The organism is Dysosmobacter sp., assembly GCF_034093755.1.
Lineage (GTDB): Bacteria > Bacillota > Clostridia > Oscillospirales > Oscillospiraceae > Oscillibacter.
Genome location: NZ_JAXEBZ010000078.1, coordinates 1 through 57,671, shown reverse-complemented (window position 1 = coordinate 57,671; position 57,671 = coordinate 1). Strand labels below are relative to the sequence as shown.

Annotated in this window: 52 protein-coding genes and 3 tRNA genes (1 of these 55 running past the window's edge); 37 read left to right on the top strand and 18 right to left on the bottom strand. The window is 61.5% G+C overall.

What is annotated here, in order from left to right; genetic code table 11:
* Positions 1–1,953: the 3' portion of an endonuclease MutS2 gene (locus SOX55_RS10680; RefSeq protein WP_325287439.1), read on the top strand. It extends 435 nt beyond the left edge of the window; 1,953 of the gene's 2,388 nt are visible here — the last part of the coding sequence; the start codon falls outside the window, past its left edge; its stop codon occupies positions 1,951–1,953.
* Positions 1,954–2,164: 211 nt separating this feature from the next.
* Here SOX55_RS10680 and SOX55_RS10675 read toward each other — a convergent pair whose 3' ends face one another.
* From SOX55_RS10675 to SOX55_RS10650, 6 genes are all read right to left on the bottom strand, one after another.
* The gene (locus SOX55_RS10675) at positions 2,165–3,457 is read right to left on the bottom strand and encodes a M15 family metallopeptidase (RefSeq protein WP_325287438.1); all 1,293 of its coding nucleotides are present in this window, start codon (positions 3,455–3,457) and stop codon (positions 2,165–2,167) included.
* A 108-nt stretch (positions 3,458–3,565) separates the two neighbouring features.
* Positions 3,566–4,288, bottom strand: coding sequence for an amino acid ABC transporter ATP-binding protein (locus SOX55_RS10670; protein WP_325287437.1), 723 nt, complete (start codon positions 4,286–4,288; stop codon positions 3,566–3,568).
* The gene (locus SOX55_RS10665) at positions 4,275–5,048 is read right to left on the bottom strand and encodes an amino acid ABC transporter permease (RefSeq protein ID WP_325287436.1); all 774 of its coding nucleotides are present in this window, start codon (positions 5,046–5,048) and stop codon (positions 4,275–4,277) included. Before SOX55_RS10665 ends, SOX55_RS10670 begins: the two co-directional genes overlap by 14 nt.
* A gap of 95 nt (positions 5,049–5,143) precedes the next feature.
* A complete protein-coding gene (locus SOX55_RS10660) occupies positions 5,144–5,995 on the bottom strand; it encodes a transporter substrate-binding domain-containing protein (protein ID WP_325287435.1) in 852 nt (283 codons plus the stop codon).
* Positions 5,996–6,283: 288 nt separating this feature from the next.
* Positions 6,284–8,035, bottom strand: a complete 1,752-nt coding sequence (locus SOX55_RS10655; RefSeq protein ID WP_325287434.1) for a Na/Pi cotransporter family protein — start codon at positions 8,033–8,035, stop codon at positions 6,284–6,286.
* Between the two features lie 203 nt (positions 8,036–8,238).
* Positions 8,239–9,099 (bottom strand): patatin-like phospholipase family protein, encoded by an 861-nt coding sequence (locus SOX55_RS10650; protein ID WP_325287433.1) that lies wholly within the window; start codon positions 9,097–9,099, stop codon positions 8,239–8,241.
* A 136-nt stretch (positions 9,100–9,235) separates the two neighbouring features.
* On the opposite strand from SOX55_RS10650, the gene SOX55_RS10645 reads away from it, so the two are divergent.
* The 5 genes from SOX55_RS10645 (at position 9,236) to SOX55_RS10625 (ending at position 12,304) form a co-directional block, all read left to right on the top strand.
* Positions 9,236–9,583 carry an arsenate reductase family protein gene (locus SOX55_RS10645; RefSeq protein ID WP_325287432.1) on the top strand — a complete coding sequence of 116 codons (348 nt, stop codon included), beginning with the start codon at positions 9,236–9,238 and terminating at the stop codon, positions 9,581–9,583.
* Between the two features lie 89 nt (positions 9,584–9,672).
* The gene (locus SOX55_RS10640) at positions 9,673–10,080 is read left to right on the top strand and encodes a cell division protein SepF (RefSeq protein ID WP_325287431.1); all 408 of its coding nucleotides are present in this window, start codon (positions 9,673–9,675) and stop codon (positions 10,078–10,080) included.
* A gap of 3 nt (positions 10,081–10,083) precedes the next feature.
* Positions 10,084–10,584 (top strand): GreA/GreB family elongation factor, encoded by a 501-nt coding sequence (locus SOX55_RS10635; protein ID WP_325287430.1) that lies wholly within the window; start codon positions 10,084–10,086, stop codon positions 10,582–10,584.
* Between the two features lie 107 nt (positions 10,585–10,691).
* Complete coding sequence (locus SOX55_RS10630) at positions 10,692–11,528, top strand: deoxyribonuclease IV (protein WP_325287429.1); 837 nt, start codon at positions 10,692–10,694, stop codon at positions 11,526–11,528.
* 5 nt (positions 11,529–11,533) lie between these two features.
* The gene (locus SOX55_RS10625) at positions 11,534–12,304 is read left to right on the top strand and encodes a sulfite exporter TauE/SafE family protein (protein WP_325287428.1); all 771 of its coding nucleotides are present in this window, start codon (positions 11,534–11,536) and stop codon (positions 12,302–12,304) included.
* A 42-nt stretch (positions 12,305–12,346) separates the two neighbouring features.
* Here the strand turns inward: SOX55_RS10625 and SOX55_RS10620 are convergent, their stop codons facing one another.
* From SOX55_RS10620 to SOX55_RS10600, 5 genes are all read right to left on the bottom strand, one after another.
* Complete coding sequence (locus SOX55_RS10620) at positions 12,347–12,562, bottom strand: hypothetical protein (protein WP_325287427.1); 216 nt, start codon at positions 12,560–12,562, stop codon at positions 12,347–12,349.
* 59 nt (positions 12,563–12,621) lie between these two features.
* Positions 12,622–13,605 carry a galactose/methyl galactoside ABC transporter permease MglC gene (locus tag SOX55_RS10615; protein ID WP_325287426.1) on the bottom strand — a complete coding sequence of 328 codons (984 nt, stop codon included), beginning with the start codon at positions 13,603–13,605 and terminating at the stop codon, positions 12,622–12,624.
* A gap of 15 nt (positions 13,606–13,620) precedes the next feature.
* Complete coding sequence (locus SOX55_RS10610; protein ID WP_325287425.1) at positions 13,621–15,129, bottom strand: sugar ABC transporter ATP-binding protein; 1,509 nt, start codon at positions 15,127–15,129, stop codon at positions 13,621–13,623.
* A gap of 157 nt (positions 15,130–15,286) precedes the next feature.
* Complete coding sequence (locus SOX55_RS10605) at positions 15,287–16,333, bottom strand: galactose ABC transporter substrate-binding protein (protein ID WP_325287424.1); 1,047 nt, start codon at positions 16,331–16,333, stop codon at positions 15,287–15,289.
* Positions 16,334–16,698: 365 nt separating this feature from the next.
* The gene (locus SOX55_RS10600) at positions 16,699–17,526 is read right to left on the bottom strand and encodes an AraC family transcriptional regulator (protein ID WP_325287423.1); all 828 of its coding nucleotides are present in this window, start codon (positions 17,524–17,526) and stop codon (positions 16,699–16,701) included.
* Positions 17,527–17,675: 149 nt separating this feature from the next.
* On the opposite strand from SOX55_RS10600, the gene SOX55_RS10595 reads away from it, so the two are divergent.
* From SOX55_RS10595 to SOX55_RS10585, 3 genes are read left to right on the top strand one after another with little or no spacing between them, the layout of a single operon-like run.
* Entirely contained in the window at positions 17,676–18,950 is a 1,275-nt protein-coding gene (locus SOX55_RS10595; protein WP_325287422.1) for a galactokinase, read from the top strand.
* Positions 18,951–18,965: 15 nt separating this feature from the next.
* On the top strand, positions 18,966–20,459 hold the full coding sequence (gene galT / locus SOX55_RS10590; protein ID WP_325287421.1) for a UDP-glucose--hexose-1-phosphate uridylyltransferase: 1,494 nt from the start codon (positions 18,966–18,968) through the stop codon (positions 20,457–20,459).
* 15 nt (positions 20,460–20,474) lie between these two features.
* The gene (locus SOX55_RS10585) at positions 20,475–21,494 is read left to right on the top strand and encodes an aldose epimerase family protein (protein ID WP_325287420.1); all 1,020 of its coding nucleotides are present in this window, start codon (positions 20,475–20,477) and stop codon (positions 21,492–21,494) included.
* A gap of 46 nt (positions 21,495–21,540) precedes the next feature.
* Here the strand turns inward: SOX55_RS10585 and SOX55_RS10580 are convergent, their stop codons facing one another.
* On the bottom strand, positions 21,541–22,953 hold the full coding sequence (locus SOX55_RS10580) for a YfcC family protein (RefSeq protein ID WP_325287419.1): 1,413 nt from the start codon (positions 22,951–22,953) through the stop codon (positions 21,541–21,543).
* Between the two features lie 37 nt (positions 22,954–22,990).
* Positions 22,991–24,184, bottom strand: a complete 1,194-nt coding sequence (locus tag SOX55_RS10575; protein ID WP_325287418.1) for an amidohydrolase — start codon at positions 24,182–24,184, stop codon at positions 22,991–22,993.
* Positions 24,185–24,562: 378 nt separating this feature from the next.
* Between SOX55_RS10575 and SOX55_RS10570 the strand changes: the two genes are divergently transcribed.
* A complete protein-coding gene (locus SOX55_RS10570) occupies positions 24,563–25,789 on the top strand; it encodes a bifunctional folylpolyglutamate synthase/dihydrofolate synthase (RefSeq protein WP_325287417.1) in 1,227 nt (408 codons plus the stop codon).
* Positions 25,790–25,926: 137 nt separating this feature from the next.
* Here the strand turns inward: SOX55_RS10570 and SOX55_RS10565 are convergent, their stop codons facing one another.
* Positions 25,927–27,519, bottom strand: coding sequence for a hypothetical protein (locus SOX55_RS10565; RefSeq protein ID WP_325287416.1), 1,593 nt, complete (start codon positions 27,517–27,519; stop codon positions 25,927–25,929).
* 42 nt (positions 27,520–27,561) lie between these two features.
* Complete coding sequence (locus SOX55_RS10560; protein ID WP_325287415.1) at positions 27,562–28,449, bottom strand: YitT family protein; 888 nt, start codon at positions 28,447–28,449, stop codon at positions 27,562–27,564.
* Between the two features lie 164 nt (positions 28,450–28,613).
* Here SOX55_RS10560 and SOX55_RS10555 point away from each other — a divergent pair.
* The 3 genes from SOX55_RS10555 (at position 28,614) to SOX55_RS10545 (ending at position 29,190) form a co-directional block, all read left to right on the top strand.
* Positions 28,614–28,689 (top strand) — tRNA-Thr (locus SOX55_RS10555).
* A 9-nt stretch (positions 28,690–28,698) separates the two neighbouring features.
* Positions 28,699–28,783 (top strand) — tRNA-Tyr (locus SOX55_RS10550).
* Positions 28,784–28,848: 65 nt separating this feature from the next.
* On the top strand, positions 28,849–29,190 hold the full coding sequence (locus tag SOX55_RS10545; protein WP_325287414.1) for a S24 family peptidase: 342 nt from the start codon (positions 28,849–28,851) through the stop codon (positions 29,188–29,190).
* 31 nt (positions 29,191–29,221) lie between these two features.
* Here the strand turns inward: SOX55_RS10545 and ymfI are convergent, their stop codons facing one another.
* Positions 29,222–29,956: an elongation factor P 5-aminopentanone reductase gene (gene ymfI, locus SOX55_RS10540; RefSeq protein WP_325287413.1), complete on the bottom strand. Its 735-nt coding sequence runs from the start codon at positions 29,954–29,956 to the stop codon at positions 29,222–29,224.
* 133 nt (positions 29,957–30,089) lie between these two features.
* Between ymfI and SOX55_RS10535 the strand changes: the two genes are divergently transcribed.
* Positions 30,090–30,166: transfer RNA gene (locus SOX55_RS10535), tRNA-Val, on the top strand.
* Positions 30,167–30,316: 150 nt separating this feature from the next.
* Here SOX55_RS10535 and SOX55_RS10530 read toward each other — a convergent pair.
* Entirely contained in the window at positions 30,317–30,697 is a 381-nt protein-coding gene (locus SOX55_RS10530; RefSeq protein WP_325287412.1) for a helix-turn-helix domain-containing protein, read from the bottom strand.
* A 522-nt stretch (positions 30,698–31,219) separates the two neighbouring features.
* Here SOX55_RS10530 and SOX55_RS10525 point away from each other — a divergent pair.
* Together SOX55_RS10525 and SOX55_RS10520 are read left to right on the top strand one after the other, a co-directional pair.
* On the top strand, positions 31,220–32,131 hold the full coding sequence (locus SOX55_RS10525; protein WP_325287411.1) for a hypothetical protein: 912 nt from the start codon (positions 31,220–31,222) through the stop codon (positions 32,129–32,131).
* Entirely contained in the window at positions 32,128–33,054 is a 927-nt protein-coding gene (locus SOX55_RS10520) for a tyrosine-type recombinase/integrase (protein WP_325287410.1), read from the top strand. Before SOX55_RS10525 ends, SOX55_RS10520 begins: the two co-directional genes overlap by 4 nt.
* A 565-nt stretch (positions 33,055–33,619) precedes the next feature.
* Here the strand turns inward: SOX55_RS10520 and SOX55_RS10515 are convergent.
* Positions 33,620–36,814, bottom strand: a complete 3,195-nt coding sequence (locus SOX55_RS10515; RefSeq protein WP_325287447.1) for an InlB B-repeat-containing protein — start codon at positions 36,812–36,814, stop codon at positions 33,620–33,622.
* Positions 36,815–37,209: 395 nt separating this feature from the next.
* Between SOX55_RS10515 and SOX55_RS10510 the strand changes: the two genes are divergently transcribed.
* From SOX55_RS10510 to SOX55_RS10410, 21 genes are all read left to right on the top strand, one after another.
* Positions 37,210–37,473: a hypothetical protein gene (locus SOX55_RS10510; RefSeq protein ID WP_325287409.1), complete on the top strand. Its 264-nt coding sequence runs from the start codon at positions 37,210–37,212 to the stop codon at positions 37,471–37,473.
* 108 nt (positions 37,474–37,581) lie between these two features.
* Positions 37,582–38,235, top strand: coding sequence for a hypothetical protein (locus tag SOX55_RS10505; RefSeq protein WP_325287408.1), 654 nt, complete (start codon positions 37,582–37,584; stop codon positions 38,233–38,235).
* Between the two features lie 7 nt (positions 38,236–38,242).
* The gene (locus SOX55_RS10500; RefSeq protein ID WP_325287407.1) at positions 38,243–38,488 is read left to right on the top strand and encodes a hypothetical protein; all 246 of its coding nucleotides are present in this window, start codon (positions 38,243–38,245) and stop codon (positions 38,486–38,488) included.
* Between the two features lie 393 nt (positions 38,489–38,881).
* A complete protein-coding gene (locus tag SOX55_RS10495) occupies positions 38,882–39,475 on the top strand; it encodes a lactate utilization protein (protein ID WP_325287406.1) in 594 nt (197 codons plus the stop codon).
* An 85-nt stretch (positions 39,476–39,560) separates the two neighbouring features.
* Complete coding sequence (locus SOX55_RS10490) at positions 39,561–40,880, top strand: acetyl-CoA hydrolase/transferase family protein (RefSeq protein WP_325287405.1); 1,320 nt, start codon at positions 39,561–39,563, stop codon at positions 40,878–40,880.
* A 21-nt stretch (positions 40,881–40,901) separates the two neighbouring features.
* Complete coding sequence (locus tag SOX55_RS10485; protein WP_325287404.1) at positions 40,902–41,270, top strand: hypothetical protein; 369 nt, start codon at positions 40,902–40,904, stop codon at positions 41,268–41,270.
* A 44-nt stretch (positions 41,271–41,314) separates the two neighbouring features.
* The gene (locus tag SOX55_RS10480; protein WP_325287403.1) at positions 41,315–42,529 is read left to right on the top strand and encodes a mandelate racemase/muconate lactonizing enzyme family protein; all 1,215 of its coding nucleotides are present in this window, start codon (positions 41,315–41,317) and stop codon (positions 42,527–42,529) included.
* Between the two features lie 82 nt (positions 42,530–42,611).
* A complete protein-coding gene (locus tag SOX55_RS10475; RefSeq protein WP_325287402.1) occupies positions 42,612–43,016 on the top strand; it encodes a PaaI family thioesterase in 405 nt (134 codons plus the stop codon).
* A 107-nt stretch (positions 43,017–43,123) separates the two neighbouring features.
* Positions 43,124–44,059 carry an AEC family transporter gene (locus SOX55_RS10470; RefSeq protein WP_325287401.1) on the top strand — a complete coding sequence of 312 codons (936 nt, stop codon included), beginning with the start codon at positions 43,124–43,126 and terminating at the stop codon, positions 44,057–44,059.
* 221 nt (positions 44,060–44,280) lie between these two features.
* Positions 44,281–45,105, top strand: coding sequence for an AraC family transcriptional regulator (locus SOX55_RS10465; RefSeq protein WP_325287400.1), 825 nt, complete (start codon positions 44,281–44,283; stop codon positions 45,103–45,105).
* A gap of 330 nt (positions 45,106–45,435) precedes the next feature.
* Positions 45,436–45,633, top strand: a complete 198-nt coding sequence (locus tag SOX55_RS10460; protein ID WP_325287399.1) for a 4Fe-4S dicluster domain-containing protein — start codon at positions 45,436–45,438, stop codon at positions 45,631–45,633.
* Positions 45,634–45,635: 2 nt separating this feature from the next.
* Positions 45,636–46,781, top strand: a complete 1,146-nt coding sequence (locus SOX55_RS10455) for a 2-oxoacid:acceptor oxidoreductase subunit alpha (protein WP_325287398.1) — start codon at positions 45,636–45,638, stop codon at positions 46,779–46,781.
* A gap of 1 nt (position 46,782) precedes the next feature.
* Positions 46,783–47,598 (top strand): thiamine pyrophosphate-dependent enzyme, encoded by an 816-nt coding sequence (locus SOX55_RS10450; protein ID WP_325287397.1) that lies wholly within the window; start codon positions 46,783–46,785, stop codon positions 47,596–47,598.
* 14 nt (positions 47,599–47,612) lie between these two features.
* Complete coding sequence (locus tag SOX55_RS10445; protein ID WP_325287396.1) at positions 47,613–48,146, top strand: 2-oxoacid:acceptor oxidoreductase family protein; 534 nt, start codon at positions 47,613–47,615, stop codon at positions 48,144–48,146.
* 157 nt (positions 48,147–48,303) lie between these two features.
* On the top strand, positions 48,304–49,344 hold the full coding sequence (locus SOX55_RS10440; RefSeq protein ID WP_325287395.1) for an Ldh family oxidoreductase: 1,041 nt from the start codon (positions 48,304–48,306) through the stop codon (positions 49,342–49,344).
* A gap of 27 nt (positions 49,345–49,371) precedes the next feature.
* The gene (locus tag SOX55_RS10435) at positions 49,372–50,667 is read left to right on the top strand and encodes a lactate racemase domain-containing protein (RefSeq protein ID WP_325287394.1); all 1,296 of its coding nucleotides are present in this window, start codon (positions 49,372–49,374) and stop codon (positions 50,665–50,667) included.
* 31 nt (positions 50,668–50,698) lie between these two features.
* Positions 50,699–52,219 (top strand): UxaA family hydrolase, encoded by a 1,521-nt coding sequence (locus SOX55_RS10430; protein WP_325287393.1) that lies wholly within the window; start codon positions 50,699–50,701, stop codon positions 52,217–52,219.
* Positions 52,220–52,240: 21 nt separating this feature from the next.
* Entirely contained in the window at positions 52,241–53,194 is a 954-nt protein-coding gene (locus tag SOX55_RS10425; RefSeq protein ID WP_325287392.1) for a ketopantoate reductase family protein, read from the top strand.
* A 310-nt stretch (positions 53,195–53,504) separates the two neighbouring features.
* The gene (locus SOX55_RS10420) at positions 53,505–54,551 is read left to right on the top strand and encodes a TAXI family TRAP transporter solute-binding subunit (protein WP_325287391.1); all 1,047 of its coding nucleotides are present in this window, start codon (positions 53,505–53,507) and stop codon (positions 54,549–54,551) included.
* Between the two features lie 148 nt (positions 54,552–54,699).
* The gene (locus SOX55_RS10415; protein WP_325287390.1) at positions 54,700–56,691 is read left to right on the top strand and encodes a TRAP transporter permease; all 1,992 of its coding nucleotides are present in this window, start codon (positions 54,700–54,702) and stop codon (positions 56,689–56,691) included.
* 31 nt (positions 56,692–56,722) lie between these two features.
* Positions 56,723–57,502: an SDR family NAD(P)-dependent oxidoreductase gene (locus SOX55_RS10410; protein ID WP_325287389.1), complete on the top strand. Its 780-nt coding sequence runs from the start codon at positions 56,723–56,725 to the stop codon at positions 57,500–57,502.
* The last annotated feature ends 169 nt before the right edge of the window (positions 57,503–57,671 follow it).

Sequence of the window (57,671 nt, the reverse complement as noted above, 5' to 3'; positions counted from 1 at the left end):
ATTGCCGACACCGCCTCCCCGGAGCTGGCGGACATCCGCCGCCACATGCGGGCGGCCCAGGCCAAGAGCCGCCAGATTCTCCAGCGCATTGTGTCCTCCCCCTCCTACTCCAAAATTTTGCAGGAGAGCATCATCACCCAGCGGGACGGCCGGTTTGTGGTGCCGGTGAAGGCGGAGCACAAAGGCGACATGCCCGGCCTGATTCACGATGTGTCCGCCTCCGGCGCCACGGTGTTTGTGGAGCCTATGGGGGTGGTGCAGGCCAACAACGAATACATTGAGCTGCAGGCCAAGGAGAAAAAGGAGATCGACCGGATTCTGGCGGAGCTGTCCGCTGCCGCGGCGGACCACCGGGAGGATATCCGGTGGGACTATGACGCCCTGGTGCACCTGGACCTGATTTTCGCCCGGGGCCAGCTGTCCTACAAGCTGAACTGCGTCCGGCCGGAGATCCGCCGGGACGGCAGCGTGACCCTGCGGAAGGCCCGGCACCCCCTGCTGGACCAGGCCAGGGCCGTGCCTATCGACATCGAGGTGGGCGCCACCTTCGACACCCTGGTGATCACCGGCCCCAACACCGGCGGCAAGACCGTCAGCCTGAAAACCCTGGGGCTGCTGTGCCTCATGGCCCAGTGCGGCCTGCAGATTCCCGCCGGGGACCGCAGCGCCGTGTCCGTGTTCCGGGGCATCCTGGCGGACGTGGGCGATGAGCAGAGCATTGAGCAGAGCCTGTCCACGTTTTCGGCGCATATGGTGAATATTGTGGCCATTCTGCAGGAGGCGGACAGCCGCTCCCTGGTGCTGTTTGACGAGCTGGGCGCCGGCACGGACCCGGTGGAGGGCGCGGCTCTGGCCATTGCCGTCATCCAGCGGGTGCGGCAGGCGGGGGCCAAGGTGGCCGCCACCACCCACTACGCGGAGCTGAAAACCTTCGCCATGACCACGGCGGGGGTGGAGAACGCCTCCTGCGAGTTTGACGTGGAGACCCTGTGCCCCACCTACCGGCTGCTGATCGGCATTCCCGGCAAGTCCAACGCCTTTGCCATCTCCCGGCGGCTGGGTCTGCCGGAGGACGTCATCGACGATGCCCAGAAGCAGATGAGCGGCGAGAGCGTCCGATTTGAGGATGTTCTCACCCAGCTGGAGGCCAAGCGCCAGGCCCTGGAGAAGAAGCAGCAGGAGGTGGACAGGCTGTACCTGCGGCGGGAGGAGGACGCCCGCAAGGCCCGGGAGTTCCGGGAGCAGATGGAGCGGGCCAAGGAGAATGCCCGCAGCAAGGGCGAGGCGGAGGCCCGCCGCATCCTGAAGGACGCCCGCCAGACGGCGGACAGCGTGTTTGCCCAGCTGACGGAGATGCAGAAGCAGCAGGCCCGGATGGCCCGGGTGGAGAACGAAAACGAGGCCCGGGCGGAGCTGCGCCGCCAGCTGAACGAGGCGGAGGCCGCCGTGGGAGTCCGGTCCCAGGAGCGGGAGCCCATTCCCAAGCCCAGCCGTCCCATCCGCACCGGGGATCTGGTGGAGCTGCCCGGCGTCCGCCAGCCGGCGGAGGTGGTGGCCGTCAACAAGGACGGGTCGCTGCAGCTGAAGGCCGGCGTGCTGAAAATGACGGTGAAGGCCGACGAGGTGCGGCTCATTGAGGAGCCGGAGAAGAAGGGCAAAAAGCCCGCCGTGTCCGTGAAGCGGGGGGCGGGCCAGCCGCTGCGGTCCGCCGCTGCGTCGGAGCTGGATATCCGGGGTCTGGAGACCATCGAGGCGGAGGCGGTGGTGGAGACGTTCCTGTCCAGCGCCGTCATGGGCCGTCTGGAGACGGTCACCATCATCCACGGCAAGGGCACGGGGGCGCTGCGGAAGGCCGTCCACGACATCCTGCGGCGGAACAAGGCTGTGAAAAGCTTCCGCCTGGGGGTCTACGGCGAAGGCGAGAGTGGCGTCACGGTAGTGACGCTGAAGTGAGCCTTCGCCGCCCCGCCGCGGAAGCGGCGTCCAAGCGTTTTGCGCAGCAAAACCTTGCCGCAGGGCGGATTTACTCCGCCCGTCGCGATGAAATGGAAAAGGGCTCCCGCCGGCGACAGCCGGTGGGAACAGGCGAGAGTGGCGTCACGGTAGTGACGCTGAAATAAGAGCAAAAGAGTGGCTTTCCCTTTCGGGAAAGCCACTCTTTTGCTTATTGAATCACCGGGTAATCCGTGGTGTCGGAGTAGTGCCACCACTCCTTGTCATAGCCCCGGAAGCCGGCGGCGGTCATGGCCTGCTCCAGCCGCTCCGCGTTGGCCCGGGCGGTGTCGGACACGTCGCTGTAATCCCGGTCCGCCAGAGGGGAGAACTCGTCAAACCCGGAGGGCATCTCTACCGCCTCGCCGTCCAGGGTCACCAGCGTCACGTCCACCGTGCTGCCCCGGCTGTGACGGGAGAAGCCCCGGTTGGGGTCCGACACGAAATTGGGGTCCGGGCACAGCTCCCACAGCTTCCACTGGGCCTCCGGGGGACGGTAGGCGTCCCAGATCAGCAGGCGGTAGCCCTCCGCGCCCAGCCGGTCCTGGGCCTTCTGCAGCTTCCGCAGCGTGCCCAGCCGCAGCCGGGCGTCGGCGCTGTCATAGATCACCTGGCCGGTGAAGTTGTCGGCGGTGGCGTATTTCAGCTCCACGCTCACGTTGGGCAGGTACTCCCACACGGACACCAGCGCGTCCTCCGGCTCCGCGGCCTCCTCCAGACAGAAATTCTCCACCATCTGTCCCACGTGCAGCAGCTTCCCGGCGCCGCTGTTGTATTGGTAGCAGTCGGTGTAGTAGAGGCCCCAGCCGTCCCGGGCCTGGGTGATGATCTGCCGGGTTTCCGGGTCCGCGGTCAGCTCGAAACCCACCAGCTCAAAGGCGTAGGAAAACCGGGAATTCTCCGGCTCCCACAGCCAGCAGAGCCAGGAGGCGTTCACCGTTCCCAGTGCCTGAATGAGCCGCAGGTCCGGGCAGCCGTCGAAGTTCAGGTCCTCCAGCGCCAGCCCGCTGTCGATGGTGAAATAGTTGGTGCGGTCCTCGTCGCCGTAGTTTTCCGTGCCAGCGGCAGCGCAGGCGGCGTCGATGGCGTCCTTCACCAGCAGCGTTTGGAGAACCGTCTCCCCCTCCAGAACTTCGATTTTGTAGACTCCGCAGCGCTCGCAGCCGTCGGTCCGGTCGATGGTGCCGTGGAGGCGCGCCGTCAGCTCCCGGCCGCCGGTGGTGAAGGCCTTGTCCAGGGTGTAGCTTTCCGCCGGATCGCTGTCCGCCTCCGGCAGAGGGTCAGTCTCCGGCAGATGGTCCGTTTCGGGTGTCTGGCCGGGTACGGCAGCTTCCCCGGAGGACTCCGGGGCGGGACCGCTGCTCTCCGCCGGAGGCGCCGATGGGCTGCCGCCGGAGGGGGCGGGCGCGCCGCAGCCGGCGCACAGCAATGTCAGGGACAGCAACAGGGGCAGCAGTCGCTTCATGGCGCACCTCCGAAAAAGGATTTGGCCCCATCATAGCTGACGGGCCGGCGGAAATCACCACAAAACGGTAACAAAAGGGCGGCCCGGAATCGGGCCGCCCCTGAGAATTTACAGTACCTTGTCCAGGAAGGTCTTGAGGCGCTCGCACTGGGGGTGGGCGAAGAACTCGTGAGGCTCGTTCTGCTCCATGATGTGTCCGCCGTCCATGAACAGCACCCGGCTGCCCACTTCCCGGGCGAAGCCCATCTCGTGGGTCACCACCACCATGGTCATGCCCTCGTCGGCCAGCTGCTTCATGACTTCCAGCACCTCGCCCACCATCTCCGGGTCCAGGGCGGAGGTAGGCTCGTCAAACAGCATCACCTTGGGCCGCATGGCCAGGGCACGGACGATGGCGATGCGCTGCTTCTGGCCGCCGGACAGCTGGGCGGGGTAGGAGTCGATGCGGTCCGCCAGGCCCACCCGCTCCAGCAGCTTCACTGCCTCGGCGTCCGCCTCGTCCTGCTTCATCAGGCCGGTGCGGACGGGGGAGAGGGTGATGTTCTTCCGGATGGTCATGTTGGGGAACAGGTTGAAATGCTGGAACACCATGCCCATCTGGCGGCGGATGGCGTTGATGTTCGCCTTGGGGTCGGTGATGACGGTGCCGTCAAAGGTGATGTCGCCGGAGGTGGGCGTTTCCAGCAGATTCAGGCACCGCAGGAAGGTGGACTTGCCGGAGCCGGAGGGGCCGATGACCACCACTTTTTCGCCCGGGGAGATGTGCTCGGAGATGTCATCCAGCACCACGTGGTCGCCGAAAGCCTTGGTAAGATGTTTAACGTCGATCACTTTCGCGCAGCCTCCTTTCCAGCTTACCCTGCAGCCAGGTCATGACCATGACCAGCAGCAGGTAGATCAGCGCCACGCCCAGATAGGGGAACATGACGCTGTAGGTCTTGGCGCCCACCGCCTGGGCGGCGTAGAGCAGCTCCTTGCCGCCGATGGTGGTGATGAGGGCGGTGTCCTTGAACAGGGTGATGAACTCATTGCCCAGAGCTGGGAGAATGTTTTTGAAGGCCTGGGGGATGATGATGAACCGCATGGTGTCCACATAGCCCAGCCCCAGGGACCGGCCCGCTTCGCTCTGGCCCACGTCCACGCTCATCAGGCCCGCCCGGACAATTTCCGCCACGTAGGCGCCGGAGTTGATGCCCAGGGCGATGGTGCCGATGACGGTGAAATTCCGACTGCTGGCAAACACCACACTGCCCATGATCAGCATCTGTACGATCATGGGGGTGCCGCGAATGACCGTGGTGTAGATCTGGCAGACGAAGTTGAACAGTCCCAGAATGGGGTTGTGACGGCCGGGGCGCTGCTGGTCGTGGGCAGTCCGGATCACTGCCACCAGCACGCCCAGAGCCACGCCCATCAGCAGCGCCAGAACAGTGACCTTCAGGGTGGAGCCGACGCCCCGCAGATAGAGCTGCCAGCGATTCCCCTCGATGAAAGCCTTGTAGAAGCTTACGAAAAAGTCCTGCCAGAAGGTCAGGTCACCGCCGGCCTTCAACTGCGCGGACAGTTCAGCATAAAGCTGTGCCCAGTTCACAGACATTCTCCTCTCTCTGTCTTACTGAAAATGACAACGAAAGGGGCGGCCCGCAGTTGGGCCGCTCCCTTCGGACGCAGCATGTAAAACCGGAATTATTCGGCGGGGATGTACTTGTCCACGATGGACTGCAGGGTGCCGTCAGCGGTCAGCTCGGCCAGCGCGCCGTTGATGGCCTCCAGCAGGGCGGTGTTGCCCTTGGCCATGCCGATGGCGTAGTCCTCATTGGTGAACTCGGTGTCCAGAATCTTCAGACCGGGGTTGGCCTTCACATACTCCTGAGCGGGGGCGTTGTCGATGACCACGGCGTCCACCTGACCGTTGATCAGGGCCTGAACAGCAGTGGCGCCGTCGTCATAAGCGGTCACATGGTCTTCGCCGTAGCCGCCGTTCTCCACGGTGTCGGAGCAGTAGATGTAGCCGGTGGTGCCGCGCTGGGTACCGATCATCTTGTCATTGGACAGGTCATCCACAGAGGCGATGTCGGAGTTCTCGGGAACGATGACCACCTGCACGCCGTTGGCGTAGGAGTCGGAGAACTCCATCACCTGCAGACGCTCCTCGTTGACGGTGACGCCGGCCATGACCATGTCGCTCTTGCCCTGCTGGGCAGCCAGCAGCGCGGCGTCAAAGTCCATGTCATCGATCACCAGCTCCAGACCCAGCTTTTCGGCGATGGCCTGAGCCACCTCCACGTCAATGCCCTCGAAGGAGCCGTTGTCGGCCACCATCTCATAGGGAGGGAACTGGGCGTTGGTGGACATGATCAGCTTGCCGGCTTCCACGGTCTTCAGCTCGGGGGCCGCGGGAGCGGCGGCGGAGGAGGCTGCGGAGGAAGCCGCGGGGGCGGCGGGAGCGGCGGAGCTGCCGGAGGTGCTGTTGCCGCCGCAGGCGGCCAGGCTCAGGGCCATGGTCAGGGCCAGAGCCATGCTCAGAAACTTCTTCATAACGAATCTTCCTTTACGTATGGATTTTGCGAGCCGCCCTGCCGGGCGGACAGACAAGTTGGGGAACGGGAAAAACAGGTCCCCTTCAGAATATGGCTACCATACCACTTCCCCGGGCGGATGTCAATGGTTTTGCAGAGAAAAGTGAATAAATATTAACCAAAAAATGTGATTATGCAGGCGAAAATCCTGACATTCCGGGAATATGCATGCATAATGGAATGAAATGAAGTGTATATACATGAATAAACCGGCTGAGACAGAGCCTCAGCCGGTTTCAAAAACAGGTCAGTTCCGGGGCAGGCGGTAGCGGTTCATGTCCTCCCGCAGCTCGTCGGCGAAGGTGGTGCCGTTGGCCCGCAGGTCCTGCACGTAGGCGTGGGGGTCGATGGAGTTGTCCGCCGCCTCGATGACGCACAGGGCCACGTTGGAGCAGTGGTCGGACACCCGCTCCATGTTGGTCAGCAGGTCGTTGAGCACGAAGCCCAGCTGAATGGTGCACCGTCCGCTCTGGAGCCGCTCGGTGTGGCGCAGGCGCATCTCCTCCGTCAGGCGGTCGATGGTCTCCTCCATGGGTTCCACGTGGGCGGCGGACCGGGGATCGTTTTCCTGGAAGCTGGCGAAGGTGCGGTCCAGGGTATCCGTCAGGGCGGACACCAGCACCTTCAGCTCGTCCCGGGCGGCGTCGGAGAAGTTCAGCTCCTTGTCCCGCAGCTCCTGGGCGGACTCCTGAATGTTCAGGGCGTGGTCGCCGATGCGCTCGAAGTCGTTGATGGCCCGCAGCAGCCGGGAGACCTCCCGGCTGGTGGCGCCGGTCATGCTGTGGCGGGAGACTTCCACCAGGAAGCTGCCCAGCCGGTCCTCGTAGATATCCAGCTTGTCCTCGCTGGAAAGAATCTCCGCCTCCCGGGCGGGGGAGTAATCCCACAGCTGCTGCAGGGACAACAGCAGCATCTCGTGGGTGGTCTGGGCCATGCGGTTCGTCATGGCGGTGCACTCGCTGACGGCCATGGTGGGGGTCCGCAGCAGGCGGGGGTCCAGGAAGGCGAAGCTCTGGGCCTTGGTCTCGGATTTCACCGCCCAGCACGCCAGCTTTTCCAGCTGGCGCGTGAACGGGAACAGAATGGCGGTGGTGAACAGGTTGAACACCGTGTGGCAGAAGGCGATGCCCACGGCGTCAATGGTGCGGTCCAGGAAGGCGAAGTCAAACAGCAGGTTGCCGCCGTAGAACAGGATCAGGCACACGGTGGTGCCGATGAGGTTGAAGGAGATGTGGACCATGGCCACCCGCTTGGCGTTGCGGTTGACGCCGATGGAGGACAGCACGGCGGTGACGCAGGTGCCGATGTTCTGGCCCATGATGATGGGGATGGCCATGCCGAAGCTGAGGCTGCCGGTGAGGGACAGGGCCTGGAGAATGCCCACGGAGGCGGCGGAGGACTGGATGACGCCGGTGAACACCGCGCCCACCAGCACGCCCAGCAGGGGGTTGTTGAAGGCGGTGAGCAGCGTCTCGAATTCCGGCATATCCGCCAGAGGCGCCATGGCGGCCTTCATCAGCTCCATGCCGTACATCAGGATGGAGAAGCCCACCAGGATGTTGCCGATATCCCGGCGCTTGGGCTTTTTGGAGGCCATGATCAGAATGATGCCCACCAGAGCGAAGGCGGGGGAGAAATTCTCCGGTTTCAGCAGCTGAATCCACACGTTGCCGGACTCCAGCCCCGACAGGGACAGAATCCACGCCGTCAGGGTGGTGCCCACGTTGGAGCCCATGATCACGCCGATGGTCTGGCCCAGCTCCATGACGCCGGAGTTTACCAGACCCACCAGCATCACCGTCATGGCGGAGGAGGACTGGATGGCAATGGTGATGCCGGCGCCCAGCAGAAGGCTTTTCACGGGGCTGGAGGTCATCTTCCGTAAGGTGCGCTCCAGCTTGCCGCCGGCCATCTTTTCCAGGCTCTTGGACATGGTGTGCATGCCGAAGAGGAAGAACGCCAGACCGCCGCACAGAGTCAGCAGAGAGAAAATATCCATGATATGCTCTTACGCTCCTTTGACAGAGATTACAGGTCTTTTACATTGCACATACACTTGTATTATATATGTAAAATCCGGCGTCGAAAAGATGGGATTTTCCGGTTCATGTTAAATCTGTGTAAAATCTGTGGATTTCCACAAAAAAGCCTCCCCAGCCAGGGGAGGCTTTTGACAGCGGACAGAAAGCGGGGGAAGTGTCTTTACAGCACGTCCTGCCCCCAGAAGGTGCGGATGGCAGCCACCATGCGGCGGCCGTCGAAGTAGCCGTTCTGCCACAGGGCGCGGATCTTTTCCACGTCCTTCTCCGTCCGGGAATACCCGGCGGTGGACTCCGGCGAGAGCACCAGCACCCGGCCCTCCCGCTCCAGCTGAAACAGCCGTTCCCGGCACCGGTTGTAGTCCTCCGTCCGGCGGCGCATGGCGGCCACAAAGTTGGGGTAGTTCCGGTAATGGTGCTCAATGAGTCCCTCGGTTTTCTCCCGGCGGCGGACGTAGCTCCGCTCCCGGGTCAGAATCACCACCACCCGGTCGCAGCCCCGGTCGAAGGCCCGCTGGTAGGGGATGGGGTCGGCGCAGCCGCCGTCCAGATAGGGCTGGCCGTGGATGTGGTAGATGGGGAACAGCAAGGGCATGGCGCAGGTGGCCTGCAGGATGCCCTCCGGATCGTGGCCCCGGTCAATGGGCAGGTAGTCCGCCCTGCCGGTGTCCAGATTGGTGACCACCGCCTCCGCCTCGCCGGGATACCGGGCCAGGGCGTCGTAGTCGAAGGGGATCAGGTGGTCGGGAATCTCCCGGTAGGAGAAGTCCAGGCCGAAATAGGAGCGGTTTTTCGGATTCAGCAGGTTGCCGATGCCCATGTAGCGGCGGTCGTTGGCGTAGTTGCAGACGATCTGCAGGTTCCGCCGCTTCTGCCGGGACAGGTAGGACACGCCGTAGGCCGCCCCGGCGGACACGCCCACAAAGTAGTCCGGCATCAGGTCCGCGTCCAGCAGGGCGTCGCAGACGCCGGCGGAATATATGGTGCGGAGGGCGCCGCCCTCCATGACGATGGCAGTTTTCATAACAGGCCTCCTGTGGAAAAGGTTCAGTTTTTTGTATTATATACCCGTTTGAAAAAATAGCAAAGGGGGATTTTGTTTTTTCGCTCCCTCTGCTATACTGGGAGCAGCACAAAAACTGACAGGGAGGAAGAAGATCATGCTGTTTGTCTGCTATACGAAGTGCTCTACCTGCAAAAAGGCCCGGAAGCTCCTGGAGGAGCGGGGCGCGGCCTTTGAGGTCCGGGACGTGAAGGAGCAGCCCCCCGCGGCGGAGGAGCTGCGGCAGTGGTGGAAAAAGAGCGGCCTGCCCCTGAAGAAGCTGTTCAACACCAGCGGCCAGCAGTACCGGGCCCTGGGGCTGTCCGCCCGGCTGCCGGAGATGAGCGAGGAGGAGCAGCTGGCGCTGCTGGCCTCCGACGGGATGCTGGTGAAGCGGCCCATTCTGGTGACGGAGGAGGCCGTGCTGGTGGGCTTCCGGCAGGAGGACTGGGAAAAATTGCTGTAAGCCGCCAAAATCAGGGTTTTCCGGACAGGGGAAGCGTGCTATAATGGGCGGCAATCACGGGGGAAGGACAGGCGGAAAACATGGAACTGATGGAGAGATGGAAGCGCTGGACCGGCAGGGATGAGGACGAGGACATGAGCGCCGCCTGGGCGCGGCCGGAGGGGGGCCGTGCGCCCCGCAGCGACCGGGAATTCAGCGTCCGGGCCACCACCCGGCTGCGGGTGATCATTGCCCAGCCCAAGCGGCTGGAGGACGTGCCTGCCGTGGCGGAGGAGCTGAAATCGGGCATGACGGTGATTCTCAATCTGGAGGGCGTGGACCGGGCGCCCATGGGCCGCATTCTGGACGTGCTGTCCGGCGTGGCCTACGCCCTGGATGCCGCCATCTCCCGCATCGCCGCCAACACCTACATGATCGTGCCCTTCAATGTGGAGTTCGAGGGCGGCGTGCTGGATGCCCTTACCAACGGGGTTTTTGATTCGGAATTGGAGTATTGAACCATGTATGACGAACTGACGGAAGTTGACATCAGAAAAATGCAGGAGGAGATCGACTACCGGGTGCGGGAGCTGCGTCCCAAGCTGATTGAGGAGGTGCAGACCACCCGGGCCTTCGGCGATCTCAGCGAGAACTACGAGTACAAGTGCGCCAAGCAGGCCAAAAACCGGAATGACAGCCGCATCCGCTACCTGGAGCGGATGATCCGCACCGCCAGAGTCATTGAGGTGCGGGAGGACGAGGGGGTGGGCCTGTTTGACCGGGTGACCTTCCTCAACGAGAAGATGGGCCAGGAGATGACCATCCGCATTGTCACCACCCTGCGCCAGGACGCTCTGAAGGGCCTGATCAGTAAGGAATCCCCGGTGGGCCGGGCGCTGATGGGCCATCGGGTGGGGGACCGGGTCACCGTGGAGGTGAGTCCGGAGCTGAAATACACGGTGGTGATCCGGTCCATTGAAAAGGGAACCGACGACGAGTCCCTGGACATCTCCGCTTACTGAGAAACAGCCGCCGCGCCTCCCGCGCGGCGGCTGTTTTTGCCCTTGCCAGGCTTCCGGCATCGTGATACACTGAACCGGAGACTGATACCTGCAAAGGAGAAACGAATATGCTGCACATTGGCTGTCACCTGTCCTCCTCCGACGGCTTTCTGGCCATGGGCCGGACGGCTCTGGAGATCGGAGCGGACACCTTCCAGTTTTTCACCCGCAATCCCCGGGGCAGCCGGGCCAAGGCCATCGATCCGGCGGACGCGGCGGCGCTGCGGGAGCTGATGGCCCGGGAGGGCTTCGCGAAGGTCATTGCCCACGCGCCCTACACCCTGAACCCCTGCTCCGCCTCGGAGGACACCCGCACCTTCGCCCGGGAGACCATGGCCGACGATCTGCGGCGCATGGAATTCCTGCCGGGCCAGTACTACAACTTCCACCCCGGCAGCCACGTGGGCCAGGGGGTGGAGACGGGCATTGCCCTCATCGCCGACACCCTCAACACCATTCTGACGCCGGACCAGACCACCACCGTGCTGCTGGAGACCATGGCGGGCAAGGGCAGCGAGGTGGGCGGCCGGTTTGAAGAGCTGCGGGCCATTCTGGACCGGGTGGAGCTGCAGGACAAAATGGGCGTCTGCCTGGACACCTGCCACGTCTCCGACGGCGGCTATGACATCATCGGCGATCTGGACGGGGTGCTGGAGGAGTTTGACCGGGTGATCGGTCTGGAGCGGCTGAAGGCCGTCCATCTCAACGACAGCAAAAACCCCCGGGGCGCCCGGAAGGACCGCCACGAGAAGATCGGACAGGGGGAGATCGGCCTGGAGGCCCTGACCCGGGTGGTGTGCCATCCGGCCCTGCGGGACCTGCCCTTCTGTCTGGAGACCCCCAACGAGCTGCCGGGCTACGCCGCGGAGATCGCCTTGCTGCGGCAGGCGGCGGAACGGGGGTGACGGCGGTGGAGCATTTTCTGACCACCTGCCTGGTGGTGTGTCCGCTGGTGTTTCTGGCGGGCTTTGTGGATTCCGTGGCGGGAGGCGGCGGGCTGATTTCCCTGCCGGCCTACCTGTTTGTGGGCATTCCGGCCCATCTGGCCGCCGGCACCAACAAGGTGGTCAACGGCATCGGAACATCGGCGGCCGCCTGGCGGTATTTCCGCAGCGGCAAGGTGAACCTGCGGGCGGCCATCTGGGCCGCCGGCGGCGCCCTGGTGGGCGCGGCCATCGGTGCGCGGCTGGCTCTCTGGTGTCCGGAGGACGTGCTGAAGATCTGCATGGTGGCGGTGCTGCCGGTGGTGGCGGTGCTTCTGGTGGTGAAAAAGGACTTCGGCAAGGCCCCGGCGGAGGAGCGCCGCTGGTCGGCGGCGCAGGAGCACGGTCTCAGCGCTCTCATCGGACTGGTGATGGGCATGTATGACGGATTGCTGGGGCCCGGCACCGGCACCTTCATGCTCATGTCCTTCACCCTGGTGCTGGGCATGGACCTGCTGACGGCCTCCGGCTGCGCCAAGGTGACGAATCTGGCCTCCAACGTGGCCTCCGTGGTGGTGTGGATTCTGGCGGGAAAGGTGCTGTGGCCGCTGGTGGGGCCGGCGCTGGTGTGCAACGTGCTGGGGAACCTGGCCGGCGCCCGCTATGCCATCCGGGGCGGCAGCCAGAAGGTCCGGGGCATGATTTTTGTGGTGCTGGGACTGCTGTTTGCGAAGATGATCTGGGAGGTCCTGGTGTAAAGCGAAAATCCAAGCGCGGTGCATTGCACCGCGCTTGCTTTGTCACAGGATTCCGTTGCCCTTCAGGGCGCCGATGAGGATCACCAGCACCAGCGCCGCGATGCAGCAGCCGATGAAAATGTCCAGATGCTTCGGGTTGATGCCCCGGAAGTTCTCGTAGACCTTTTCGATGGCGTTCAGCTGGCTGGGATCGGGCCGCTGCCGCTCCGGCTGCTCCAACTGCTGCTCCGGGGTCTGTTCGCCGCGTTTTTCTTCCATATCCATTCCTTAAAAGCACGGGAGGCCACGCCAGTGGCCTCCCGAAATGTTTGGGTAAATTACTTCTTGGCCAGGTACTTCCGCAGGTCCAGAGCGACGGCCACGATGATGACCAGGCCCTGGGCGATGTAGGTGTAAGCGGGGTCCACCTTCAGGAACTGCAGGCAGATCTTCAGAATCTCGAACACCAGCACGCCGATGAGGATGCCGGGCACCTTGCCCACGCCGCCGTTGGTGGAGACGCCGCCGATGGTACAGGCGGCGATGGCTTCCAGCTCGTAGCCGTTGCCGGTGGCGGTGGAGGCGCCGCCGGCCTTGGCGCCCACCAGGAAGCCGGCCAGGGCGTACAGCATGGCGGCCAGCACGTAGATGCGGATCAGGGTAGCGGTCACGTTGACGCCGGCCACCTGGGCGGCGTTCTCGTTGCCGCCGATGGCGTACATGTACTTGCCGTGGCGGGTCTTGTTATACAGGAACCACATGAACACGCCCACGATGACGGCGAAGATGGCCAGATAGGGGATGGGGCCGATGGAGCCCAGAGCCACCTGGGAGTAGCTGCTCTTGAAGCCGCCCATGGGCTGGTTGTCGGTGATGACGGAGCACAGGCCGTAGACGATGGTCTGCATGCCCAGGGTGGCGATGAAGGGGGGAACCTTCAGATAGGCGATGACGCAGCCGTTGACGGCGCCGAAGCAGCCCATGATGACCATGACGATGATCAGGGCCACGAACCAGGGAATGTCCGGGAAGCCGGGCAGCATCCGGGCGGCGTAGTCCACGCTCTGGAGCATCATGGCGGACAGGCAGGCGGCCAGACCCACCTGACGGCCGGCGGACAGGTCGGTACCCTTGGTGATCAGGCAGCCGGAGACGCCGCAGGCGATGATGAAGCGGGGAGACACGTTGATGATCAGGTTGCGCAGGTTGTTGATGCTGAAGAAGTTGTCGGTCTTGAGGCCGACACCCAGTGCCAGAACCACGATCAGAATGATGATCGCGTTGTCAGACATGAATTTTTTGATGTCAAACTTTTTCTCCATGTTGTTCTCTCCTCCTTATTCAAACTGGGTCGCCAGTGCCATGATGTTCTCCTGATTGGCGTCCTTGCCGTCGATAAAGCCGGTGACGCGGCCATCGCACATGACCATAATGCGGTCGGACATGCCGATCAGCTCGCTCATTTCGGAGGAGATCATGATGATGCTCTTGCCCTGCTTTGCAAGCTCTGCAATGATGCAGTAAATCTCGTACTTGGCGCCCACGTCGATGCCGCGGGTGGGTTCGTCCAGGATAAACACGTCCGGGTCGTTGGCCAGCCACCGGCTGATCAGCACCTTCTGCTGGTTGCCGCCGGACAGGGACTGGATCAGCGTCTTGGAGGACGGTGTTTTGATGGACAGCTTGGCCACGTTTTCCTGCACCAGCTGCTCGATCTTCTTGTCGTCCAGCATGATGCCGCCGATGAGGTATTTGTTCAGAGAGGAGATGGCCACGTTGTCGGCGATGGACAGCACGCCCAGGATGCCGGTGGCCCGGCGGTCCTCCGTCAGCATGGCGATGCCGCTGTTGATGGCGTCCCGGGGCTGGTTGATTTTCAGCTCCTGGCCCTTGTAGGTGATGGAGCCCGTGGTGTGGCAGCGCAGGCCGAACAGGCCCTCCATCAGCTCCGTGCGCTGGGCGCCCACCAGACCGGCCACACCCAGAATCTCGCCTTTGCGGACGGTGAAGTCCACGTGGCGGAAGCTCTTGGGGTTGATGGAGGTGAAGTCCTTCACCTCAAACACCACGTCGCCGGGGACGTTCTCCCGCTGGGGATACAGGTTGGACAGCTCCCGGCCCACCATCTTGGTGATGATCATGTCGGTGGTCAGTTCTTTGGCGGCCCAGGTGCCGATGTACTGGCCGTCCCGCATGATGGTGACCTCGTCGCTGATGCGGAGGATCTCGTCCATCTTATGGCTGATGTACACGATGGACACGCCCTTTTCCCGCAGCTCGTCCACAATGGTGAACAGGGCCTCCACCTCGGCGGCGGTCAGGGAGGAGGTGGGCTCGTCCAGAATCAGCACCTTGCAGTCCGCGGAGACGGCCTTGGCGATCTCCACCAGCTGCATCTGGGACACGCTGAGGGTGCCCAGCTTGGCCTTGGGATCGAAGTTCAGATGGACCTCCTCCAGCACCTTGGCGGCGTCCGCGTACATTTTCTCGTGGTCCACCACGGTAATGGGGCCCAGCTTCTTGGTGGGATAGCGGCCCACATAGATGTTCTCGCCGATGCTGCGCTCCGGAATGGGCTGCAGCTCCTGGTGCACCATGGCGATGCCCCGGTTCAGCGCATCCAGAGGTCCCTTGATCTGGACCGGCTCCCCCTCGTAGATGACCTCGCCCTCGTCCATGTGGTAGATACCGAACATGCACTTCATCAAGGTCGATTTGCCCGCGCCGTTCTCACCCATCAGTGCGTGGACGGTGCCGGGCCGCAGATTGAGCTGCGCGTGGTCCAACGCTTTCACGCCGGGGAACGTTTTGACAACGCCGCGCATTTCCAAACGATATTCAGACAATTCACTGGCCCCCTTTTTGGATTTGATGGATCACAACCCGCCGGCGGAGCAGGCTGCTTTCAATCGCCGCCGGAGAGTCGGTAGTAAGAAAGGGGTGCGTGCGCTTATGCACACGCACCCCTCGCAAACATGTTCCGGAATGAATCGGACGGAGCGGTTAGCCCATGAAGTCGCCCACGTTGTCGGGGGTGACCTTCACGTAGTCAACGTACACGCTCTGCTGACCGGCGGCGTAAGTGGTGCCGCCCAGCAGGGCCTCCATGCACTCCACGGCGGTGGAGGCCTGGGCGTTGGCGTCGTTCAGAACGGTACCGGTCATGTTGCCGGCCTTGACCTCGTTCAGAGCGGCGGCCAGGGCGTCAACGCCGACCAGATAGATGTCCTCGTTGACCTTGCGGCCGGCAGCCTGGATGGCCTGCAGGGCGCCGATGGCCATATCGTCGTTGTTGCAGAACACGACCTCGATCTTGTCGCCGAACTGAGCCAGGTCGTTGGCGCAGATGGTCTGGCCCTTCTCACGGTCCCAGTCGCCGCGGGTCAGGTTCAGCTGCTCAACCTCCATGCCGGCGTCGGTCAGAGCCTTCACGGAGAACTCAGTACGATACTGAGCGTCGATGTTCTCGGGGTCGCCCTGGATCATGATGTAGGAGACCTTGCCGTCGCCGTTGATGTCGCCCTTGGTGGCGGTGTCCAGGATCAGCTCGCCCTGCATGGTGCCGGACTGACGGGCGTCGCAGCCAACGTAGACCAGCTTGTCATAAGCGGCCATCTCGTCGGCGGTGGGCTCACGGTTGATCAGAACGGTGGGGATGTTGGCGGACTTCACGGTGCTGATGATGGTGGCAGCGGCGGAAGTCATGACGGGGTTGATGATCAGCGCGTCAACGCCCTGGGTGATGAAGGTGTTGATCTGCTCGTTCTGCTTGGCCTGGTCGTTGTTGCCGTCCACCACGGTGACGGTGTAGCCCTTGCCCTCCAGAATCTCCTGCAGGGCGTTGCGGTAGGTGGTCATGAACGCATCGTCGAACTTGTAGATGCAGACGCCGACGGTGCCGCCTTCCTTGACCTCCTGGGCGACGGAAGCAGCGGCGGAGCTGGCGGCGGAAGCGGCGGGGGCGCTGGCGGAGCTGCCGGAGCTGCTGCCGCAGGCGACCAGGCTCAGAGACAGAGCGCCGGCCAGCACGAGTGCGAAGAACTTCTTCATGGGTGAATCCTCTCTTTCAAAAAACGGTGATTTTTGCAACAAGAAACTTTTCCTGTTGTTAAATTCACCATAACACCGTTTTTGGGAGATGTCAATAAAATTTCCGGGAAGACGGTCGAAAAATTATCAAATTTGCAAGCGGAATGAAGCGCTATCAGGATAAAGCGGTACCCGGAAAAGAGCGGGAAAGCCTTGCGGCGCAGGCGTTTTTCCCGGAGCTGGCCGGGTGGAAAATGGGATTTGTGCAAAACGACGGAAAATGGAAAAATAAAGGGGATAAACCGAAGATTCCATTTTGGGAAAACGTTTTCTTTAAACGATTAACAGGCTTTCCCGCAGTATTTCCGGTAAAAATCACGGCGGCGTCAGGAGGGCTTTCCGGCGGCCCGGTAGGCGGAGGGGCTGCTGCCGGTCTCCCGGTGAAAGGCCCGGGAGAAGTAGAAGGGGTCCTGGAACCCCACGGAGGCGGCCACCGCGTCCACGGACAGCCGGCTGTGGCGCAGCAGCTGGCAGGCCCGCTGAATGCGGTAGCGGATCAGGTAGACGCTGGGGGAGCAGCCGAACTCCGCCTGGAAGGCCCGGTACAGGTAGCTGCGGCTGACCCCTGCCTGCCGGGCGGCGTCCTCCACGGTGATGGACCGGGAGTAGTTCTGCTGCAGGAAGGCGGCCCCCTGCCGGGCGTACATGGACAGGGGGGCCTCCCCCTTCCGGGGACCGCTGTCCATCAGCAGGCCTAGGGCCGCCTGGAGATATCCCGCCATCCGCACGGCGCTGGGATAGTCGGCGCCCCGGGCCTTGTAGATGTCCAGCAGGCCCTGGCGCAGGGCGTCCCCGGCGGCGGGGGTGATGACGGGACAGCGGCGGGTGAAGGGGGTCTGGGCCAGCAGCAGCGGCGCCGCCGGGCCGGAGAAACCCACCCAGTAGTACTCCCAGGGGTCCTCCTCATGGGCGTGGTAGTAAATGGGCACGTCGGGCCGGGAGAGAAAGGCCTGCCCCGCCGTCAGGGAGTAGACGCGGCCCTCCGTCTCATAGAACCCACGGCCGGACACCACATAGTGCAGCAGGTAGTGGTCCCGGACGCCGGGTCCCCAGCCGTAGCCGGGGCCGCACTTCTGGAACCCCGCGTTGTACACCGTCAGCGCCAGCTCCGCCCGGGAGGGAGCCTTGAAGGAATACTTGAAATCGCCGGTCATGGGCAGCGCCTCCTCTCTTTCCTCCAGTGTACACCGGCGCAAACCATTTCGCAACAAAAATCCAGGTCCGAGATCACAGAAACCCATGGAAAACCGGGGGTGCGGCTGGTAGTCTATAACCGAAAAGAAATGTGACGGGAGGAATCCGCATGGAAAACCTGATCCAGCGCCTGCAGCAGGGCGCCTTTGACGACACCCTTGTTCACCTGTACGGCCCCGAGGGGCTGGACACCGCCCACAGCCGCTGCGCCGAGGTGCTCACCGGCTTCCGGCGGATCTTCGGCGCGGAGGCGGAGGCTCTGTTCAGCGCCCCCGGCCGCACGGAGCTGGGGGGCAACCACACGGACCACCAGCACGGCCGGGTGCTGGCCGCCAGCGTGGATCTGGACATTCTGGCCGCCGTGTCCCCCAACCAGAGCGGCATGCTGCGGGTCCAGTCCCAGGGCTATCCCCTGCTGGTGGTGGACCTGCGGGAGCTGAGCCCCATGGCCGGCGAGGAGAATACCACCGCCGCCCTGATCCGGGGCGTGGCCGCCGGCCTGGCGGCCCGGGGGTGCCCGCTGCAGGGGGCCGGGCTGGACGCCTACATGATCTCCAGCGTCCCCGGCGGCAGCGGCCTCAGCTCCTCCGCCGCCTTTGAGGTGCTGATGGGCACCATCCTCAATGAGCTGTTCTTCGGCGGCAGCTGCTCCGCCGTGGAGATCGCCCAGATCGGCCAGTACGCGGAGAATGTGTTCTTCGGCAAGCCCTGCGGGCTGATGGACCAGACCGCCTCCTCCGTAGGCGGCGTGGTGGCCATCGACTTTGCCGACACCGCCCATCCGGCGGTGGAGCGGATGGAGCTGGATCTGGCCCGGGAGGGCTACGCCCTGTGCATCCTGGACTCCGGCGCGGACCACGCGGACCTCACCGCCGAGTACGCCGCCATCACCGACGAGCTGAAGGCCGTGTGCGCCTGCTTCGGCAAGAGTGTGCTGCGGGAGGTGCCGGAGGCGGACTTCCTGGCGGAGCTGCCCCGGGTGCGGCAGGCCGCCGGCGACCGGGCGGTGGTCCGGGCCATGCACATCTACGCCGAGAACCGCCGGGCCGCCGCCGAGGCGGAGGCCCTGAAGGCCGGCGACTTTGAAACGTATCTGGAGCTGGTGCGCCGGTCCGGCGCCTCCTCCACCCAGTACCTGCAGAACGTGACCCCCACCGGCCAGACCACCCATCAGGAGCTGCTGGTGACCATCGGGCTGTGCCAGGCCCTGCTGGGGGACCGGGGCGCCGCCCGGGTCCACGGCGGCGGCTTCGGCGGCACCGCCCAGGCCTACGTGCCCCTGGACATGCTGGAGGACTTCAGGGCCCGCACCGAGGCGGTGCTGGGCAAGGGCAGCTGCCATGTGGTGCGCATCCGTCCCGTGGGCGGCGCGCGGCTGGCGTAAGGGAGGATACGGAACATGAACATTCACGAGAGCGTGGCCGCCCTGGCCGCCTATGCCGTTGACAGGGGACTGATTGAGCAGGCGGACTTCGTCTGGGCGGTGAACAGCCTGTGCCAGGCCCTGGGCCTGGACAGCTGGGAGGAGCCGGCGGCGGTGCCCGCCGGCGTGCCCCTGGAGGACATTCTGACCGCCATTCTGGACTGGGCGGAGGCCCGGGGCCTCATTGACGGCGGCGTCACCAGCCGGGACCTGCTGGACACGAAGCTGATGGGTATCCTGACGCCCCGGCCCTCGGAGGTGATCCGGAAGTTTGAGACGCTGTACCGGGAGAACCCGGAATCGGCCACCGACTGGTATTACGGATTCAGCCAGGACACCAACTACATCCGCCGGGACCGCATCCGGAAGGACGTGAAGTGGATCGCGGCCACCCCCTACGGCGATCTGGACATCACCATCAACCTGTCCAAGCCGGAGAAGGACCCCAAGGCCATCGCCGCCGCCAAGCTGGCCCCCCAGAGCGGCTATCCCAGGTGCCAGCTGTGCCGGGAGAACGAGGGGTACATGGGCCGGGTGAACCACCCCGCCCGCCAGAACCACCGCATCATCCCCATCACCATCAATCAGGAGGACTGGTTCTTCCAGTATTCCCCCTATGTGTACTACAACGAGCACTGCATCGTGTTCAACGGACAGCACGTGCCCATGAAGATTGACCGGGCCACCTTCCGCAAGCAGCTGGACTTCATTCAGCGGTTCCCCCACTACTTCGTGGGCAGCAACGCGGACCTGCCCATTGTGGGCGGCTCCATCCTCAGCCATGACCACTTCCAGGGCGGCCGCTACACCTTCGCCATGGAAAAGGCCCCTCTGGAAGAAACTGTCTCCTTCTCCGGCTTCGGTGACGTGGAGGCGGGCATCGTGAAGTGGCCCATGTCCGTCATCCGGCTCCGCTGCGGCGACGACGAGCGGCTGGTGGAGCTGGCGGACAGAATCCTGCGGGCCTGGCGGGGCTACACCGACGCGGACGCCTTCATCTTCGCCGAGACGGCGGGGGAGCCTCACAACACCATCACCCCCATCGCCCGGATGCGGGACGGGCAGTACGAGCTGGACCTGGTGCTGCGGAACAACCTGACCACGGAGGAGTACCCCCTGGGCGTGTACCACCCCCACCAGGAGCTGCACCACATCAAGAAGGAGAATATCGGCCTCATTGAGGTGATGGGCCTGGCGGTGCTGCCTGCCCGGCTGAAAACGGAGCTGGAGGACCTGGCCGCCGCTCTCATTGAGGGCCGGGACATCCGGAGCATCGGCCATCTGGAGAAGCACGCGGACTGGGCGGAGGAGCTGAAAACCCGCTATGCCTTTACGGCGGACAACGCTATGGACATTCTGAAAACCGAGGTGGGCCGGGTGTTCGCTCAGGTGCTGGAGCACGCCGGCGTCTACAAGTGCACCCCGGAGGGCCGGGCGGCCTTCCGGCGGTTTATCGCCAGCGTGGGCTGAGAAAGGAAGCGGCGTATGATTCGGATTCGGGAATTTGGACAGCTGGATGGCCGGGACGTGCCGGTGATCACCCTGTCAAACGGCGACGCGGCGGTGGAGCTGCTGCCCTTCGGCGCGGCGGTCCGGGCGCTGTGGGTCCGGGACCGGGACGGGAAGTGGACCGACGTGTGCCTGGGCTATGACACCCTGCGGGAGTACCGGGACAATGACGGGTGCCTGGGCGGCGTGGTGGGCCGCTGTGCCAACCGCATCGGCGGCGCCCGGTTCACCCTGGAAGGAAAGGAGTACCGCGTCACCGCCAACGCCGGGGAGAACCAGCTCCACGGCGGCGCCGTGGGCTTTTACAGGAAGCTGTGGGACTGGCGCTGTGACGAGGGCAGCGTCACCTTCACCTATGTCTCCCCCGATGGGGAGGAGGGCTACCCCGGGGCGCTGACCGTCACCGTCACCTATACCCTGGAGGGCGCGGCGCTGGTGATCGCCTATCAGGCGGAGGCCGCGGCCCCCACGCCGGTGAATCTCACCAACCACGCCTATTTCAACCTGGCGGGCCAGGCCGGCGGCATGGTGACGGACCACGTGCTGACCATCCGCGCCGGGCAGTTCACCCCCACCGGGCCGGGCCATGTGCCCACCGGGGAGCTGGCCCCGGTGGAGGAAACGGAGAAGGACCTCCGGAACCCCACGGTGCTGACGGAGGAGCGGCTGCGGCGGGTGATCCCCGCCGGCGGCTTCGGCTACGATTTCAACTATGACATCCGGGGCGTGGAAGGCCCCGTGGCGGAGCTGTACTGCCCCCGCACCGGCATCGCCATGACCCTGAGTACCACCATGGAGGGGGTTCAGTGCTACTCCTCCGGCAGCCTGACGGAGCGCCGGGGCAAGAACGGCGCCGTCTACGGCTTCGGCCACGCCGTGTGCCTGGAGACCCAGCACTTCCCCGACGCCGTGAACCACCCCGCCTTCCCGGACAGCGTGGTGCGGCCGGGAACGCCCTTCCGGTCCGTCACCGCCTACCGTTTTTCCGTGAAATGAAAAATCACCCCCGGAGGTTTCCTCTGGGGGTGATTTTTCGGATTGGTCAATAGGCGCCGAAGCCGGTGACCACGGCCAGGATCATCAGAACCGCCTGGGTCAGGAACAGCCAGCCGAAGATGGGAATGATGAACTTCCACCATTTCTCCACCTTGACGCCGGCCATGCCCGCCATGATGGCGGCGAAGCCGGTGGGCCACACGATGTTGGACAGGCCGTCGCCGAACTGGAAGGCCAGCACCGCCACATCCCGCTGCAGGCCCAGCAGGTCGGACAGGGGGGCCATGATGGGCATGGAGGTGGCCGCCTGACCGGAGCCGGAGGGGATCAGGAAGTTCAGAATGGTCTGCATCACCAGCATGGCCACGCCGGACAGGGCCGCGGGGAAGGCGGACAGGGGCAGGGACAGGTAGTACACCACGGTGTCGATGATGTTGCCGGCCTGGAGCACCATCAGAATGCCCCGGGCAAGACCGATCATCATGCAGGCCATGGCCACGGCGGTAAAGCCCGCCTCATACTTCTTGCAGATGGTGTCCAGACCCCAGCCCATGACAATGGCGCTGAGAATGCCCATGATCATGAAGATGGCGGACAGCTCCGCGAAGTACCAGCCGTAGGTCTTGCAGCCGTAGATCACCACCACGACGCCCAGCAGCAGAATGGTCAGCACCAGCTTTTCCCGGATGCCGAAGGGGGCGTTCTGAACCTCCTCCTCGCTCATGGTGATGCCGGTGTCATCGCCGTACACCAGGCTCTTGGTGGGGTTCGCCTGAACCTTCAGGGCATAGCGGCACAGCAGCACGGAGGCCACCGCGATCATGACCAGGTGGCAGAACAGCCGGTAGCCCATGCCGGACATGAGGGGCACCTCGGCGATGCCCTGGGCCACGCCCACGGTGAAGGGGTTCATCATGGCGCCGGAGTAGCCCAGGCCGGCGCCCACGGCCACAATGGCGCAGCCCACCACGGCGTCGAAGCCCATGGCCACGGCGATGCCCGCGAACACGGGGATGAAGGGGAACCACTCCTCAAACAGGCCGATGGTGGAGGAGCACAGGCCCACAATGGTCAGGAAGATGGGGATGATGGCCACACGGGCCTTGCCCTTGAACACCTTCAGCAGCGCGGCCACCAGACCGTTGAAGGCGCCGCTGGAGATCATGATGTTGATGGAGGCGTAGGCGATGAACACGAAGAAGATGACGCTGCTGGCGTCACAGAAGCCGTTGTAGATGCACTGGAGCATCTGGAAGGGCCCCACGGGACTGGACTCCACGGCGTGGTATGTACCGGCCACCGCCACGGTGCGGCCGGTGGCCTCGTTGACGGCCCGGTCAAAGGCGCCGGCAGGCAGAATCCAGGTGAGAATGGTGCAGATGACGATGATGATGAACAGCAGCCCGTAGATGTGGGGCAGGCCGAACTTCTTTTTCTTTTGCTGAAGTGTGTTTCCCATAATGATTTCCTCCTTGTATACAGAACTGGGTGACGGGTCAGGAATTCAGTTTTTCCTCCCGCTGGGCCTGATAGGATTCATAGACCCTCCGGCGGAATTCTTCGTCGGTCAGGGTCCGGTAGATGAGGCTGGCGATCAGCGTGCCGCCGGTGGCGATGGCCCGGTGGGCGGGTTCCTTCACCGTCTCCTCCCGGAACTCCGGGGTGTGGAGGGCGTAGGGGGCGTCGCACAGGCTGATCAGCGGCTGAATGGTGGGGCAGTGATAGCTGACGTTACCCACGTCGGAGGACCCGCTGGCCGGCAGGGAGGGGAGACAGGGCTCGTCCATGCCCTCCAGCACCGCCCGGACCTCCTGCTCCAGGGCGGGGACGCACACCATGTCGGAGAAGCCCTCGAAGCCCTCCGTGAAGCTGACCTCGCAGTCCAGCGCCAGGGCCGCGCCTCTGGCGCATTTTTTGACGATATCGTCCATGAGCCGCATCTTCCCCTGGGAGCCGGTGCGGTACTCCAGACGGACCTCCGCCCGGTCCGGCAGAATGTTGGGGTACTTGCCGCCGTCGGTAATGACGCCGTTGACCCGGATGTCGGAGGTGAAGCACTCCCGCCGGGCGTCGATCAGGTCCAGAAACTTCCGGGCGGCGGACAGGGCGTTGTGGCCGTTCCAGGGTCCGGCGGCGGCATGGGCGGACACGCCCCGGAACTCCACCAGATAGCACTGGAGGCTCAGCACGTCCATGTCGGGCACGTGCTTCCCGCCGCTCCAGCTGTGGATCATCATGGCCAGGGACATGCCGTCGAACACGCCCTGCCGGGCCATGCCCACCTTGGCGCCGTTTTCCTCCTCGGCGGGGGTGCCCACCACATACAGCTTTCCGGGAAAGCGGTCCTTCACGTCCGCCAGCGCCAGCGCCGCCAGAACGGACATGGCGCAGTGGGCGTTGTGGCCGCAGGCGTGGCCCAGACCGGGCAGGGCGTCATACTCCACCAGAATGGCGGCGGAGGGGCCGTCCCCGTTGTCCAGCACCGCCCGGAAACCGGTCTCGTAGCCCAGATAGGGGTATTCCACCGTGTAGCCCGCCTCGCGCAGCAGCTCCACAATCTTCCGGCTGGAGCGGAATTCCTGATCCGGCAGCTCGGGATGGGCGTACAGGTCGTCGCTGAGGGCAATGGCTGTGGGATGGTGTCGCTTCACAGCGTCGATCAAAAAACCGTCTGTCTTCCGTGCTTCCAAAAAAATCCCCTCCTGTTTCCGAAGTGACAGGAGGCAATCCGCCTCCTGCACTTTCATATGATAATCAGATAATACGCAAAAGTCAATGGACTGTTTTCACAAGAAAATCAGATAATTCGGTAAAATTTCACCAAAAATTTTCCAGCCGGCCGGAGGCGGACGGGCGCGGCGGGTTACACATATATATAATGTATTGCGCTCCGGATGGAAAATTCCGGCGAAAACGGTTGAGAAGCCCGGCGGAATCCGGTATAATGACTGCACATCACGAAAGGGACACCGCGGTAGTCCCGGATAAGGAGCCATATGAATTACGCGGAAGCAAGAGTATATTTGGACCGGGTGTCCAAATACGGAAGTGTACTTGGCCTGGAGAGTATGACAGAGCTGCTGCACCGGCTCGGCAATCCCCAGAACGATCTGAAGTTCATCCACATTTCCGGAACCAATGGCAAGGGATCGGTGCTGGCATACCTCTCAACCATTCTGACCGGCGCGGGATACCGGACGGGGCGCTACATCTCCCCGACGCTGTTTTCCTACCGGGAGCGGATCCAGGTGGACGGGGCGTATATCGAGCGGGAGGCCCTGGCCCGCCACGTGACGGCCATCGCCGCCGCGGCGGAGGCCATGAGGGCCGACGGCCTCAGCGGCCCCACCGTGTTTGAGATCGAGACGGCCCTGGCCTTCCTGTATTTCCGGGAGCGGGGCTGTGACATTGTCACCCTGGAGACCGGCATGGGCGGCCTCACTGACGCCACCAACGTCATCACCACCACCGTGCTGGAGGTCATCGCCTCCATCAGCATGGACCACATGGACGTGCTGGGGGACACCCTGGAGAAGATCGCCCGCCAGAAAGCCGGCATCATCAAGCCCCATACCCGTGTGGCCTCCGCCTGCCAGCAGCCGGAGGCGGCCCGGGTGATCGCGGAGGTCTGCCGGCAGCAGGACTGCGTCTGCCGGACGGTGGACCCGGGGCAGATCACGGGCGCGGAGTACGGCGTGGCGCGGCAGGTGTTCTCCTACAGAAACTGGAAGAACGTGGAAATCTGCCTGGCGGGCAGCTATCAGCTGCTGAACGCCGCCCTGGCGCTGGAGGCGGTGGAGTCCCTGCGGGAGCTGGGCTATGCCCTCTCCGAGGAGCAGGTGCGCCGGGGCCTGCGGGACACCCGCTGGCGGGGCCGGTTCACCCTGCTGCGGTCGGACCCGGCGGTGGTGCTGGACGGCGCCCACAATCCCGGCGCGGCGGAGGAGCTGCGCCGGTCCCTGGAGCTGTATTTCCCCGGGAAGAAGCTGTATTTTGTCCAGGGCATGTTCCGGGACAAGGACTACCGGCAGGTCATCGCCCTGACGGCGCCCCTGGCGGAGCATATCATCACTGTGGAGACCCCCAACAATCCCCGGGCTTTGCCGGCGGAGGAGCTGTGCCGCGCGGTGGCGGAGGTGAATCCCTCCGCGGAATCGGCGGGAAGCGTGGCCGAGGGCGTCGCGAAGGCCCTGGCCCTGGCGGGAAAAGAGGACGCTGTCATCATTTTCGGCTCGTTGTCCTTCCTGGGCGAGGCGGAGCAGGCGGTTCTGAAGGAGAAAGACCGCCGCGGATAACAATGAGGCCGCGGCGCGGTCTGCTGGGAATCAAAACAGGCGCCCGAACAACAGACAGGCGCCCACGGAAAGGAAAACGCCAGGCTGCGGCGCAGCCTGGCGTTTTTGGTTGTACCGGACAGCCCGGGATTCCGGCTTCAGATCAATTCATAGAGGCGCAGGCGGCCCTGCTTTACCGGCACTGCCTCCCAGCCGGCGCCGGACCGTCTGATGGTGACGTCGGCGCGGACGTTGGCCAGGATATACACCCGTCCGTCCCGGTGCAGAATTTCCCCGATGGCGCCTTTCGTCCGGTGCCGCGAAACGGGGGTCAGGTCCGGATTCCATACCTGAATGGAGGAGTCCCCGGTGAGCACGATGGGGCCTGTGCCGGGCAGTACGCCGGAGAGATAGCAGTCCTCGCCGTCGGCGAGGGGGCGGACCGCCCGGATCTGCCGTTTTTTCAGGTCAAACGCGGTGATCCGGCGGTAGGTGGAGAAATAGAGCGTTTCAGCTCCGATGTCCGGAAACGGCTTCCCCAGCTGACCCACGTCTTCGCCCAGCTCCACGCTCCACAGCTTTTCCAGAGAGGGCCCATAGCAGATCAGCCGGCTGCCGCAGCCCAGGAGCAGATTGTCCCCATATGCCGCCGGGTATTTCCAGTGCCGGAACGTGGGAAGCTCCGCGGTGACCCGGCCGGAGCCGTCCGGCTGCATGACGGCAAGACGCCCTTTCGGCGGATTTCCGGGAAGGTCATATACCGTGGCCAGCTGCCCGCCGGCAAGGCGGCAGGGGGGAGCAATCCCGTAGGCGGTCTGCCCGGTTTCCATGTCCCACTCGTTTTCGTGGGTCCGGATATTCCGGCAGACGCCCTCCAGAAACATCCGGTCCCGATCCAGAAACCCTCCGGAAAGCAGCATGGGGCTGCCCGCGTCGAAGGTTTCCAGCGTCTCCCCCGCGTCGGTCAGCACATAGGCGGTCTCCCGGCACGTTTCCGGCCCCGGTTCCATAAACGTCAGCAAAGACGCGTCTTCCCCCCGGCACTGCAGGCGGGAGTCATCCGGCCGCCCCGGAACCGCCTTTTCAAACAGCTTCCACAAAGCGCCGTCCCGGATGCCCCAGAAGGACCGGATGCCGCCCCGGTATTCATTCCGCACAAAGGGCTCCGTCAGACGCCAGTGGAAGTCGCCCTCCACCTCGTCCAGCAATACCAGCCTGGTGGCGTTCCTGATCTTTTTTTCGGCGTTCTTCCGCTCCAGATACGCGGTCAGATATGCCTGCCCGGGCGGGGCGGCAGAATCCATGGACTCCGCGTCCACCCACAGCGGACAGCCCAGCACGCATTCCATCAGCCGCAGACTGGCCTCCGGACTGGTCTCCCTGAAAACCGTGCGCAGAATCCTTTCCGCCTCCTGCGTCAGCCCCAGCTGTTCCGCCCAAACCCGGCTTTTCCCCGGGGAACGGGGAAATCCCTCGTACCCGGCGGGGACATGGCGCGCCGTCCGTTTGCCGCCGCGGTAGACGGCGAACTCCACATAGTCGTCATCGAAGTACTCTGTGGAAAGCACGGGGCACGGCAGGGCCTTGGAGAGTCGCTTCGCCTCTTTTTGGGCGGTCCCCCATTCCGGATACCCGCCGGCGGCGGTGACCCAATTCCCGGCCAGGGACCGGACAGCGGCCCCGGGACACAGCGCTTCCACGGCGGCGGGGTCCGCGCCGTATACGTTCAGATTGCTGAATTTGCTGCCCATCCGGTTTTGCCTCCTGCCGCCGTCCGGGGCGGTTCCGCGTCCTTATTCCGCCAGCTTCCGGGCGAAGTTGCCGTCGATCTGAACTCCCTCCTGTACCACCAGGAAGGCGTTGGGATCGATGGTGTGGACCGTGTGGCGCAGCTCTTCAATCTCGTACTTGGACAGGCACACCGTCAGCACGTGGACGTTGTCGCCGGTGTAGCCGCCCACGCCCTCCCAGTAGGTGACGCCCCGGCCCAGCTTGTCGATGATGAACTTGGCCAGGCCCTTCTGGTCGCCGTGGGTGAAAATCATGGCCTGCACGCTGACGTTCTGCTGGTGGGTGCGGTCCAGCACCATGGCGCTGAAATAGTTGTAAATAATGGAGTAGATGGCCACCGTGGGGCTGAACAGAATGGCGCACAGGGTGTAGAGCACCGCGTTGAAGCTGAGGCTGAACTTGCCCACCGTGAACCGGCTGCCCCGCTTGGAAAGGCACAGGCCCACAATGTCCAGCCCGCCGCCGCTGCAGCCGCAGGTCAGCACCAGCCCGCTGCCCACGCCGCAGAGAATGCCGCCCAGCAGGCAGGAGGTGAGGGTGTCCTCGATAATCGGTGCGGCGGGAATGGGGATGAGGCTGTAAAAGCCGGAATAGGCCACGGTGCAGATCAGCGTCCGCAGCACCAGACCCCGGCCCAGCGTTTTGTAGGCCATCAGCAGAATGGGAATGTTCAGCAGCAGATACAGGGTGCCGGCAATGTCATGGGCGCCGAAGGAGACGCCGCCGTAGGTCTGCAGCAGCGTCCGGAACATCTGGCAGGCGCCCAGCAGGCCGCCGGTGTACAGGTTCTGGGGCACGATGAACAGGCTCACCGCTCCGGCGGCCAGCAGTTCGCCGAACAGGGCCATCACAAGACGAAGCCATTTGTTGTGCAGCGTGGTGTAGATCATAAGCAACCTCCAGTCTGCGGCGGTGCAATCCGCTTTGCACCATTATACGAAGAAACCGGCGGGACTGCAAGGGCCTTTGGGGCGAAGAAAAAACCGAAAGAAAATCGGGAAAAGCTGTTGACAAAACGGGGGTCATCTGCTAATATAATCTACGCTGCCGGTACGCTGGTGTAGCTCAGCCGGTAGAGCAGCTGATTTGTAATCAGCAGGTCGGGGGTTCGAATCCGTCCACCAGCTCCAATTTCATATGGGGGAATTCCAGAGCGGCCAAATGGGGCAGACTGTAAATCTGTTGTCACTGACTTCGGTGGTTCGAATCCACCTTCCCCCACCAAGAGACACGACCGGAAGGCCGTGTCTCTTTGATTTTCAGAACAGAACCGGAAGGGGGCGCGGCGGATGGCGGACAGACAGAGGGACTGGGAGATGGTGCCCCGGCGGGGCAAAGAGACCTTTGCCTTCCGGATGCCGGACGGCACCATGGCGCCGCTGCTGCCGGAGGGCGGGATTGTGTACGTGGAGAGCCGGCCGGTGGGGCCGGGGGACGTGGGTGTGTTTTTGCTGCGGGGCCAGGCGGTGTGCCGCCAGTATTACCGGGACCCGCTGGGCATGGTGTACCTGTTTGTGCTGAACCGGCGCTTTTCCCGGCTGGACCGGCTGGTGCCGCCGGGGGAGCAGGGGGACCTGGTGTGCCTGGGCCGGGCGGCGGTGCCGGCCCAGCCCCTGCCGGGGAAGGAATAACGCGGCAAGTCAGAGGACTTGCCGCGTTTTGTCATCCGATGAAGCCGCCGTCCACCGTCAGAATCTGCCCGGTGATGAAGGACGCCTTTTCCGACGCCAGAAACGCCGCGGCGTGGGCGATGTCCTCCGGTTGGCCCAGACGGCCCAGAGGCGTCTCCTCAATGAGGGAGCGGACGGTGTCCTCCCCCAGCACCCGCACCATGTCCGTTTCGATGCAGCCGGGAGCCACCGCGTTGACCCGGATGTGGGAGGGGGCCAGCTCCATGGCCAATGACCGGGTCAGGGCCACGATGCCGGCCTTGGAGCAGGCGTAGGCCACCTCGCAGGAGGCGCCCCGCAGCCCCCAGATGGAGCTGATGTTGACAATGGCTCCGGCCTTGATGTCCAGCATGTGGGGCAGAACCGCCTGCACCATGTTCCGGGCGCCGGTGAGGTTCACTGCCAGGCACCGGTCCCAGTCGGCGGCGCTGAGGTCCTGAAACAGCCCCGCGTAGGAGATGCCGGCGTTGTTCACCAGCAGCTCCACCGGCCCCAGCCTGGTTTCCGCCTGGCGCACCATGGCCCGGCAGGCGGCCTCGTCCGCCACGTCCGCCTGAACCGCGATGCACCGGCGGCCCATGGCCCGCAGTTCCTCCGTCAGGGCTTCCGCCTCCGCCTGATGTTTAATGTAGTTGACGCAAACGTCCCAGCCCTCCCGGGCCAGTTCCTTCGCAATGGCTCGCCCGATGCCCCGGGAGGAGCCGGTGACCAGCGCAGATCCCGCCATAAGGAGCCTCCTGTTCCCGCGCCCCGGGGGCGCGCAGATGTGCTGAAAGCAGTATAACAAAAAACCGGGGAAAAAGCAAAGAAAACTGTTGACAAAGTGCAATGAGGCGTGTATTATAAACGTGTTCCGCTCCGGACGATTAGCTCAGCTGGCTAGAGCACCTGCTTGACGTGCAGGGGGTCACAGGTTCGAGTCCTGTATCGTCCACCAGAACTGAAAGCCTTGAACCGTAACTGGTTCAAGGCTTTTCGTCATTTTGCCGGAAAACTGAATAGGCAAAACTTTCCAAATGCCCGGAAAAGTTGCAAAAAAAGCACTTCCCGCACGGACGGCTTTAGCCCGTGCGGGGGGTGCTTTTTTTTATTGCGTTTCAGAGCCTTTAAGCACGATTTCTTCCAGACGCTCCACACGCTGCTCCAAGGTCACGGTGTCTTTCGCTTCTGTGCGTCCCGCCAGATAGTCCAGAGAGGTTTCCAGCTGATCGGCAATCCTGACCAGATAGAAAAGCGGAATATCGCTCTTGCAGTTTTCGTAGCCCCGGTACGTCAGCACATTCGCGTGAATCATATCACTGAATTTTTCCTGAGAGATTCCCTTTTCCATGCGGAGGGTTTTCACCCGTTTTGCTACGATCTGCCGCTGTTCCACTCGCGCTTCGTTCATGTCCTTGCCGATGTCCATGCCCTTTTGAAATGCATCGACGTATTTGTTTGCCTGGCTGGGTTTTGGCTTCTTTTCCATATGACGTTTTCCCTCCTTGCTTATTTGTAGATTCTGCTATATTTATAGCACATTTTGCTTGACAATCCAAGAGAGTAAATGATACTATTTACAGAGCAGAAACAGCTATAATTATAGTTGAAATAGGATTGCAGGCTGCCGCAAGGAGATGCGAGAGCGCGTCGAGTCCCGTATCGGCTGCGACGCAAAGGAACAACGATACGGGACTCGGCGCCGGTTCGCATACTCCCGGCAGGTCCGGCGAGGTTTGCAGCGTACCCCCGAAACGCCGCTGGACAGGCTGCCGCAAGTGCCGGGGTTCGTGCGCAGCTGTGCAGCTGATCCAGCCCACCAGTCCGTTTTGATCAACGCCTTTGCCAGACTTCCCGCAAATGCCAGAACGATCAGGATGCGGTGTAGTCGCAGTCATAGGCATTTGTTGACTGCTGCGGCTGCGTTGCTAAGGCCCCTTATTCTAACAGGGGCCTGAACGCTCAAATTTTGAGTTTCGGCCCTGTATTGCTTTGGAAAGGAGTGAACCGCTTGTACTCTGGAATTCCGTATGGTGCTTTCTATGATGACCCTTACTGCCGTGTTTCCGTCGATAACGTCCGCATGAAGTTTACATACAAGTACAAGGGGTTTGACCATGACAAGAGGGAGCCTGTTCTTGCGGTTGACCGTTGCTGCTCCCACCTTGAACGGTTGTTCTATCGTGGTTATGAGGTTGCCTTTTCTTCTGCTGAGTTTCGTATCGGAAAGTACGAGCACACCTGTACAATTAAAGGGCTTGACTGGTCTTGTGCGGTTATGGTCGGTAGATACACGTATGATAGTTCTTGCCGCCAGACAGCACCCGAAGCTGTATTCGATTTCAACCCCAACAAAGTTCCTCGTGACTGCATTGACGTTGTTGTGCAGATTCTTTCTGAGGGCTGTGTAAAGCGGGAAATTGTCCGCTATGATGTGGCTTTTGATTTCCCTGTGAGCCGGGAGGAAGTTACCCTGATCAGAAACAGCCGCCAGTGCTATCGGCAATTCTGGGACGCTTCAAAGGGCCTTACGGAGTACCAGGGAGAACGCAGCGCACACAATGCCATGAAGTTGTATGACAAGACAAAAGAATGTGGCCTCTCTGTTCCTGTGACCCGGTGTGAGATCACAGTGGGAGGCGATTACAAGCGATCACTGCGCGATCTGTTCCCCTCGCTGAATGTTTTTGCTGGTGTTCAGCTGGATGTTGATGCTGTGTCGCTTCCTTTCCAAGTTCTGGCTTGTATCAAGCACCCCGATCTGATTCCTGCCCTCAAGGCGTCCTGCAGTTCCAATACTTGGCGAAAGTACCATGATCTGATTGACTCTTGCGGAAATTCCGCTCTTTCTCCCGATGACTGGAAAGCGGTTGACCGGTTTGTTTCTGCGACGCTCCGTGAACTGGAAAGGGGTGGGTTATGACCCTCGAAGAATGGATTCCTCAGTACCTTGCAGCCTACAAGCTGGGGACCATTAAGGACAACTCTTATGACACGCTGCTGCATCTGGCTGACCATATCCCGCAGGAACTGAAAGACCGGGACCTGACGGAGATCCTGCCCATGCACTTGCAGCAGTTTTATAACAGCTTCGCCCGCCAGTATTCCAAATCCTACATGGACAAACTGCGGGTATTCGTTGGCAGTCTGTTCGTCACCGCTATTGACAATGGTTTCTGTTCTCGAAATCCTGCTGCCCATCTGAAAATTCCCCGCATGATTGAAAAGCCCCGGGAATCCTTTACCATGGAAGAAGTCCGGCTGATTCTGGCCTTTGCAAGCTGCTATGAGTATCAGCGGACGGGCGTGGGTATCATGACCTTGCTGCTGACCGGGATTCGCCGTGGTGAGCTTCTGGGGCTGAAAGAAACGGATATTACGGACACCACCCTGACGGTCAACCGTGCGGTGTTCCTGAGCGGCAACCACGTCCGGGTAGAGGAACACTTGGCAAAGACGGAGCATAGCTTACGGACGGTTCCGCTTGTTCCGGAATTGGCGTACAGGCTGCGGACGCTGCCCCATAAAGGGGAGTACCTGTTCAGCACGAAAAGCGGCACTGTCCTGCATCCCCGGAACTTTAACCGGGACTATGACAAGTTCTTCCGTCAGCTGCGGGAAACTGAGCCGGATGTGCGTCACCTTAGCCCCCATTGTTGCCGCCATACCTTTGCCACGCTGACCCGGGAATCCGGTGCTGATTTGCGTGTGGTCATGGAACTCTTAGGACATACCGACATTAAAACAACAGCACGGTATTCCCATGCCAATCTAACCAGCATGGAAACCGCCGTGCAGCATCTTCGTTCTTCCATTTTGTCGCCTGTGGGACAGTTTCTCCATTGACCCTGTTGTTTGACGTGCAGGGGGTCACAGGTTCGAGTCCTGTATCGTCCACCATCTAAACTCCTAGAGCCGCAAGGATTTGGGAGTTTTTTGATTTTGCTGGGAATAAGGGAAAACAGGAAAATACGACAAAATACGACACTTTTGAGAAAAATGGCCTCGATAGAGAGCGTGGGGAATAAAAAAAGAAGGTGCTTTTATGAGGCACCTTCTTTTGCTGATTGAATGGCTTTTCTCAGCGTTTCAGGACTTGTATGGTCGTAGATCCGGGTCAGCATCTTCAGGTCGCTATGCCCCAAAAATCTGGCGGCCATATAGCCCTCCTCTTTGATTACTGCATCGCAAATTTTGGTTTGGGCCTTTGCGATACATCCATCTGCGCAAAGGTATGCTCCCACTCTCAGGCAGACAGATACGGGGTGGGCGGAACAACTCATGCCCGCCAATGCCCCGGACGGATGCGGAATACCACCGAAATGAGCCCACGCCATCCCGGCGAATTGGGATGGCATGGGCCTGTTGCGAAAAAAGCCAGCAGGGCATTGCCCTGCTGGCTTATTCTCTTTTACCCCAAGGTGTTCAATGTCCGCCCGGCCAGTGCACAGGCCTGACCGCGGGTGACGTTGGCACCCAAGTCGGCCTTGCCGTCAGCGGTGCCCTTCAGGACGCCGTTCTGGAGTGCCCAGGCCGTAACCGCCTTCATGTCGTCAGGGATGGCGGAGGCATCATTGAGATTGGACAGGCTGCTGGTATCCTCCACAGCAGGAGCGCCTGCCGCAGTATACAGCGCGCTCAGCATATCGCCGCGGGTGGCGGACTTATTTCCGGTTTTCAGGCCATTGGCCTGTCCCCAGGCGATACCGCCGTTGTAGTCCTTGACGTCCACGTCGCCGGTGATACGGCCCGCCACGTTGGAGAGCTGGTTCAACGTTACGCTGCTATACAGGTCGAACTTCGCCCCGCTCTTGCCCACCATGATCTCACGGGCGCTAAGGGAGCAGACCTCACTATAGAACACGTTGGAGACAGGAACATCATTGAAGCTCTTGGCATTATCGAAGACCTTTACAGTGGTGGAGCCGTTCAGCTTCAGGGATACGCCGTTTTCTGTCACTCTGGAGGTGGAGACGATTTCTTCGGTGCCATCGGCCTTCACGATGACGGCCACGGTGCCGGGCGTGGTTTTCTCCACGGGGATTTCCACCTTAACGGAACCGCTGCTCTTGGATAAGGTAATCTCCACAGCGGGAGCGTCCTCGGTGGTACTAGCAGAGGGTACTTCCACGGGCAGGGTCACGGCTCCGCCGGTCTTGCCAGCTTCCTTGGCAGCAGCAGCGGAAACGGTAGCCGTGACTTCGGCAACATTGCCGTCCTTGTCGGTGGTCACGGTGCCGGTGGTGCCGTCAGCGGTTTTGACGGTCTCAGTAACTGTGCCATCTTTCTTGGTCTCCACGGTGGTGGTGCTGCCATCCGTGTTCTTGGTGGTCTCCGTCACAGTGCCGGTGGCCTTATCGGTAGTCGTTGCGGTGGTGGAGCCGTCAGGATTCTTGGTGGTCGTGCCAGAGGAGGAAGAGGAGCCGCCGCCGGAGGAGCCGCCGCCGGAAGAAACAGCTGTCCAGTGGGCGTAGATGGTGGTGTTCCCATTGAACACGGTGTCAACAGTAACCCGGTCGCCGCCAGTCACCGCTGTAAACCAGCCGTCAAAGATGTAACCGCTGCGGAGGAGATCGGGCAGAGAGGCCAACTTTTGGCCGGTGGTGGTTATACTGGTTGCGGAGAGCGTACCGCCGTTTCCATCAAGGGTAATGGTGTATTCGGTTGCTGCATTTACGGTGAAACTCACGGCGAAGCTCGTGGCATCAACAGAATCTCCGTCAACGGTCACGGTGGCCGTGTAGGTACCGGCAGGCAGGCCGGTGTTGGGAACCACGGTGAAGCTGTCGGTGCCGCCGGGTGCAATGCTGCTGATGTTGGCCGTGCTTACGGTAAATGCGTCTGCGTTCGTGCCGGAAAGTGCCACGCTCAAATCGCCGGTGGCGCCGGTGCCGGTATTGCTCACTGTGACGGTCCTGGACGTCTGAGCGCCGTAGCCCACATCAGCGGGGTCAAAGGTATGGGTACTGCTCACATCCAGACCGATGCCGTAGGTCAGAGCCGCATCGCCGCCGTCGGAAGTCCAGTGAGCGTAAATCGTGGTGTTTGCGTTGAACACGGTGTCGGTGGTGACCTGTGCGCCGCCCTCAGCCGCCGTGTACCAGCCGTCAAAGGTGTAGCTTTCACGACTGGGGGTGGGCAGAGAGGCCAGCTTGCCGTTCTCGTTAGTGGTCAGCGATGCTGTTTCACATACACCGTCGTTGGCATTCAGGGTAACCGTGCAGATGCTCCGGATCTCCAAATAGGAAGGTCCATCATGGAGATACCCATTCTCTCCATCTGCAGCAGCGGCAAACGGTTTCTCCTCGTTGATGCGCCACCAATAGGCGGCGGGCAGGGTCGGTTCGTTGTCCAACGCAATACCATCAGGAGCCATGGTGGTCGCGGTCACATGACCGCCGGAGATGGCGATGCTGCCGGCAAAGATGCCGTAGCTGTAATCCGCCGCGCCGCCGGTGGCGGTGATGGTGCCGCCGGTGATGGTGACCTTGCCGCCAACACTTTGTTCGGTTTCACTATCGGAATAATCTTCTGCATAGATGCCATAGCTGAAGCAGCTGTTGCTGCCGGCGGTCACGGTGAGCGTGCCGGTGCCGGCAGTCTCGCCCCGGATGGTCAGGACACCCTCGGCGTAGATGCCGTAGACCTCGGGAACGAGTTCGTCTCCGGTTACACTGGCATCTCCGCCGGTAATGGTGTTGGCCGTGCCATCCGCCAGGACGATGGTCGTGCCCGCGGGCAGCTTCACCGCGGTAATGGCGCTGGTGGTAAAGTTCACGCCCTTGAGGGTGAGGGTGTTTGTGTCGCTATCCCATGTGCTCTCGGCCGTTCCTGTTTTCGCATCGTTGAGCAGCGCCAGCGCCGCTTCTCCATTGTCGTCGGCAGTAAAGTCCGCCCCCACATCCGTTGGGGCTGCCGCCAGCGCCACCGTCGGCAGCAGTCCCACCAACAGGCAGGCGGTCAGCAGGATGCCCAATAAGCGTTTTTTCATGTTTTCAGTCCTCCTTTTGGATTGCTTTGGGTTGTATTTCGCGACAAAAAGTTCCAGGGTTTCTTTCAACACTTCTATCTGGGATTTCAGATAAAACTCGTCCTCGAATAACGCGTAATGTACACACGCCCGGATCAGAACGAAAATCAGCGGCGTCAGCTTTTGATAGGGGATCCCCAGCTTGTCCTCCAGGCTTTTGGCGTATTCGGTATAACGCTGATCTACTCCTTGAAAGAACTTCTGACCGTATTCTCTGTATTTCGGGTGCGTATACACCTGATACATCAGCCTGTACTTTTTTCCGTGTTTTTTTGCCGTCCAGTATGGTATCTCGTCAATAAACCTCCGTAAGTTCTCAACATCGGTCGGCGCTTTTGACATGAAGTCCTGCTCCACCTTGCTCATACAGTATTCGGTGGACTGGATGATGAGGTCGTCCAGATTCTCGAAATAGGTGTAAATCATGGAAGTGTTATATCCGCAATGCCTCGCGAGGGTGCGAATACCGGTGCCGTGCAATCCCAGATCCGCAAAGCCGTTGAAGCACGTTTCCATCAGCTCGACTTTTTTCGCATTCCATTGTGCTTCTGTATAATTCGCCATCTGATCGCCCACTTCATTCAAATTGTTCGTTCTGAATAAAGTATAATATATCTTCAAAGAGCAATCAACAGGTCTGCACGTAAGCCTTCGAAAAGCACCGGCAGGACGGGGATTTGCATGCGGTGTCTTGATCTGCCTGATGCAATCAATTAGAATAATAAATAGAGCGAAATAAGCGTGACCAGCCTGTAGGAACCTCCGCCTTCGTTCATTTTTCTGGGATCAATGAAATGCAAAAACACGGGAGGGAACTGATGAAAAGAGTACGGACCCTAATCCTGCTGACGTTGATAACGTTTTGTGCTGCTTATGCGGTATCTGCGCATTGCGGGTGGAAACTATTCTCGCAAACAATAAACATAAAGTAATTTGATTCAATCGCTCAAAGCAATGATGATTTTATTGGTATGAATATTGATGACGCTTTAAATCTCGTAACGAAAAATAGTAAGTGCTATGTTTTTTCACAAGAGAGTTTGTGCATGGGAATGTCTTATGATGAAATTGTCGCTATTTATCCTGAAATGGAATTGACACCGCCCCGTTACAAATTATATTGTGTTGCGGTGAGCAGTTCCATGGCTTCAGAAGAGATTTACCCCAGAGGTTTTTTCGTAAACATGGATAACCAAATAATTGAGCCGCCAATTGCCTTATCGATTTATTGGTAAGCAGGAACTCGGGTCTTTCCGGTCAATCCGGTGAAGTAATGAATGTCTCAACAACAATTAAGGCGGAAAACGGGAGGCGGTTGCCCGCCGCCCCATCATGGAGGAGACATGAACGAACGAACCATATTCAAAAGAAGAATCCAACAGTTATCCAAAAAAATTGCATCAGACTACGGTTTTACACTTTACAAACGCACCTTCCTGATCAAGGAAGAATCGGATATTGTTTGTATGATTGTATTTGATTTTCCGCCAACTGCTATGCAGGTTCATGTGGCTGTTCAGCCGCTTTATATACCTTCAGAACGGCTGCATATAACAGTTGGATATCATATCCAGCGACCGGGCCTTGCTCAAAAGGGGTATTGGGGAAGTGACCCCGAATACTATGATTGCGATATCAACGAAATAGCAGAAACGATCCGCAATGAAGCTTTACCTTTTTTCCAAACGGTTTCCACACCTCTGAAACTGATTGACTGTTTGCAAAATGACTCTTCAAAACGCATCAGGGTGGCTCCTGTTGTTTCGAAGCTGCATGTCGCGTATTCTTTACTCATGACCCGTCAATATGATGCCGCGTTACCCTGTTTCAATGCAGTCCGGAATGATCTGAGTCAATACACGATTGAATCCGCAAATAAACAACTTGCTGCAACAGAAAAGATCATTTCAATGATTGAAAAGAAAGATTATGACGGGATTTCTGTTTTCCTTCAGCAGACAATAACGGATGTCAAAACAGTATGTGGCCTTATTTAGCCTTGGAATGATGCTTGAAAAGGCATTCCCGCACGGCTTCAAACCTGCTGAAAGCCTTGAAAACAGGACATTCCGGCACGAAACGGGAATGGCTGAAGCGGGAATTCTGAAATTCGGGTCATGTATCGTCCGTCAGAACACGAACGCCCTGAACCGCAGCCGGTTCAGGGCGTTTCCCCATTTCGCGGGAAAAGGGAACAGGGAAACTTCCCGGAGGGATGGAAAACCGGGGAATCCGGAGGCGGATAAATGACATATTGTCCTGCAAAAAAACAGGACAATATGTCAGTTTTTGAGGGAAATGTGGGTGAATTCTCTATTGAGAGGAAGGAATTCTCATGATACAGTATAGATGCCACAATACCTCCTGGCTTGCGTTTCTCTGCCGGTTTGCGGGTGCCTGTGGTGGGGCGGTAGCCGATGCCCTTCGGGGAAGCGGCTCCGTTGAACCGGCGGAGAACGCCGGCACTCTTCCGCGCCGACGCGGAGATGCCGGCTTCCCGGGAGGAGGCAGACAGAACGATTCCGGAGGGCGCTTTCCCGGGGCTTCCCGACAGCGCTCCGGAGACCGCGCGCGTCCGGAGCGTTCCGGCACGCTGAACCGACGGGTTCATACAAATTACGTTACGATAGGAGAGTACACGGGATGGCAGATTTGAAAAAGGCGCAGGAGGCCCTGCAGCAGCACGGGTTTGAGGTCCGCGTGTTCCAGACGGGACAGGAGGCCGTGAATTACCTGAACGAGGCCATTGACGGTGTTTCCGTGGGAATCGGCGGCTCCGCCACGGTGCAGGAGCTGAAGCTGTATGACGTGCTGAGCACCCACAACGAGGTCCACTGGCACTGGGTCAACGGACCGCAGGAGCGGGCCGTGGCGGCCACCGCGGACGTGTATCTGGTCTCCGCCAACGCCCTGGCCGAGACCGGCGAGATCGTCAACATCGACGGCGCCGGCAACCGGGTGGCCTCCACGCTGTACGGCCACAAGAAAGTGTATTTCATCATCGGCCGGAACAAGCTGACCCCTGATTTTCACCAGGCCATCTGGCGCGCCAGAAACGTTGCCGCCCCCAAGAACGCGGTGCGCCTGAAGCGGAAGACGCCGTGCGCCGTCAAGGGCGACCGCTGCTATGACTGCAAGAGTCCGGAACGGCTGTGCCGCGGACTCGTGGTGCTGATGGCTCCCATGCAGGGCATGGCCGCAGAGGTGATTCTGATCGACGAGGACCTGGGCTTCTGAGCGGTTTCCCGGAAATCCGGGCAGCCGGCAGGGCAGACAATAACGAAAGACAGCCGCAGAGAGCCTGCGGGGAAGGAGCTTTTCTATGGAACAGTACATGCATAAATTCGTGACTCCGGAGAAGGCCGCCGAGGCGGTCCAGTCCGGCGACTGGGTGGATTACGGCTTCGGCGCCGGTTTCCCGGAGCTGATGGACCGGGCAATCGCCGCCCGGAAGGAGGAGCTGCGGGACGTGAAGGTCCGCGGCGGCCTGGTGATCCGCCCCCGCATCGAGGTGGTGGAGCAGGACCCGGAGCAGACTGCCTTCCACTACTACAGCTGGCACATCGGCGATTATGAGCGCAAGCTCCAGACCCGGGGCCTGGTGCGGTTCGTCCCCGTGGCGCTGCGTCTGCTGCCCGACCTGTACCGCCAGGGCCACGTGCGCACGGACGTGGTCTGCGTGCCGGTGTCCAAGCCGGACGCCGACGGCTACTGCAGCCTGGGCATCTCCAACTTCAGCTGGCGGGTGATGATGGAAAACGCTCGGACGGTGATTTTTGAGATCAACGAGCACTATCCCGTGGTGTTCGGCGTGGAGGGCTCCAACCGGGTCCACCTCAGCGAGGCGGACTACATTGTGGAGGGCACCCACGAGCCGCTGCCCACCAGAAGCTACAAGGACCCCAGCCCCACCGACATCTCCATCGCCAAGCTGGTGGTGGAGGAGATCCCCGACGGCGCCACCCTGGCGCTGGGCGTGGGCGGCGTGCCCTTTACCATCGCCAACATGCTGGCGGAGTCCGACAAGAAGGACCTGGGCTGCCACACCGGCACCATCAGCGACGCCTACCTGGCCATGTTCAAGGCCGGCAAGCTGACCAACGCCAAAAAGGAGATCGACACCGGCCTGTCCACCTGGAACCTGGCCATGGGCTCCCAGGAGATGTATGACTGGATCGCCGCCAATCCCAACCTCTTCCACCCCGGTGACCTGGACTATGTCCACTCCCCGGAGCGGATGAGCCGCATCAGCAACTTCATCAGCATCAACGGCGGCGTGCAGCTGGACCTGATGGGCCAGGAGAACGCGGAGAGCGCCGGTACCCGTCAGCTGTCCGGCATCGGCGGCCAGATGGACTTCCTGGAGGGCGCTTACCGCTCCAAGGGCGGCAAGGGCTTCATCTGCATCAACTCCTCCCGCATGACCAAGGACGGCGAGCGGAAGAGCAACATCCTGCCCTTCATCCCCGGCGGCAGCACGGTGTCTGCCCCCCGCACCATGATTCAGTACGTGGCCACGGAGTACGGCGTGGTGAAGCTGTCCGGCCTGTCCCTGAGAGAGCGGGCTGACGCTATGATCTCCATCGCCCACCCCGACTTCCGGGCGGAGCTGGAGGAGTACGCGGCCAAGTCCTTCAAGTAAACAGAAAAAGGAGAAAACGGCATGGCATTCGAGGATGTGACCTTTGAGTTTGCCCACGTGGGCGTGAAGGGCCAGACCCGGGAGGAGGCGGAGCGGCTTCTGCGGTTCTGCCAGAACGTGTTCAAAATGGACGACGCCCGGGAGATGCCCACCTCTCACTTTATCGCCGACAACAAGATGGAGTTGATGAAGGAGGGCGGCCGCGGCACGCTGGGCCACCTGGCGTTCTACACGCCGGATATTGACCGGGCCATCGAGTATCTGAAGTCCCAGGGCTATGAGATGGACTATGACTCCACCCGCTATGAGGCGGACGGGAAGACCATCTCCCTGATTTATATCAAGGGCGAGATGAACGGCTTCGGCATCCATCTGACCAACAAGAAATAAAGAAAACCGGCCGGCGGACGGACCGGACATATGAGGTGACTGCTGTGAAAATCACCAGCGTGGAGTGCTACAAGGGCCCCTTTATCACCGTGAAGGTCAATACGGACGAGGGAATCAGCGGCTTCGGCGAGGCCGGACTGTCCTACGGCTGCTGCCAGACGGCCGCCTGGGGCAACTGCCAGGATTTCGCCAAGCTGGTCATCGGCATGGACCCCTTTGACACGGAGAAAATCTACGAGCACCTGCACCGCCATACCTTCTGGGGTATGAACGGCGGCGTGACGGTGTCCGCCGCCATGGCGGCGCTGGACATCGCCTGCTGGGACATCAAGGGAAAGGCCCTGGGCCTGCCGGTGTACAAGCTGCTGGGCGGCAAGACCCGGGACACCATGCGGACCTACGCCTCCCAGCTGCAGACCGGCTGGAAGACCCTGGTGACCCGGGAGGACAGGGCCGTCCTGCTGTATGACCCCCAGGATTACTATGACGCGGTGAAGGACGCCGTGGCCGACGGCTATGACGCCGTGAAGATTGACCCCTGCTTCGCGGGGCTGGAGCAGGAGGACTTTTCCACCGCCTACCTGCACCGGGGCGACAACCTGAAGGGCGTCTACCCCTATGACCTGCGGAAGATCGCCGTGGAGCGGATTGCCGCGGCCCGGGAGGCCGGCGGCGAGAAGCTGGACATTATCATCGAGATTCACGGCACGCTGGACGCCAACACGGCCATTGATCTGGCCAACGCCCTGGAGCCCTACCGCATCCTCTACTATGAAGAGCCGACCATGCCCTCCAACCCCAAGGTGTTCAACCGGATCCGGGATCAGATCCACATCCCCCTGGCCACCGGGGAGCGGTGCTACACCCGCTGGGGCTTCCGCCAGTTCTTCGAGGACCGCTCCATCAGCATCGCCCAGCCGGACCTGTGCAACACCGGCGGCATCACCGAGGGAAAGAAGATCGCCGACATGGCCCACGTCTATGACATCGGCGTGCAGTTCCACTCCTGCGGCGGCCCAATCGCCACCGCGGCGGCTCTGCAGCTGGAGGCGGTGATCCCCAACTTCGTGATGCACGAGTTCCACAACGGCAATTTCCAGTCCAAGTTCCGGAAGGGCGGAAAGTACGAGTGGATGCCCGTCAACGGACAGTTCCACATGTGCGACCGTCCGGGCATCGGACAGGAAATGAGCGAGGAGGCCATGGCCACCTATGAAAAGGTGGTCATCGGCGGCGGAAAGGCATCTTTGGGACTGTAAACAAGTTTCAGCAAGGAGCAGGTGCCCGCGGGGATACCTGCTCCTTGCTGCCGGTTCCGGAACCGGAGACAGGAGGAATTGTATGGAAGCGGAGCGGGCGGATTACCTGATCCGGCGGATCAACGAATGCCCCTTCAACGCGGCCAACGGCATTTACGCCGTCAGCGTGGAGGAGGGACACGCGGAGGTGGCCGCGGACCTGACCCCCGACAGCAAGAATATCTGGGACATTCCCCACGGGGGACTGGTGTATTCCCTGGGGGATGTGGCCTCCGGCCTGACGGTCCATTCCGTCCATGACGGTCGGGCGGTGACGGTCAGCGGCACCCTGAATTACCTGCGGTCCGCCGGAAAGACGGCGCGGCGCCTCACCGGCACCGGCCGGCTGATCAAGCGGGGCCGCACCATGGCCTTTGTGCAGGTGGAGATCCGGGAGGACGGGGAGACCCTCATCGCCTCCGGCCAGTACGTGCTGCACCTGTCCTGAGAGAAGGGGACTGTCCGCCGCCGGGAAGCCGGAGGGGACAGAGCGCCGAAGAGAGGAGACAAGACGATGCCCTGCCGGTGACAGCGGACATCGGGGAGGCAGATTTTATGGTAGAGACTTTTTTGAATTCAGCGGCGTCCGTGGCCATCATCCTGCTGCTGACGGCCACAGGATATGTCTGCGCCGTCACAAAGGTGATGCGGCCGGAGGGGAAGAAATTCATCAGCAAGCTGCTGACCAACGTGGCGATTCCTGCCATGTGCATCCACAGCCTGAACACCAACCTGACGCGGGAAATGGTCCGGGAGTCGGCGGCGCTGCTGCTGGTGCCCTTTGTCAACGAGATTCTGTGCTTTCTCCTCTCCGGGCTGACGGCGAAGCTGCTGCGGCTGCCCCGGAAGCAGTTCGGCGTGTTCATGATGATGTGCAGCCTGTCCAACTGCGTGTTCATCGGCTACGCCATGTGCACGGAGCTGTTCGGCGACGCGGCGTCCCCCTACGTGACCATGTTCTACCTGGTGAACACCCTGTTCATCCAGCTGGTGGGCATTCCCCTGGTGCGCTGGTCCGGCACGGCGGAGGGCGACTCCGGCCACATGCTGAGAAAGGTGCTGTGCACGCCGCCGGTGATCGGCATCATCACCGGCATTGTGCTGGTGGCGCTGGACATCCGGCTGCCCCATATGGTGCTGTCCTACTGCCAGTACATGAAGAGCCTGGTGTCGCCGCTGGCGCTGCTGATGACCGGCTTCATCATCTATGAGATCGGACTGAAAAACCTGCGGGTGGACCGGTCCATGCTGCTGGTGATGGTGTTCCGGTTCCTGCTGGCGCCGGGGGTGTGCTTCCTGATGTGCGCCGCCTTCGGCATCGGCGGCCTGGGCCGGAGCGTGTTCCTGGTGGAGTCCGCCATGCCGGTGGTTTCCATGACGGTGGTGGTGTCCACGGAGTACGGCGCCGACGAGCAGATGGCCGCCCAGGGCGCGGCCCTGACCACCATCGCCTGCTTCGTGGTGATTCCGGTGCTGATGATGATCATCTGACGGAGCCGGGAATGGTTGACAAACGGAAAAGTTTCCTTTACTATAATTTGGAACAGCTGTGCAAAACTCCTGATATTTGCAGTGAAAAAGGAATGGTTTTTCCCGCCTGCGGCGGAAGCTTTCCTTTTTGCCTGCGTTTTTGCCAGTGATATGGCCTGATGCTGCGGAAGACCGCGGAGGTGCCCTCCAGCGGAGGCGGGATGAGAGAAGAGGGAGACGTTATGAGCCGTGAATACGAAATACTGAAATACACCCACGACATGCACCCGGAGTCCCATTTCCATGAGTATTACGAGATTTTCATTTCCCTGTGCAACGAGGGAAAGCTGTTTGTGAAGGAGAAGGGCTATTCCCTGAAGTTCGGCATGGTGTTTTTCCTGTCGCCGCTGGAGATTCACCGCTGCTTCTGCCACGGAAACAAGAACTACGACCGCTATGTGATCCATTTCACCCAGGAGTTCCTGCAGTCCATCTCCACGGAGCGGACGGACCTGGTGTCCTTCTTCAACGCCCTGCCTCTGGCGCTGCAGATGCAGAGCGACGAGATCGCCCAGACGCTGGAGCAGCTGAGCCGGCTGACCCAGGAGGTGGGGGACGGCTTCGCGGCGGACGTGGAGCGGCACATTGACTTCAGCAAGTTCCTGCTGACCATGGCCCGGGTGGCGGAGCAGAAGGAGGGGATTCAGATCCCCACCGTGAAGAGCGACCGCCGCATCAACGACGTTCTGCAGTACATCCATGAAAACTACAACCAGGATATTACCATCGACAATATCGCGGAGACCTTTTTCATCAGCAAGTCCCGGCTCAGCCAGATTTTCAAGGACGCCACCGGCTTCTCCGTGGGCAACTACATTGTGACCTACCGGATCAAGCGGGCCTGCGCCCTGCTGCGCCACGGCGTCAGCGTGCAGGAGGCCGGCGAGCAGGTGGGCTTCCACAACAGCACCCACTTCATCAAGATGTTCAAAAAGCACACGGGCTACTCCCCGGGAAAATTTTCCAAGGAGGAGCAGATGTCCTTCAGCCGCAGGGTGGAGCCGTAAGGCGCGGAGCGGCGCGCTGCCCGCCCCGGAGGGCGGGGAGAATACAGGGGCCTTTTCCGGCCGGCGGCGGGCAGCTGCCGGCCGGTTTGCTTTTCCACGGCAAATGACGAATCGGAAGCATATTGCTTTTTAACTGAAAAGCTCTCATTTTGTCCAATGTTAGGCAAGATAAATTGACAGTTTTTTGCGGAAGAGTATATATTATGATCGAAAGCAACAACGCAACCCGCAGCAGGTCCGGAATGGCTTCCGCCGTACCCGGTGCGGGGTGCGGGTGCGTGCTGGGCATGAGATTCCACTGGAAAAATCTTTTATGCGGAGGTTAAGAAGATGAGCAAAGAAATCAAGATTTCGATCAGCGAAAAGCGCTGCAAGCAGTGCGGTATCTGCGCAGCCCTTTGCCCGAAGCAGGTCATTGAGCAGGAAGTCGGCCAGGTGCCCGTGGCCGTGCACATGGACAAGTGCATCGGCTGCAAGCTCTGCGAGATGCGCTGCCCGGATTTCGCGATTGATGTGGAGGTAAAGTAATTATGGCAAACACGGTTAAGAAGTTTATCGAGGGCAACAACGCCATCGTTGACGGCGCCATTGCTGCCGGTGCCCGGTTCTACGCCGGCTATCCCATCTCCCCCAGCTCGGAGATCGCTGAGGGCGCTGCCAAGGAGCTGCCCCGCCACGGTGGCGTGTACATCCAGATGGAGGACGAGATCAGCTCCATGGCCGCCATTCTGGGCGCCTCTCTGGCCGGCAAGAAGTCCTTCACCGCCACCAGCGGCCCGGGCCTGTCCCTGATGCAGGAGAACCTGGGTCTGGGCATTATGTCCGAGATCCCCACCGTCATTTTCGACGTGCAGCGCAGCGGCCCCTCCACCGGCGCCGCCACCAAGCCCGCCCAGGCCGACATCATGCAGGCCCGCTACGGCGTCCACGGCGACCACAGCATCATCGCCCTGAGCCCCTCCTCTGTTCAGGACTGCTATGATCTGACCATCACCGCCTTCAACCTGGCCGAGAAGTACCGCACTCCCGTGCTGTTCATGGCTGACGAGGTCATCGGCCACCTGCGTGAGACCGTCACCGAGGTGGAGCCCGACGCTTCCCAGATCTTCAACCGCGTCCAGCCCGACGAGAACATGACCCAGGCGGAGTTCCGTCCCTACGGCTATTCCAGCAACATGCCCGCTCCCATGCCTTTCGTGGGCGACCGGAAGTTCCTGATGCGCACCACCGGTTCCACCCATGACGAGAAGGGCGAGTTCGCTCCCAATCCCCAGAACATCAACCGCGTCACCCACTACCTGACCGACAAGATCGAGAAGAACGTGGACGACATCACCATCACCCGCAGCTATCAGCTGGAGGACGCGGAAGTGGCGTTCATCACCTTCGGCTGCTCCACCCGCAGCGCCCACACCGCCGTGGACATCCTGCGCGCCAAGGGCGTGAAGGCCGGTATGCTGCAGATCGTCACCATCTGGCCCATGCCCGAGAAGGAGATCCGCGAGGTGCTGTCCAAGGTCAAGACCGTGGTGGTGCCCGAGATGAACCTGGGTCAGCTGGCCGGCGAGGTCAGAAAATTCAATGATTACGGCTGCAAGGTCATTCAGGCCAACCGCACTGACGGCATCCTGATTACTCCGCAGCAGATTATTGACAAGCTGGAGGAGGAGAACTGATATGGCTACTTACAAGGATTACATGCTTTTTGACAAGCTGCCCCATACCTGGTGCGCCGGCTGCGGCGACGGTATTGTTCTGCAGTCCATCGCTGCCGTGTTCGCCGATATGGAGCTGGACAAGCACGACATCGCCCTGGTCAGCGGCATCGGCTGCTTCGGCCGCGTGGACGACTATCTGGACATCAACTGCATGCACGTGACCCACGGCCGCGCGCTGCCCGCCGCCACCGGCATTGCCCTGGCCAACCCCAACCTGAACGTGCTGGTCACCATGGGTGACGGCGACGGCACCACCATCGGCGGCAACCACCTGATCCACTGCGCCCGCCGCAACATCAACCTGACCGCCATCATCGCCAACAACTACAACTACGGCCAGACCGGCGGCCAGTACTCCGCCACCACCCCCACCAACAGCATCACCTCCACCTCTCCCTACGGCCACGTGGAGCAGAACTTCGACATCTGCAAGCTGGCTGAGGCCGCCGGCGCCGGCTATGTGGCCCGCGCCACCACCTACAACCCCGTTCAGCTGCGCAAGCTGATCCGCGGCGGCATCGAGCACAAGGGCTTCTCCCTGATCGAGGTCATGGTTGCCTGCCCCACTCACTACGGCAGATACAACAAGCAGGGTGAGGCTGCCCGCATGATGCAGCTGATGAACGACCAGAGCGTCTCCGTGGAGAAGGCTGCCAAGATGACTCCCGAGGAGCTGGAAGGCCGTCTGATCACCGGCTGCATCGTCAACAAGGATCGCGATGATTACTACACCAAGTACAAGAGAATCATCGACGAGCAGAACATTGACAAGTGAGGGAGGAGTAAGGAATGAAAACTGAAATCGTATTGAGCGGCGTTGGCGGTCAGGGCCTGATTTCCAACGGCGAGATTCTGGGCCAGGCTGCTTCCATCTTCGAGAAGGACCTGTACGCCACCATGGCGGCTTCCTACGGCTCCGAGACCCGCGGCACCTTCACCAAGACCGACGTTATCATCAGCGATCAGCCCATCGGCTATCCCAACGTGGAGTCCCCCGACATCATCCTGTGCCTGGCGCAGGTGGCTTATGACCGCTATGTGGATAAGTTCGGCGACCACACCAAGATCTTCTATGACAGCGATATGGTCACCCCCGCCGAGGGCGCCAAGGGTGAGCACATCGGCTATCCCTTCCGCACCATGAGCATTGAGCAGATCGGCAACATGCAGACTGCCAACACCATCGCTCTGGGCGTGATCATGAAGCGCTGCAACCTGCTGCACAAGGAGACGGTCATGCAGGCGTTTGCATCCCGTTTCGCCGGCAAGGACAAGGTCATCGCCATCAACGAGAAGGCTCTGGATCTGGGCCTGTCTCTGTAATCTGTTGATCACTGTGCAGCATTCCGGGGAGGGAAACCTTCCCCGGAATGCTGCACGGTCTGTGTTCCGATCAAAAGCGGCTTTCCTCCGCGGGCTTCCGGGCAAGACGGGGCCGCGGGGCGGGCAAGAAAACTGAGAATGATTTGGAGGAAAAACCATGAAATACAGCATTGAGCAGATCCGCGACTTCTGCGAGAAGGTGTGGGTCAAGGCCGGCCTGAGCGAGGAGAACGCCAAGGTCTGCGTGGACGTTCTGCTTGCGGCCGACGTGCGGGGCCAGCGCACCCACGGCACCACCCATATGAAGGACTACTGCGACCGGATGCTCAAGGGCACGGCCACCAACGGCGAGGATATGGACATCCGGCTGACCTCCCCCACCTCCTACGTGGTGGACGCCAAGCACGCCGTGGGCATGGTGGCGGCTCCCATCATGATGCGCAAGTGCATTGAGCAGGCCAGAGTCTCCGGCGCCTGCTTCGCCTCTGTCCACAACGGCTGCCATTACGGCCTGGGCGCCTACTATCCCATGATGGCCATGAAGGAGGGCATGATCGGCTTCAGCTTCGCCAACGCCCCCGCTCTGGTGGCCCCCTACGGCGGCGCCGACGCCCTGCTGGGCACCAACCCCATCTCCATCGCCCTGCCGGCGGAGCGCCACACCGACCTGGTGCTGGACATCGCCACCAGCGTGGCCGCCAAGGGCTTCATCGCCCTGGCCATGAAGGAAGGCCGCGACATCCCCCTGGGCTGGGCCCTGGACAAGGACGGCAACCCCACCACCGATGCCGCCGCCGCCAACGAGGGCGTTCTGCTGCCCTTCGGCCTGCACAAGGGCTATGCCCTGGAGCTGATTGTCTCCCTGCTGTCCTTCGCCCTCAGCGGCGCTGACATGGACGTGAACATCGCCCGCTTCTTCGAGTGCACCGACAAGCAGGTGAACGTGGGCTATTTCATGGGCTGCATCGACATCAGCAAGTACTGCCCTGTGGAGGACTTCAAGAAGCGGGTGGACGCCATGTTCGACCTGCTGAAGGCCTGCCGTCCCGCCGCCGGCTCCAAGGGCGTGCTCATCCCCGGCGAAATCGAGGCCGGCAAGACCAAGATCGCCATGGAAGAGGGCATCGACCTCTCCGAGGCCACCCTGCGGGACTTCCGGGAGATGGCCGACACCTTCGGCGTGGAATACACCTTCTGACCGCCGGGGCTTCACGGAAAACGCATCATGAATCCTGCGATTGAGGAAATTCTGGCGCCCATTGAGCTGCCGGAAATCGTCAGGGTGCGCCAGAAGTTCGACCACCTGGAGCTGCAGAACGTCCGGGAAGTGCTGACCCGGAAGCTGGAGGACAGGCAGCTGGACATCCGGCCCGGCCAGCGCATCGCCATCACCTGCGGCAGCCGGGGTGTGGACCAGTACCGCACCCTGGTCAAGACCACTGTGGATTTCGTCAAATCCAGGGGCGCCCAGCCCGTTCTGATCCCGGCCATGGGCAGCCACGGCGGCGCCACCGCCGAGGGTCAGCGGGCGGTGCTGCACCACAACGGCATCACCGAGGAGGCCATGGGCGCGCCCATCCTCTCCTCCATGGAGGTGGTGCAGATCGGCACCACGGAGAAGGGCCTGCCGGTGTACATCGACAAGAACGCCTATGAGTGCGACGGCATCATCCTGCTGAACCGGGTGAAGTGCCACACCGCCTTCCGCGGCCCCATCGAGAGCGGCATCACCAAGATGACCGCCATCGGCCTGGCCAAGCAGAAGGGGGCGGAAATGACCCACATTCTGGGCTTCGAGAACATGGGCGAGAATATTCTGGCGGTGGCAAAGGTGACGCTGTCCACCCTGCGCATCGTCTGCGGCATCGGCACCATCGAGGACGCCTTCGGCCGACTGTCGGAGGTCCACGTGCTGAAGCAGGAGGAGATCCTCACCGAGGAGCCGAAGCTGCTGAAGCGGGCCAACGAGCTGATGCCCCGCTACTACGTGGACGGCGCGGACGTGCTGGTGATGATGGAGATGGGCAAGGACGTCTCCGGCTCCGGCCTGGACAGCAACCTCATCGGCCGCTACAACGTCCCCGGCATGACCGGCGGCCCCAAGTTCCGGGCCCTGTGCGTGCTGGACCTGACCGACGCCTCCGACCACAACCCCAACGGCATGGGCCAGGCGGACTTCGCCTCCCGCCGGTTCTACGAAAAGTGCGATCTGGAGCTGGCCTACGTCAACTGCCTGACCTCCACCGCCATCGGCACCGCCAAGATGCCCATGATTCTGGACACCGACAGGCAGGTTCTGCAGGCCGCCGCCAAATTCTGCGGCAAGCCCAACCGGCTGGACGCCAGCATCATCATCGGCGTGTCCACCCATGAGATGGGGGAGATTTACATGTCCAAAGCCGCGCTGGACAGCGTCCCCGAAAAGTTCCGGGACAAAATCGAGGTGGTGGGGGATTTCTTCCCCATTCCCTTCGATGAGGAGGGGAACCTGACGCTGTTCGGCCGTCCCCTGAGCAAGTGAGCATCCGACGAAGGAAAGGAGAACATTCCGCATGAATCTTCATGTGATCCGCCTGGAGCCGGAGGATAACGTGGTCATCGCCCGTCATCCCCTGGAGAAGGGCCTGTACCTGGAGGATGAGGACATCACCGTCCTGGAGGAGATCCCCGCCGGCTACAAGTGCGCCGCCAGGGATATCAAGAAGGGCGAGGAGATCCGCAAGTACAACACCGTGATCGGCTACGCCTCCTGCGACATCAAAAAGGGCGAAGTCATTCACAACCACAACGACGAGTTCGACGCCCGGGGCGTGGACTACGCCTTCGGCGCCGACTGCCATCCCGTGGAGCTGCTGCCCCCGGAGCAGCGCCGCACCTTCATGGGCATCCGGCGCGCTGACGGCCGGGTGGGTACCCGCAACTACATCGGCGTGCTGGTGTGCAGCAACTGCGCCGCCACCGTGGCCCGGAAAATCACCGAGTATTTCAACGAAGAGCGGATGAAGGCCTATCCCAACGTGGACGGCGTGGTGCCGTTCATCACGGAGCTGGGCTGCGGCATGGAGCAGTCCGGCGAGCCTCTGGCCCTGCTGCAGCGCACCATTGCCGGCTACATCCGCAATCCCAACATGGGCGGCGCCATTCTGCTGTCCCTGGGCTGCGAGCGCAACAACATCGACAAGCTGATGGACGCCCAGCAGCTGACGGAGAGCGACCGTCTCAAGCGCATGGTCATCCAGGAGGTGGGCGGCACCAAGGCCTCCATTGAGCTGGGCATCCGGCTGGTGGAGGAGATGCTGCCCCTGGTGAACGACGTGAAGCGGGAGCCCTGCTCCGCCGAGCACCTGCTGGTGGCGCTGGAGTGCGGCGGCTCCGACGGCTTCTCCGGCCTGTCCGCCAACCCCGCCCTGGGCAAGGCCATGGACATCCTGGTCCGCAACGGCGGCGGCTGCATCCACTCCGAAACCACCGAGATCTTCGGCGCCGAGCACATCCTGACCCGGCGGGCCGTGTCCCCCGAGGTGGGCCAGAAGCTGGTGGACCGGCTGGCCTGGTGGCTGAAGCACACCGAGGGCCGGGACTGCCAGATCAACGGCAAGGTCTCCCCGGGCAACAACAAGGGCGGCCTCACCAACGTGCTGGAAAAGTCCCTGGGCGGCGTGAAGAAGAGCGGCACCACCCCGCTGAACGAGGTGTACGAGTATGCCTATCCCGTCACCACCCCCGGCGTCTGCTTCATGGACACGCCGGGCTATGATCCCGTGGCCTCCACCGGCCAGATCGCCGGCGGCGCCAACCTGCTGTGCTTTACCACCGGCCGCGGCTCCTGCTTCGGCTCCTGCCTGACCCCCGTCATCAAGCTGGCCAGCAACACCCCCCTGTACGAGCACATGGAGGGCGACATGGACATCAACTGCGGCGTGGTGATTGACGGCAAGCTGGACATTGCGCAGATGGGCGAAATCATCTTTGAGGAGCTGCTGAAGGTGGCATCCGGAGAAAAGACCAAGAGCGAAGAGCTGGGTGTGGGCGAGAGCGAGTACGCTCCCTGGCCCATCGGCGTGTTCGCCTGAGAGAAGACAGAGGAGAAACACATGAAAGTTGTGATTATGGGAACGGGCACCATGGCGTGCCTGTTCGGCTGCCGGATGATGGAAGCCGGCAATGAGGTCTGGCTGGTCACCAAGTGGAAGGAGCAGGTGGAGAAGATCACCGCCGACGGCCTGCTGCTGGTGGAGAAGGACCATGAGGACAAGGTGTTCCACCCCCATGTGGCGCTGGAGGCCGCGGACGCCGTGGCCGACGGTGTCTATCCCGAGTTGGTGATGATCTCCAGCAAGGGCTATCAGACCGCCCGCACGGTGAAAAACGCCCTGCCCGCCATCGGCCCGGAGACCCGGGTGCTGACGCTGCAGAACGGCATGGGCAACGCGGAGATCATCGCGGAGTCCGTCCCCGGCGAGCGGGTGTTCTTCGGCGCCGCCAGCGTGGCTGCCGACGCCCCCGGCCTGGGCGTTGTGAAGGATACCACCAACCACAACCGCACCCCGCTGATCAGCATTGTGCCCTTCAGCCGCCGGGAGGACCCCTTCTGCACGGAGCTGGGCAAGCTGTTCAACCGGATGGGCTACTCCACCGACGCCGGCGTGGCCGCGGAGAAGTTTGTGTGGAAGAAGCTGTGCCTGAACTCCTGCGGCAACGCCCTGGCGGGCATTGCCCAGCTGCCCAACTACATCTACTCCAACGATCAGGACGGCTTCATGCTGCTGAACCAGATCTGCGCGGAGTGCGTGGCGGTGGCCCAGGCCAACGGCATCCCCCTGTATTTCGATGAGATGCGGGCCTTCGTGCAGGCCACCTACTACAACCAGCACCACTATGTCTCCATGTGCCAGGATATGCACAACAAGCGTCCCACGGAGATCGACACCATCAACGGCACCATCATCCGGGAGGGCCGGAAGCACGGCATTCCCACCCCGGTGAACGAGACGCTGTACCACCTGGTCCGCCTGATCAGCAACCACTACGAGGACCGCTGGCAGTAACCGCCCGACGGGCTGCCCGACACGGAAAAAATAGGCAGTTCGACGAAAATCGGCTTGCTTTTTCTGCAATAATGCTACGTGTTCTTTCGGGTGTTAAGAATATTTTTCAGCTATATTCTCGAAAAACTTAGTTTTTGTCCGATTCTGCGGGAGATGAATTGAAAATGTTTCACATTTTTTGTAGAATTAGGTCATAGCTGCCCGGGTACTTTTCGGAATTCTGGAGAAATTGGCCAAAATCTGGGAAATGCCCCAAAACCGTATTTCCTTGCGAAAGCAATGAAATAAATCAAGAAAATGGAGGAACGAAATGAAAAAGATTGTTGCTCTGCTGCTGAGCGCTGCAATGGTGATGTCCCTTGCCGCTTGTGGCAGCAAGACCCAGGCCCCCGCTGCTTCCACCCCCGCCCCCGCCGCGTCTGCCCCCGCTGCTTCCGCCGCTGCTGAGAGCGGTCCCCAGGCCCCCGCTTCCCCCTACACCATCCAGATCTGCGGCGCCACTTCCGGCGGCACTTACTTCCTGATCGCCAACGGCCTGTGCCAGCTGCTGAACGACACCATGCCTGAGTGGTTCAACGCTTCCGCTCAGTCCACCGGCGGCACCCCCGACAACATCCGTCTGATGCAGGAGGGCGAGACCGACTTCGCCTTCGGCCAGGCCGGCGTTGTGAAGACCGCTCTGGACGGCACCGGTGCTTTCGAGGGTGAGACCTTCGACAACATCTCCTCTGTGACCTACATGTATCCCAACGTCATGCAGATCGCCGTTTCCAACAAGTCCGGTATTGAGAACTTCACCGACATCAAGGGCAAGACCTTCGGCGCCGGCGCTTCCGGTTCCGCTACCGAGCTGAACACCCGCGACATGTTCGCCGCCTGTGGCATGACCTATGACGACGCCAAGCTGGAGTACACCTCTGAGTCCCAGTCCGTTGAGCTGATGAAGAACGGCCAGGCTCAGGCTGCCAACCTGATCGCCGCTATCGGCGCCGCTTCCGTTACCGAGCTGTATTCCACCGGTGACTATCACCTGATCTCCTTCACCGACGAGCAGCTGGACGCCATCTGCGCTCTGAGCGATGCTTACTATCCCTACACCATCCCCGCCGGCACCTATGCCAACCAGGATGAAGACATCCACACCTTCGCCGTGGCCAACTACATCTTCTGCCGCAGCGACCTGGAGGAGGAAGTTGTCTATCAGTTCGTGAAGTGCATGTATGAAAACCTGTCTTCCGTTGAGGAGATCCACAGCATCATCAAGGGCAACGTGGCCCTGGAGAACGTCACCAACGGTATGACGGCTCCCATGCATCCCGGCGCTGAGAAGTATTTCAAGGAAGTCGGTGCCATCTGATCGGACATTCGCCCGATAAGCTTGCTGACCTCTGAGCAAATAATGAAAAAGCAGTAAGTGATGGGCGGATGGGAGCGTCTTCAACGGACTTCCATCCGCCCTTACTTTCTGCGTTAAAGATCTTAACGCTTCGGAAAGGAGCCGACAAATGAGCGATAATCTGAAAGACACCACCCAGACCAATGCCGAAGAGCACAAGAGCGCTCTGGACAGCATTGAGATGCTGGACGTGGAAGAAAACCTGAAAAAATACGACTCGGAATCCGTCATGACCGAAAACAAGGGCATCATGGCCCGCGTTGTCACCGTCATGGCCATGATTCTCTCCGTTTTCCAGCTGTATCTGGCCAGCCCCTGGGGCACCGTGCCCTCCGCAAAGGCCCGTGCCATCCATCTGGGCTTCGTGATGGCCTTGATTTTCCTGAATGTTCCCATTGCCAAGAAGAAGGACGGCACCCTGGTGAACTTCGTTCCCTGGAACGTCATCTGTGCTGCTCTGGCACTGATCTGCAACCTCTACCTCTGCAGCAGAATTGACCTGATTGCCGCCAACGGCGGCGTGCTGACGCAGCTTGACTATGCTGTCTGCGTGATCATCATCGTCCTGGTCCTGACGTCGGGCCGCCGCAGCATCGGCTCGATCATGTGCATTCTGCCGATTCTGTTCCTGCTGTATGCTTACTTCGGCAAGTCCCTGCCCGGCATTCTGCATCACCGTGGTTTCGGAATCCCCCGTCTGCTCAAGCAGATGGTTACCTCTTCTGAGGGTATTTACGGTATTCCTCTGGGTGTTTCCTGCTCTACCATCTTCCTGTTCGTTCTGTTCGGCGCCTTCCTCAGCGAGACCGGCCTGAGCGAGCTGTTCACCAACGTGGCTCTGGCCATCGCCGGCGACCGTGACGGCGGTCCCGCCAAGGTGTCCATCGTGGCCTCCGGCTTCCTGGGTATGATCAACGGCTCCGCCGCCGCCAACGTGGTGACCACCGGCGCCTTCACCATCCCCCTGATGAAGAAGCTGGGCTACCAGAACCACTTCGCCGGCGCCGTTGAGGCGGTTGCCTCCACCGGCGGCCAGATCATGCCGCCTGTTATGGGCGCCGCCGCCTTCATCATGGCGGAGTATCTGGGCGTCTCCTACCGTACCATCATCATCTACGCCATCATCCCCGCCGTGCTGTACTATGTGGCCCTGTGGATCAACGTTGATCTGGAGGCCAAGCGTACCGGCCTGAAGGGCTATCCCAAGGACCAGCTGCCCAAGATCAAGGAAGAGATGAAGCTCCGCGGCCATATGCTGATTCCCGTGGTGCTGCTGATCGCCCTGCTGATGATGAACTACAGCGCTTCCTACGCTTGCTTCCTGAGCATCGTGGCCCTGATCATTGTCAGCTCCCTGAAGAAGAACACCCGCCTGAACCTGAAGAGCCTGGTGAGAGCGCTGGAGAACGGCGCCAAGCAGGGCATGAGCGTGGCCATCGCCACCGCCGTCTGCGGTATGATCGTGGGCGTCGTCAACATGACCGGTATCGGCCTGCAGCTGGCCAACATCATCATCAAGGCCGCCGGCGGCAACCTGTTCCTGACCATGCTGTTCACCATGCTGGCCTGCGTGGTTCTGGGTATGGGCATGCCCACCTCCGCCGCCTACATCGTGGCCGCCACCGTGGCCACCGGCGCCATGACCTCCCTGGGCGTGGCCAAGGCCGGCGCGCACCTGTTCGTGCTGTACTACGCCGCTCTGTCCGCCATTACGCCTCCTGTGGCTCTGGCTTCCTACGCCGGTGCCGGTGTTGCGGGCGCCAACCCCAACAAGGTGGGCTGGACGGCAGTCCGGATCGGCCTGCTGGCATTCGTGATTCCGTTCATCTTCGTGTACTCGCCTGAGCTGATGATGCTGCAGGGCAACGCGCTGCAGATCATCTGGGCCTTTGTCACCGCCTGCATCGGCTGCTACTGCCTGGGCGGCGCCATGATCGGCTATTATCAGACCAACCTGAAGATTTACGAGAGAGCGGCCCTGCTGGTGGGCGCCATCTGCCTGATCGTCTCCGGCATCGCCACCGACGCCGTGGGTATCGTCCTGCTGGCTGTGGTCTTCCTGGCCCAGCTGAAGCGCTCCAAGAAGAAAGCCGCTGCCTGAACGGCGCGGCCATAAGAAAGGTTCGAAAGCTATGGAAATGAATCTGACCGGCAAAACGGTGGTCATCACCGGCGCCGGCACCGGCATCGGCAAAGCTGCCGCGCTGGAATTCCTGAAGGAAGGCTGCAATGTGGCCATCTGCGGCCGGCGTCTGGAAAAGCTGGAGGAGGCCAAGGCGGAGTTCGCGGCCCAGGGCTATGACAAGGTGCTGGCCCGCTCCGTGGACGTGACCGACTATGACGCCCTGGCTGCCTTCGCCGACGAGGTGGAGCAGACCTTCGGCCAGATCAACGTCTGGATCAACAACGCCGGCTCCAACCACATCAAGAGCCTGATGGACTACGATGTGGAGGAGTTCCGGGCCATGGCCGACGTGATCCTGGTGTCGGTGTTCTCCGGCAGCAAGATCGCCGCGGAGCACATGCGGAAAATCGGCGGCGGCGTGATTCTCAACGCGTCCTCCTTCTCCGCTGTGATTCCCAACGCGGGCCGCGCCCCCTACAGCGCCTGCAAGGCCGGCGTGTCCTCCCTGACCCGCTCCTTCGCCGCCGAGCTGGCGAAGGACAACATCCGGGTGGTGGCTTACGTCCCCGGCATGACGGCCACGGAGATCTCCGCCAAGAATATTGCCATGAACGGCCCCGCCCTCATGAGCAGCATTCCCATGCAGAGATTCGGCACTCCCCAGGACCTGGCCAAGCTGATTGTGTTCCTGGCCTCCGACAACGCGGGCTACATCAACGGCACCCAGGTGGAAGTGGCCGGCGCGAAGTTCTGCGTGCAGAACCCCCTGTATTCCTATCAGAACTGAGCCTTTCTGACCTGAGAGCATATCCTGCGCAGCACCGGCGAATGATCGCCGGTGCTGCTTTTTTTGCCCGGGGTATCCGAAGCGGGATTGCCCGAAGGACATGGCGGGAGAATCCGGATTGCCCCCGGGAGCGGTCAGAAAAAGCGGGCCGGGGGGGGGGGGGGGGGGG

Coding starts and splice junctions, on each gene's coding strand:
- SOX55_RS10430 (WP_325287393.1), top strand. CDS start 50,699: ATGAATCTTCATGTGATCCGCCTGGAGCCGGAGGATAACGTGGTCATC.
- SOX55_RS10520 (WP_325287410.1), top strand. CDS start 32,128: ATGACCCTCGAAGAATGGATTCCTCAGTACCTTGCAGCCTACAAGCTG.
- SOX55_RS10435 (WP_325287394.1), top strand. CDS start 49,372: ATGAATCCTGCGATTGAGGAAATTCTGGCGCCCATTGAGCTGCCGGAA.
- SOX55_RS10445 (WP_325287396.1), top strand. CDS start 47,613: ATGAAAACTGAAATCGTATTGAGCGGCGTTGGCGGTCAGGGCCTGATT.
- SOX55_RS10650 (WP_325287433.1), bottom strand. CDS start 9,099: ATGAAAACTGCCATCGTCATGGAGGGCGGCGCCCTCCGCACCATATAT.
- SOX55_RS10620 (WP_325287427.1), bottom strand. CDS start 12,562: ATGGAAGAAAAACGCGGCGAACAGACCCCGGAGCAGCAGTTGGAGCAG.
- SOX55_RS10505 (WP_325287408.1), top strand. CDS start 37,582: ATGAACGAACGAACCATATTCAAAAGAAGAATCCAACAGTTATCCAAA.
- SOX55_RS10595 (WP_325287422.1), top strand. CDS start 17,676: ATGGAAAACCTGATCCAGCGCCTGCAGCAGGGCGCCTTTGACGACACC.
- SOX55_RS10565 (WP_325287416.1), bottom strand. CDS start 27,519: ATGGGCAGCAAATTCAGCAATCTGAACGTATACGGCGCGGACCCCGCC.
- SOX55_RS10460 (WP_325287399.1), top strand. CDS start 45,436: ATGAGCAAAGAAATCAAGATTTCGATCAGCGAAAAGCGCTGCAAGCAG.
- SOX55_RS10585 (WP_325287420.1), top strand. CDS start 20,475: ATGATTCGGATTCGGGAATTTGGACAGCTGGATGGCCGGGACGTGCCG.
- SOX55_RS10635 (WP_325287430.1), top strand. CDS start 10,084: ATGTATGACGAACTGACGGAAGTTGACATCAGAAAAATGCAGGAGGAG.
- SOX55_RS10570 (WP_325287417.1), top strand. CDS start 24,563: ATGACAGAGCTGCTGCACCGGCTCGGCAATCCCCAGAACGATCTGAAG.
- SOX55_RS10560 (WP_325287415.1), bottom strand. CDS start 28,449: ATGATCTACACCACGCTGCACAACAAATGGCTTCGTCTTGTGATGGCC.
- SOX55_RS10415 (WP_325287390.1), top strand. CDS start 54,700: ATGAGCGATAATCTGAAAGACACCACCCAGACCAATGCCGAAGAGCAC.
- SOX55_RS10485 (WP_325287404.1), top strand. CDS start 40,902: ATGGCATTCGAGGATGTGACCTTTGAGTTTGCCCACGTGGGCGTGAAG.
- SOX55_RS10660 (WP_325287435.1), bottom strand. CDS start 5,995: ATGAAGAAGTTTCTGAGCATGGCTCTGGCCCTGACCATGGCCCTGAGC.
- SOX55_RS10655 (WP_325287434.1), bottom strand. CDS start 8,035: ATGGATATTTTCTCTCTGCTGACTCTGTGCGGCGGTCTGGCGTTCTTC.
- SOX55_RS10490 (WP_325287405.1), top strand. CDS start 39,561: ATGGAACAGTACATGCATAAATTCGTGACTCCGGAGAAGGCCGCCGAG.
- SOX55_RS10465 (WP_325287400.1), top strand. CDS start 44,281: ATGAGCCGTGAATACGAAATACTGAAATACACCCACGACATGCACCCG.
- SOX55_RS10545 (WP_325287414.1), top strand. CDS start 28,849: ATGGCGGACAGACAGAGGGACTGGGAGATGGTGCCCCGGCGGGGCAAA.
- SOX55_RS10500 (WP_325287407.1), top strand. CDS start 38,243: ATGATGCTTGAAAAGGCATTCCCGCACGGCTTCAAACCTGCTGAAAGC.
- SOX55_RS10600 (WP_325287423.1), bottom strand. CDS start 17,526: ATGACCGGCGATTTCAAGTATTCCTTCAAGGCTCCCTCCCGGGCGGAG.
- SOX55_RS10615 (WP_325287426.1), bottom strand. CDS start 13,605: ATGGAGAAAAAGTTTGACATCAAAAAATTCATGTCTGACAACGCGATC.
- ymfI (WP_325287413.1), bottom strand. CDS start 29,956: ATGGCGGGATCTGCGCTGGTCACCGGCTCCTCCCGGGGCATCGGGCGA.
- SOX55_RS10640 (WP_325287431.1), top strand. CDS start 9,673: ATGGAGAGATGGAAGCGCTGGACCGGCAGGGATGAGGACGAGGACATG.
- SOX55_RS10475 (WP_325287402.1), top strand. CDS start 42,612: ATGGAAGCGGAGCGGGCGGATTACCTGATCCGGCGGATCAACGAATGC.
- SOX55_RS10530 (WP_325287412.1), bottom strand. CDS start 30,697: ATGGAAAAGAAGCCAAAACCCAGCCAGGCAAACAAATACGTCGATGCA.
- SOX55_RS10605 (WP_325287424.1), bottom strand. CDS start 16,333: ATGAAGAAGTTCTTCGCACTCGTGCTGGCCGGCGCTCTGTCTCTGAGC.
- SOX55_RS10455 (WP_325287398.1), top strand. CDS start 45,636: ATGGCAAACACGGTTAAGAAGTTTATCGAGGGCAACAACGCCATCGTT.
- SOX55_RS10425 (WP_325287392.1), top strand. CDS start 52,241: ATGAAAGTTGTGATTATGGGAACGGGCACCATGGCGTGCCTGTTCGGC.
- SOX55_RS10470 (WP_325287401.1), top strand. CDS start 43,124: ATGGTAGAGACTTTTTTGAATTCAGCGGCGTCCGTGGCCATCATCCTG.
- SOX55_RS10675 (WP_325287438.1), bottom strand. CDS start 3,457: ATGAAGCGACTGCTGCCCCTGTTGCTGTCCCTGACATTGCTGTGCGCC.
- SOX55_RS10580 (WP_325287419.1), bottom strand. CDS start 22,953: ATGGGAAACACACTTCAGCAAAAGAAAAAGAAGTTCGGCCTGCCCCAC.
- SOX55_RS10450 (WP_325287397.1), top strand. CDS start 46,783: ATGGCTACTTACAAGGATTACATGCTTTTTGACAAGCTGCCCCATACC.
- SOX55_RS10630 (WP_325287429.1), top strand. CDS start 10,692: ATGCTGCACATTGGCTGTCACCTGTCCTCCTCCGACGGCTTTCTGGCC.
- SOX55_RS10495 (WP_325287406.1), top strand. CDS start 38,882: ATGGCAGATTTGAAAAAGGCGCAGGAGGCCCTGCAGCAGCACGGGTTT.
- SOX55_RS10510 (WP_325287409.1), top strand. CDS start 37,210: ATGAATATTGATGACGCTTTAAATCTCGTAACGAAAAATAGTAAGTGC.
- galT (WP_325287421.1), top strand. CDS start 18,966: ATGAACATTCACGAGAGCGTGGCCGCCCTGGCCGCCTATGCCGTTGAC.
- SOX55_RS10410 (WP_325287389.1), top strand. CDS start 56,723: ATGGAAATGAATCTGACCGGCAAAACGGTGGTCATCACCGGCGCCGGC.
- SOX55_RS10440 (WP_325287395.1), top strand. CDS start 48,304: ATGAAATACAGCATTGAGCAGATCCGCGACTTCTGCGAGAAGGTGTGG.
- SOX55_RS10645 (WP_325287432.1), top strand. CDS start 9,236: ATGCTGTTTGTCTGCTATACGAAGTGCTCTACCTGCAAAAAGGCCCGG.
- SOX55_RS10420 (WP_325287391.1), top strand. CDS start 53,505: ATGAAAAAGATTGTTGCTCTGCTGCTGAGCGCTGCAATGGTGATGTCC.